The 57,671-nt window shown below is 71.0% G+C and carries 43 protein-coding genes and 1 pseudogene (1 of these 44 running past the window's edge); 24 read left to right on the top strand and 20 right to left on the bottom strand.

Annotated elements, in window-relative coordinates; genetic code table 11:
* Positions 1-1,254, bottom strand: the start of a protein-coding gene (locus ACFVWW_RS31570; RefSeq protein ID WP_386878027.1) for a DNRLRE domain-containing protein. It extends 7,437 nt beyond the left edge of the window; 1,254 of the gene's 8,691 nt are visible here — the first part of the coding sequence; it begins with the start codon at positions 1,252-1,254; the stop codon falls past the left edge of the window.
* 464 nt (positions 1,255-1,718) lie between these two features.
* Between ACFVWW_RS31570 and ACFVWW_RS31565 the strand changes: the two genes are divergently transcribed.
* The 3 genes from ACFVWW_RS31565 (at position 1,719) to lepB (ending at position 5,366) form a co-directional block, all read left to right on the top strand.
* A complete protein-coding gene (locus tag ACFVWW_RS31565; protein WP_386878026.1) occupies positions 1,719-2,240 on the top strand; it encodes a hypothetical protein in 522 nt (173 codons plus the stop codon).
* Positions 2,237-4,606: an N-acetylmuramoyl-L-alanine amidase gene (locus ACFVWW_RS31560; RefSeq protein ID WP_386878025.1), complete on the top strand. Its 2,370-nt coding sequence runs from the start codon at positions 2,237-2,239 to the stop codon at positions 4,604-4,606. Before ACFVWW_RS31565 ends, ACFVWW_RS31560 begins: the two co-directional genes overlap by 4 nt.
* A 115-nt stretch (positions 4,607-4,721) precedes the next feature.
* On the top strand, positions 4,722-5,366 hold the full coding sequence (gene lepB / locus ACFVWW_RS31555) for a signal peptidase I (RefSeq protein ID WP_386878024.1): 645 nt from the start codon (positions 4,722-4,724) through the stop codon (positions 5,364-5,366).
* Positions 5,367-6,157: 791 nt separating this feature from the next.
* On the opposite strand, the gene ACFVWW_RS31550 is transcribed toward lepB, so the two are convergent.
* Positions 6,158-6,787, bottom strand: coding sequence for an RNA polymerase sigma factor (locus ACFVWW_RS31550; protein WP_386878023.1), 630 nt, complete (start codon positions 6,785-6,787; stop codon positions 6,158-6,160).
* 116 nt (positions 6,788-6,903) lie between these two features.
* Positions 6,904-7,263 carry a hypothetical protein gene (locus ACFVWW_RS31545; protein WP_386878022.1) on the bottom strand — a complete coding sequence of 120 codons (360 nt, stop codon included), beginning with the start codon at positions 7,261-7,263 and terminating at the stop codon, positions 6,904-6,906.
* A 931-nt stretch (positions 7,264-8,194) separates the two neighbouring features.
* On the opposite strand from ACFVWW_RS31545, the gene ACFVWW_RS31540 reads away from it, so the two are divergent.
* Positions 8,195-16,789, top strand: coding sequence for a DNRLRE domain-containing protein (locus ACFVWW_RS31540; RefSeq protein ID WP_386878021.1), 8,595 nt, complete (start codon positions 8,195-8,197; stop codon positions 16,787-16,789).
* Between the two features lie 42 nt (positions 16,790-16,831).
* The gene (locus ACFVWW_RS31535; RefSeq protein WP_384330476.1) at positions 16,832-17,374 is read left to right on the top strand and encodes a hypothetical protein; all 543 of its coding nucleotides are present in this window, start codon (positions 16,832-16,834) and stop codon (positions 17,372-17,374) included.
* Positions 17,375-17,623: 249 nt separating this feature from the next.
* Here the strand turns inward: ACFVWW_RS31535 and ACFVWW_RS31530 are convergent, their stop codons facing one another.
* From ACFVWW_RS31530 to ACFVWW_RS31515, 4 genes and pseudogenes are all read right to left on the bottom strand, one after another.
* Complete coding sequence (locus ACFVWW_RS31530) at positions 17,624-19,189, bottom strand: IPT/TIG domain-containing protein (RefSeq protein WP_386878020.1); 1,566 nt, start codon at positions 19,187-19,189, stop codon at positions 17,624-17,626.
* 253 nt (positions 19,190-19,442) lie between these two features.
* Positions 19,443-19,676 (bottom strand): annotated as a pseudogene (locus ACFVWW_RS31525) (transposase); the annotation flags it as partial.
* Between the two features lie 108 nt (positions 19,677-19,784).
* The gene (locus ACFVWW_RS31520) at positions 19,785-20,078 is read right to left on the bottom strand and encodes a hypothetical protein (RefSeq protein ID WP_386878019.1); all 294 of its coding nucleotides are present in this window, start codon (positions 20,076-20,078) and stop codon (positions 19,785-19,787) included.
* 36 nt (positions 20,079-20,114) lie between these two features.
* A complete protein-coding gene (locus tag ACFVWW_RS31515; protein WP_384186113.1) occupies positions 20,115-20,243 on the bottom strand; it encodes a hypothetical protein in 129 nt (42 codons plus the stop codon).
* A gap of 190 nt (positions 20,244-20,433) precedes the next feature.
* Between ACFVWW_RS31515 and ACFVWW_RS31510 the strand changes: the two genes are divergently transcribed.
* The 4 genes from ACFVWW_RS31510 to ACFVWW_RS31495 all read left to right on the top strand — a co-directional run bounded on the left by ACFVWW_RS31510 (position 20,434) and on the right by ACFVWW_RS31495 (position 25,108).
* Positions 20,434-20,892, top strand: coding sequence for a DUF6643 family protein (locus tag ACFVWW_RS31510; RefSeq protein WP_384186111.1), 459 nt, complete (start codon positions 20,434-20,436; stop codon positions 20,890-20,892).
* Between the two features lie 37 nt (positions 20,893-20,929).
* Positions 20,930-21,772, top strand: coding sequence for an MOSC domain-containing protein (locus tag ACFVWW_RS31505; protein WP_384186108.1), 843 nt, complete (start codon positions 20,930-20,932; stop codon positions 21,770-21,772).
* 169 nt (positions 21,773-21,941) lie between these two features.
* A complete protein-coding gene (locus tag ACFVWW_RS31500) occupies positions 21,942-22,550 on the top strand; it encodes a hypothetical protein (protein ID WP_384186105.1) in 609 nt (202 codons plus the stop codon).
* Positions 22,551-22,693: 143 nt separating this feature from the next.
* Entirely contained in the window at positions 22,694-25,108 is a 2,415-nt protein-coding gene (locus ACFVWW_RS31495; RefSeq protein WP_384186102.1) for a right-handed parallel beta-helix repeat-containing protein, read from the top strand.
* 37 nt (positions 25,109-25,145) lie between these two features.
* Here ACFVWW_RS31495 and ACFVWW_RS31490 read toward each other — a convergent pair whose 3' ends face one another.
* Entirely contained in the window at positions 25,146-27,536 is a 2,391-nt protein-coding gene (locus ACFVWW_RS31490) for a hypothetical protein (protein WP_386878018.1), read from the bottom strand.
* 244 nt (positions 27,537-27,780) lie between these two features.
* Between ACFVWW_RS31490 and ACFVWW_RS31485 the strand changes: the two genes are divergently transcribed.
* The 3 genes from ACFVWW_RS31485 to ACFVWW_RS31475 all read left to right on the top strand — a co-directional run bounded on the left by ACFVWW_RS31485 (position 27,781) and on the right by ACFVWW_RS31475 (position 31,264).
* Positions 27,781-28,629 (top strand): DeoR/GlpR family DNA-binding transcription regulator, encoded by an 849-nt coding sequence (locus tag ACFVWW_RS31485; RefSeq protein WP_384330459.1) that lies wholly within the window; start codon positions 27,781-27,783, stop codon positions 28,627-28,629.
* Positions 28,630-28,674: 45 nt separating this feature from the next.
* Positions 28,675-29,109 carry an SRPBCC family protein gene (locus ACFVWW_RS31480; protein WP_384330456.1) on the top strand — a complete coding sequence of 145 codons (435 nt, stop codon included), beginning with the start codon at positions 28,675-28,677 and terminating at the stop codon, positions 29,107-29,109.
* Positions 29,110-29,281: 172 nt separating this feature from the next.
* Positions 29,282-31,264, top strand: a complete 1,983-nt coding sequence (locus ACFVWW_RS31475; RefSeq protein ID WP_386878017.1) for a hypothetical protein — start codon at positions 29,282-29,284, stop codon at positions 31,262-31,264.
* Between the two features lie 45 nt (positions 31,265-31,309).
* On the opposite strand, the gene ACFVWW_RS31470 is transcribed toward ACFVWW_RS31475, so the two are convergent.
* Positions 31,310-32,464: a PLP-dependent cysteine synthase family protein gene (locus tag ACFVWW_RS31470; RefSeq protein WP_386878016.1), complete on the bottom strand. Its 1,155-nt coding sequence runs from the start codon at positions 32,462-32,464 to the stop codon at positions 31,310-31,312.
* Between the two features lie 193 nt (positions 32,465-32,657).
* Here ACFVWW_RS31470 and ACFVWW_RS31465 point away from each other — a divergent pair, with 193 nt between their 5' ends.
* Positions 32,658-32,978, top strand: a complete 321-nt coding sequence (locus ACFVWW_RS31465) for a hypothetical protein (RefSeq protein ID WP_384330447.1) — start codon at positions 32,658-32,660, stop codon at positions 32,976-32,978.
* 234 nt (positions 32,979-33,212) lie between these two features.
* Positions 33,213-33,737: an ATP-binding protein gene (locus tag ACFVWW_RS31460; RefSeq protein WP_384186082.1), complete on the top strand. Its 525-nt coding sequence runs from the start codon at positions 33,213-33,215 to the stop codon at positions 33,735-33,737.
* Between the two features lie 139 nt (positions 33,738-33,876).
* Here the strand turns inward: ACFVWW_RS31460 and ACFVWW_RS31455 are convergent, their stop codons facing one another.
* Positions 33,877-35,094: an ROK family protein gene (locus tag ACFVWW_RS31455; RefSeq protein WP_384186080.1), complete on the bottom strand. Its 1,218-nt coding sequence runs from the start codon at positions 35,092-35,094 to the stop codon at positions 33,877-33,879.
* A gap of 76 nt (positions 35,095-35,170) precedes the next feature.
* On the opposite strand from ACFVWW_RS31455, the gene ACFVWW_RS31450 reads away from it, so the two are divergent.
* Together ACFVWW_RS31450 and ACFVWW_RS31445 are read left to right on the top strand one after the other, a co-directional pair.
* The gene (locus tag ACFVWW_RS31450; RefSeq protein ID WP_386878015.1) at positions 35,171-36,412 is read left to right on the top strand and encodes an MFS transporter; all 1,242 of its coding nucleotides are present in this window, start codon (positions 35,171-35,173) and stop codon (positions 36,410-36,412) included.
* Positions 36,413-36,478: 66 nt separating this feature from the next.
* A complete protein-coding gene (locus ACFVWW_RS31445) occupies positions 36,479-36,826 on the top strand; it encodes an SCO4225 family membrane protein (protein ID WP_384186074.1) in 348 nt (115 codons plus the stop codon).
* 41 nt (positions 36,827-36,867) lie between these two features.
* On the opposite strand, the gene ACFVWW_RS31440 is transcribed toward ACFVWW_RS31445, so the two are convergent.
* The 3 genes from ACFVWW_RS31440 to ACFVWW_RS31430 form a co-directional block, all read right to left on the bottom strand.
* Positions 36,868-37,533 carry a response regulator gene (locus ACFVWW_RS31440; protein ID WP_386878014.1) on the bottom strand — a complete coding sequence of 222 codons (666 nt, stop codon included), beginning with the start codon at positions 37,531-37,533 and terminating at the stop codon, positions 36,868-36,870.
* A complete protein-coding gene (locus ACFVWW_RS31435; RefSeq protein WP_386878013.1) occupies positions 37,530-38,789 on the bottom strand; it encodes a histidine kinase in 1,260 nt (419 codons plus the stop codon). The genes ACFVWW_RS31440 and ACFVWW_RS31435 overlap by 4 nt, the downstream gene beginning before the upstream one ends.
* A gap of 115 nt (positions 38,790-38,904) precedes the next feature.
* On the bottom strand, positions 38,905-39,606 hold the full coding sequence (locus ACFVWW_RS31430) for a TetR/AcrR family transcriptional regulator (protein ID WP_386878012.1): 702 nt from the start codon (positions 39,604-39,606) through the stop codon (positions 38,905-38,907).
* 130 nt (positions 39,607-39,736) lie between these two features.
* On the opposite strand from ACFVWW_RS31430, the gene ACFVWW_RS31425 reads away from it, so the two are divergent.
* A complete protein-coding gene (locus ACFVWW_RS31425) occupies positions 39,737-40,186 on the top strand; it encodes a nitroreductase family deazaflavin-dependent oxidoreductase (RefSeq protein ID WP_386878011.1) in 450 nt (149 codons plus the stop codon).
* Between the two features lie 66 nt (positions 40,187-40,252).
* Here ACFVWW_RS31425 and ACFVWW_RS31420 read toward each other — a convergent pair whose 3' ends face one another.
* Entirely contained in the window at positions 40,253-41,545 is a 1,293-nt protein-coding gene (locus tag ACFVWW_RS31420) for a geranylgeranyl reductase family protein (protein WP_384186060.1), read from the bottom strand.
* A gap of 148 nt (positions 41,546-41,693) precedes the next feature.
* On the opposite strand from ACFVWW_RS31420, the gene ACFVWW_RS31415 reads away from it, so the two are divergent.
* Together ACFVWW_RS31415 and ACFVWW_RS31410 are read left to right on the top strand one after the other, a co-directional pair.
* Positions 41,694-43,058, top strand: a complete 1,365-nt coding sequence (locus tag ACFVWW_RS31415) for a dipeptidase (protein ID WP_386878010.1) — start codon at positions 41,694-41,696, stop codon at positions 43,056-43,058.
* 121 nt (positions 43,059-43,179) lie between these two features.
* The gene (locus tag ACFVWW_RS31410; protein WP_386878150.1) at positions 43,180-43,863 is read left to right on the top strand and encodes an MBL fold metallo-hydrolase; all 684 of its coding nucleotides are present in this window, start codon (positions 43,180-43,182) and stop codon (positions 43,861-43,863) included.
* Positions 43,864-43,900: 37 nt separating this feature from the next.
* Here ACFVWW_RS31410 and ACFVWW_RS31405 read toward each other — a convergent pair whose 3' ends face one another.
* A complete protein-coding gene (locus ACFVWW_RS31405; protein ID WP_384330435.1) occupies positions 43,901-44,938 on the bottom strand; it encodes an NUDIX domain-containing protein in 1,038 nt (345 codons plus the stop codon).
* A gap of 241 nt (positions 44,939-45,179) precedes the next feature.
* Here ACFVWW_RS31405 and ACFVWW_RS31400 point away from each other — a divergent pair, with 241 nt between their 5' ends.
* Positions 45,180-45,350, top strand: a complete 171-nt coding sequence (locus ACFVWW_RS31400) for a hypothetical protein (protein ID WP_384186053.1) — start codon at positions 45,180-45,182, stop codon at positions 45,348-45,350.
* A 51-nt stretch (positions 45,351-45,401) separates the two neighbouring features.
* Positions 45,402-45,869: a hypothetical protein gene (locus ACFVWW_RS31395; RefSeq protein WP_384186050.1), complete on the top strand. Its 468-nt coding sequence runs from the start codon at positions 45,402-45,404 to the stop codon at positions 45,867-45,869.
* A 27-nt stretch (positions 45,870-45,896) separates the two neighbouring features.
* On the opposite strand, the gene ACFVWW_RS31390 is transcribed toward ACFVWW_RS31395, so the two are convergent.
* Positions 45,897-46,856, bottom strand: coding sequence for an ROK family protein (locus ACFVWW_RS31390; protein WP_384186047.1), 960 nt, complete (start codon positions 46,854-46,856; stop codon positions 45,897-45,899).
* A gap of 233 nt (positions 46,857-47,089) precedes the next feature.
* On the opposite strand from ACFVWW_RS31390, the gene ACFVWW_RS31385 reads away from it, so the two are divergent.
* The gene (locus ACFVWW_RS31385; RefSeq protein ID WP_384186234.1) at positions 47,090-48,082 is read left to right on the top strand and encodes a LacI family DNA-binding transcriptional regulator; all 993 of its coding nucleotides are present in this window, start codon (positions 47,090-47,092) and stop codon (positions 48,080-48,082) included.
* 51 nt (positions 48,083-48,133) lie between these two features.
* Here the strand turns inward: ACFVWW_RS31385 and ACFVWW_RS31380 are convergent, their stop codons facing one another.
* Positions 48,134-48,757, bottom strand: coding sequence for a DNA polymerase ligase N-terminal domain-containing protein (locus tag ACFVWW_RS31380; RefSeq protein WP_386878009.1), 624 nt, complete (start codon positions 48,755-48,757; stop codon positions 48,134-48,136).
* A 232-nt stretch (positions 48,758-48,989) separates the two neighbouring features.
* On the opposite strand from ACFVWW_RS31380, the gene ACFVWW_RS31375 reads away from it, so the two are divergent.
* Together ACFVWW_RS31375 and ACFVWW_RS31370 are read left to right on the top strand one after the other, a co-directional pair.
* Positions 48,990-52,784, top strand: a complete 3,795-nt coding sequence (locus ACFVWW_RS31375) for a S8 family serine peptidase (protein WP_386878008.1) — start codon at positions 48,990-48,992, stop codon at positions 52,782-52,784.
* A 238-nt stretch (positions 52,785-53,022) separates the two neighbouring features.
* Complete coding sequence (locus ACFVWW_RS31370; protein WP_384186041.1) at positions 53,023-54,024, top strand: helix-turn-helix domain-containing protein; 1,002 nt, start codon at positions 53,023-53,025, stop codon at positions 54,022-54,024.
* Positions 54,025-54,072: 48 nt separating this feature from the next.
* On the opposite strand, the gene ACFVWW_RS31365 is transcribed toward ACFVWW_RS31370, so the two are convergent.
* The 3 genes from ACFVWW_RS31365 to ACFVWW_RS31355 form a co-directional block, all read right to left on the bottom strand.
* Positions 54,073-55,371 carry a DUF6986 family protein gene (locus ACFVWW_RS31365; protein ID WP_384186038.1) on the bottom strand — a complete coding sequence of 433 codons (1,299 nt, stop codon included), beginning with the start codon at positions 55,369-55,371 and terminating at the stop codon, positions 54,073-54,075.
* 169 nt (positions 55,372-55,540) lie between these two features.
* Positions 55,541-56,503: an electron transfer flavoprotein subunit alpha/FixB family protein gene (locus ACFVWW_RS31360; RefSeq protein ID WP_384186035.1), complete on the bottom strand. Its 963-nt coding sequence runs from the start codon at positions 56,501-56,503 to the stop codon at positions 55,541-55,543.
* Positions 56,504-56,563: 60 nt separating this feature from the next.
* Complete coding sequence (locus ACFVWW_RS31355; protein ID WP_384186032.1) at positions 56,564-57,349, bottom strand: electron transfer flavoprotein subunit beta/FixA family protein; 786 nt, start codon at positions 57,347-57,349, stop codon at positions 56,564-56,566.
* Positions 57,350-57,671 lie beyond the last annotated feature (322 nt).

Raw genomic sequence — 57,671 nt, 5'->3', positions numbered from 1 at the left:
CCAGGTGGCGCCGGCCTCGGTCCAGGTGCCTGTGGCCCGGTAGGCGCCGATGGTGACATCGTTGGCGTTGGTGGTGTGGGACTGGTCGAAGTACATGCCCAGGCGGGCCGAGTCGACCTTCACCCCTGACGGGATCTCCGACAGCGGGAACTCCACGAGGGAGCGGGAGATTCCGGTGTCGGTCTTGCCGGCCGACAGCTTCCAGGTGGTGTTGAAGTTGGTGGACGGCTGGTCCGACAGGACCATGGTGTCCTTCGAACCGGTCGCGTCCGGGGTGATGGTGATCGTCGGGTCGATCACCACCGGGTACTGGCGGCCCTTGTCGGCCAGCCACTCGGTGTCCGGTGCGACCGTGATCTTCCAGTTGTCACCGTCCTTGGTCAGCTTCTGGGCGACCTCGGTGCTGTAGGTGCCGCCGGTCGGTGACGTCGAGTCCTTCGCCGCGTCCGTCATGTATGGGGCGGGGATGACCATGACCGGGGTCTGAGGGGCCTCGCCGTACAGGGCGATGGAGCCGTCCTCGCGGGACGTGGGCTTCAGACCGCCCGCGTCCAGCGTGAAGGTGAACTTCACCGCTCCGTCCGGGCGCTCGGCCAGGACGATGTTCTCCTTGACCTGGCCCGGCTCGACGACGTATTCGAGGTCGGCGCCCTCGACGGCGTTCGGATAGGTGACCTTGGCGCCCTTGGCCGCGGGCTTCAGGTCCTTGCCGCCGAGGCTTGCCGCAGCGTCCAGGCCGAGGGTGACGGACTCGCCGCCCTCGCCTTCGATCCGCACCAGCTCGCCCGGCTTGGAACCGAAGTAGGTCCGGCCGAGGTTGGCGGTGTTGGCGTAGTCGAAGCCCGTCTTCGAGGTCTCCCGCACGGAGACGTCGATCGGCTTCCAGGTCTTGTTCTGCTCGTCCTGGTACGCGGTGGGGACCGCAGTCAGTTCGGCTTCGACGCGACCGTCCGAGAGCTCGAAGAACCGGGCACTCGGAGTGCGCCGGTTCTTCAGCTCCTTGACCCGCTTCGGCTTGGGGTCTTTCGCTCCCTTGGGCAGTTTCTCGCGGCTGGATATCTCCAGGGCGTTGGCCGGTTCGGGTTCCTCCTCGTCGGCGAACCACCCCTTGACTGCGTCGAAGACACCCGTCTTCTCGCCCCTGTCGCCGCTTGAATCCGCCGCTGCCGCTGGCGTCACAAAGGCCATGGTCGGGAGCAAGGTCCCCACCACGGCCGATGCGACGAGACCGGCGAGCAGTCTTCGGTGTCGCATTCTCACGTACGGTCCGCCTTCTTCTTCGCGCCATTTGCGCTGCATTTTCGCCACCGGTAACCACTTCCGGACGCCCTGGCCTGCTTTTGGGCATGCCAAAGGCGCGATCGGATTCGGGACCGGAGCGCTCTCAATGAATCAAAGCGCGTTCTATACATGTCGATGATGAGGCGTCAACAAGACGGAAGATTGGGACTCTTCACCGCACGCCACTCGAAGTCAGACACTTCACCGCATTGCAGCGACACATTTTTTGGGCGAATTGTCCGTAGGGTTTCACACGGTGCTCGATGTGGGTTATAACCAGCCGGATTTGAATGTCATTCACTCCTGAAGGGAACTCGTATGGGCAGACGTCCGGAACTCCGATCGGTGGTCCGGCCCTGCGAATGCGTTGTTCCGCCTTCGACCGGTCGGGCAATTCCTGCCCTGGTCGCCTCTCGTATCGGAGACGTCCCCGCCCCATGAGCACCGACACCCCGAGCACCGATACCGCCGATGCCGCTTCCGGGGCGGAACCGGCTGAGCACCGTCCTGAGCGCTCCGGCACCGACCGCCGCACACTCGTCGGCGTGGCCGTCACCGTCCTGCTCGCAGCGGGCGTGGTCACCTACGGCATCCTCGCCACCCCCGACGAGCCGAAGGCGAAACCGGTGCCGGCCGCCGCCGTCACCTACGAGGTCCGTGGTTCGGGCACGGTGAAGATCGACTTCATCGCGCACGGCAAGCAGACCAAGTCCCTTACCGTCTCCGGCTCCGAACTGCCCTGGCGCAAGAACGTCAAGGTCGCGCTCGGCACCGAGCCCACCGTGCGCATCGTGCTCGACGGCAAGGGCGGCGACGCCGACTGTGCCGTAGCCGTCCGCGGCAAGCACGTCCAGCGGTCCACAGCGGCCGGCCCGTACGGACGGGCGACCTGCAGCGCCCCGCTGCCCCCCGCCCGGAACGCCTCCGACCCCACTTCCGAGAACGGCGAGACCCCGTGAACCTCACCCGCAGCACCCTCGCGGCCGCCGCTCTCGTGCTCGCCGCACTCCCCGTCCCCTCCGCTGCGGCGACCGCACCCGCCGACGGCGGCGAGACCCCTACCGGATCCGTCTCCACGTACGGCATCTCCGAGGTGAGCAGAGGCGGCCAGGTACTCACGACACGGAACACCGGTGAGTTCAGCCTGCTCGGCATCACCTGGGACGATCCGCGCGCCCAGCTCGGCGGAACCGCCGAGATCCGGGTACGGGACGCGAAGAGCGGTATCTGGTCCCCGTGGCGCGCGCTGGACACCGACGTCCGTACACCGGAGTCCGGGCCGGACCACGAAGGCCCTGAGCTCCGGGCCGGCACCCAGCCCCTGTGGGTAGGCCCGTCGGACGGTGTCCAGGCCCGCATCACGGGCACGAAGCTCCCGCAGGGACTGCGCGTGGACCTGGTGGACCCCGAGGGCGGCACGGCACTGGACCGAACCGCAGCGCTGGGAACCGCTACCGCGGCGGGTGCACCCGTGATCACCTCGCGTGCCCAGTGGGGCGCCGACGAGTCACTGGTCGCCGACCCGCCGACGTACACCACGGACACCAAGGCGGTGTTCGTGCACCACACGGCCGGCACGAACGACTACACCTGCGCCGAGTCCGCCTCCCTGATCAGAGGCATCCTCACCTACCACGTGAAGTCCAACGGCTGGAACGACATCGGCTACAACTTCTTCGTCGACAAGTGCGGAACCCTCTTCGAGGGACGCGCCGGCGGGATCGACCGGCCGGTGTACGGGGCGCACACCTACGGGTTCAACACCGACACCAGCGGCGTCGCCGTCCTCGGCGACTTCAACACCGCGAGCACCACGCCCGCCGTGCGCGACGCGATCGCCCGGCTCGCGGCCTGGAAGCTCGGCCTGTACGGCATCAACCCCAGCGGTACGACTGTGATGACGGCCGGCGCGGACAACGGCAAGTTCACACAAGGCCAGCAGGTCACCATGAACCGGATCTCCGGCCATCGTGACGGCTACCCGACAGAGTGCCCGGGCACCAACCTCTACGACGACCTGCCCGCGATCCGCACAGCAGCAGACGGTGTCAACGCCCGCTCCGTGTACGGCGACACCAACGGCGAGGGCCGCGCCGACCTCTCCGTGGGTGTGCCGCGAGCCACCGCGAACGGGCATGTGGGCGCGGGCCAGGTGAGCGTGGTGCCCGGCACCCCCACCACTCCCTACGCGGCCAACCGGTCGGTGGTCACTCAGGAGAGCGAAGGCGTACCCGGCGGTTCCGAGGACAACGACGGCTTCGGCTCGGCGAGCGCCTTCGGCGACGTCGACCATGACGGCTATCAGGACCTCGTGGTCTCCTCGCCCGGCGAGGAGGTCACCGCAGGCGCGAGCGACGAGGGCGGCATCAGCGTCCTGCTCGGTGGCCCCAACGGCCTCACCGGCCAAGCCGGCATGATCAACGAACCGGTGGGGGTCCGCACCGGCAACGCCCGTTTCGGAGCGGCCCTGGCCACAGGCGACTTCGACGGGGACGGCGGCGACGATGTCCTCGCGGTCTCGCCCGGGGCGGGCCGCGCCTGGACCGTGGACGGCGCCGACCGCCGCTTCTCCACGCCGCTCACCCTCTCCGACGGGCCCGTCCAGGACGCCGCCGTGGCCACCGGGGACTTCGACCGCGACGGCTTCGACGACGCGGCACTCACCTTCCGGACGGCGGGAGGCTCCTCCCCGCTGGTGCTTGCGCGGGGTTCGGCAGGCGGACTGCGCACCGACAGCGCGACGATCCTCGACGGGGCCGGTGGCCTCGCGACGGCCGCCGGCGACCTCGACGGTGACGGATACGCCGATCTGTCGGTGGGACGACCGACGGCGGACTCGGGCAGCGGAGAGATCGTCACGTACCACGGCTCCTCCGACGGCCTTCGGACCGCTGACGCAGCGGTGATCGGCAGCGACGATCTCGACGCGGCGGGCGTCGGCAGCGAGACCGGCACCTCACTCGCCATCGGCGACACCGACGGTAACGCGCACCCCGATGTCCTCGTCGGCGCACCGGGCGGTGCGGGGCGCGCGTACCTGCTGCACGGCTCCGCCGAAGGGCTCACCACGGCCGGTGCGGTCTCCTTCGTGCAGGGCTCGGGCGGAGTTCCGGGAGCTGCCGAGACCAACGACCGGTTCGGGTCCGCGGTGGTGCTGGCCGATCTGAACGGCGACGGCACGGCCGATCCGGCGCTCGGGGCCGAAGGCGAGAACTCCGGCGACGGCACCGTGATGGCCATGACCGGGGGTATGGGCGCCTCGTACGGACCCTTGGCCCTCGCGACCGGCGCCGGCCACGGAATCGGCGCCGTTCTCACCAAGTGAACGAGTGCCACTGCGAGTGTGATGCCGCTCGCAGCGTCATGCGGGCACCTGAAGCTCCCTCGACAGGATCGATCTGCTTGCGAGTGACGGAGAGACAATGAACGAGAGTCGACGCATGCGCGCCGGTCGCGGATTGCTGATCACGGGGATACTCCTGGCGTCCTTGGGGGTCGTCACGACCGCGGGAGTGCTCTGGTCCGACCGGGGCTTCTACACGGTGACGATTGCCAGCGTGGGGATGGAGCCCACCTACCGCGAGGGCGACCGCGTTCCGGTCGAACGGTCCGGTGGCGAAGACCTACGGCGGGGCGATGTCGTGCTCTACAAAATGTCGAACAGGTACGGCGAACTGCCGGTCCCGCAGCGCGTCATCGGGCTCGGTGGCGATCACGTTGTCTTCGCCGACGGGACGCTGACTGTCAACGGAGCACAGGTCAGCGAGCCTTATGTGAAGGAGGCGGATGCCGGGCTGGGCACACCGCCCTACGACGTGAACGTGCCTCCCGGCCGCATGTTCCTCCTGGGCGACAACCGCGGGAACTCGAATGATTCGCGGTTCTTCCTGAGTGAGGACTCCGGCACCGTACCCACTACCGCGGTCCAGGGCCGCGCGCTCAAGAACGGGACCGCCCCGATGATGCAGGGACTGGCCGTGGTCCTGGGCGTACTCCTCACCGTAGGCGGCGGCATCTGCGTTCTGACCGGTTGGCCGGCCCGCCGGCGGCGGGCAGCAACGACGTGCACCGCATACAACATGTGAGGGCCGCGGGGGCTACGGTGCTCCGTCGGCCCCCGCCGCGTTCCTTGGGGCCGGCTTCGACGCATGCTTACCGGTGCCGTGGGCGTGCTCCGCACTCCTGCCTTGTGAGGGAGAGGCCGCCGGGGGATTCTTCGACTGCCCCGGCGCAGCTGTCCTGGCCGGCTTCCCGGGCACCGAAGGGACGGCCTCGTCCGCACCGGACAACGTGGCACAGTAGCCGTCCACGGCACCCTCTCCACCTGCGTCGTCCACCAGTTGCCGGAACGCCGCACCCCGGTGCTTGCCGTTGCCCTTGCTCCATGCGTGGCACAGCGCCACTTGACTCCGGGGTACCGGATCGTCCGCCGAACCCGAGGCCGAGGGCGCCGGTGACGGGGTGCTCCGGCCCGTCGCCTCGTGTGTACCGCCAGGGGTGCGCGGGGCGTCCACGCCCCGCCGAGATCCGGGGCTTTCGACAGGGTTCTCGACAGGGCCGTCGGCCGGGCGGAACGGATCCGGGAACACACCGGGGTCGGCGGCCAGTGCCAGCCCGCCGAGCGTAACGGTGGCGAGGGCTGCCCCGAGCGCCGCCCTCAGCGAGACAGGGGCGGAGAACCGACGCCGGGCCGGGCGCCAGTCGTCGCGCCTTCGGACACGCCGCGGTCCGACGCCTTCGGCTGCACTGCCCGCCTCCCGGAATGCCGCGAGCGCCCGCTCGACGCCCGCTGGCTCGACGCCGCCTCGGACGGCATCCGCGAGCGCCTCGATCTCGGGCGTGACGAACGCTGCGTCCGTCGCTTCCGCCTTGCGTTTCATGTCTCATCCCTCAGCGTGCCCGACGCAGCGTGCGCCGCGCTCTCCGCCCGGCTTCCCGAGGTCAACTGCTCGGCCAGCCGCTTCAGCCCCCGATAGGCGGCCGTCCGCACGGCGCCCGGCCGCTTGCCCAGCACCCGTGCCGTGGAAGGTCCGTCCAGCCCCACCACCACCCGCAACAGCACCGCCTCCGCCTGGTCCGGCGGCAACCCGACGATCTGTCCCAGCGCCCACTGCGTCGACATCGACTCCAACACCGCGTCCATCGTGTCCGCCTGCCCCGGCAGTTCCAGGACATCCTGCTCGATGAGCGACGTTTGGGGTCTTCGCTTCTGCTTACGAAGGTGGTCCAGCGCCCGGTTTCGCGCGATGGTCGCTGTCCAGCCGCGAAATCCCCCGCCGTCGCCCCGAAAACGCTTCAGGTCCCGGGCGATCTCCAACCAGGCCTCCGAGGCGACATCCTCCGCGTCGTTCCCGACCAGCCCGCGCATGTATCCGAGGAGTCCTGGATGCACGAGCCGATACGCCGTCGCGAAAGCGTCCTCATCCCCCTGCTGAGCAAGCGACACAGCAATCCCGAGCTCCACGTCAGACGCGTGCGTACGACGCCGATTCCCGCCCCTACCCACACGTGCCTCTTCGATCGTCCAGCGTTCTTCCCCGCTCCTTCTGCGTCCTGACGCACAGAAATGTCACAGCAAGCGGAACCTTCGCTTCACCGACCTTCTCGGCCCGGAAGGTCAACTCATCGTACGGCCTTCATGGGTACGCGGCCGTGCAGCAGGAAGTACATCTGCTGCACGGACTCCTCCGGCCCGGCCGCAAACCGTTTGGCCACCTTTCCGATCGGATTCCACACCCGCCCGTCGGGCATCCGAACTCCCACCAATTGACCGAAGAGCTCCTGCTGCCCCCTGTCGAAGTCCACCCACTCGGCACCGGCCCGCCTTACGAACACCTCACCCGCGTAGGCCCCGAGCCAGAACAGCTCACGTGCCACGCTCCACTGCTCCGGTCCAGCGCCACGGAGCCCATCGGTGATGCGGTCCACCACACGCAGGCTCGCCACCGAGTAGTCCAGAGGCAACCGGTTCCGCACCGTCACCCTCCGAATGAACTCAGCCACCCCCACACGCATCTCACCGGCCGACAAGAGACGTCTCTGTTCCCCACCCAAACCCACCGCAGCCCGCCCCCAGAACTCGTTCGCTTCCGAGAGCCTCACGCGGACACCCGGCAGGGAACCCCTTTCGTTCCCTCCCCAAACCAAGCGAGGCCGCGTCCTCAAACGTCACAGTGACAACCAGCGTTCGGGGGGACGCGGCGATGGCTACGGGTGGGGGTCAGGTCGTGGGTGGAGCCCCTACCTCTGAAGACGCGCCCCTGGCAAGCCCTCAGATCCGGTATCGCGACCCCTTCGACGCACGCCCGAAGCTGCCCGCTGAACTGCGAAAACGCCGACCAGATTCCAGCCGCGTTCGACGCCGAACCATAAATGACAAGCTTAGGCGTCTGATTCGAACGGGTCAGGCCTGCGCGGAATCGCACTCCGCCCGACGGTCGTCAATCCGAAGAGATCGTTGCGGCACCGCCTCGGATTCAGTGGTACGGAGCGTTGCCGAAATCGGGACAGAACTCCGGAACGGAAAGGCGCGGCATGCCGCGATCCGGCACAAGTGACCGGTTCCGAGACTTTCGACTGATGGCCAACATTTGCCTATTGTTGGCCATTTGTCGCCTGATGCGAATGTCGTTGACATGCACATGGGCCACTGGTAGATGATGCGCCCTGCCGGTGCGTCGGGCGGTGAATGATGCCGCAGTAATGCGGTGTCAAATGCCGTTGCCCCATGTTTCCGGCTGCTCACGCACTGCCGGAATCCGTGCTTTCCACCGCGGATTCCCTTTCTTTCGTGTACGAATTGGCGCCCGCCCACGGGAGAGCGCCGAAATCATGAGGGGGCGGCATGAGAAGAACAGCAACGCGAGCGAGACCCATACGGGTGATCGCCGTGACGGTGGTCACGGCGATCACCATGTCTGTCTTACCGCAAGCGGCCTACGCGCTTCCGGCGACAAACGGTGGGGGGGAGGGCAAGGGCCCGTCCGAGGGTCTGATCGCCACCATCGGGAACTGGTTCGACGGCGACGACGACGCCGGTCCCGAAGCACCCGAGACCGGCGGAGAACCGACCCTGCCGAGCCGCGAGAAGCTCCCCAAGGGCGCCCCGGCTCCGAAGGCCCACCGGGTCGCCGAACTGAGTGCCCGGCGCACGCCCCACGCACGGTACTGGCGCATGTCCGACGGCCGGGTGCAGGCCGAGGTGTCGGCCGTACCCACCGGCTACCGGGCGGGCAAGAAGTGGAAGGCGATCGACCCCGGCATCAAGGCTGTCGACCGGCCGGGATACGCCTTCGCCAACACCACCAACACCGCCCGCACCTGGTTCGGCAAGAAGGCCGACGGCCTGGTGCGCTTCGAGACCTCCGACGGCCATGTCGTCACCCTCGGGCTGCCGGACGCCGGAGCCCTCGCGCCGGTGGCCCGGGACAACCGGGTGACCTACCGCGACGCGGTGTCCGGCGCGGACCTCGTCTACGAGGTCGGTCCGGGGCGGGTGAAGGAGAACATCGTCCTTCGTGAACGCCCGGCCGGCCCGCTGTCGTTCACCTTCACGCTCGACCCGGGCGGACTGACGCCCAAGGCCGGCAAGGACGGCGCCGTCCGGCTCTACGGCGAGAGCAAGGACCCCGTCCTGGAGTTGCCGCCCGCGTTCATGACGGACGCCAGGAAGGACGCCGAGTCCCCGTACGGCACGGCCCACAGCACCGATGTCACGCAGAAGCTCACCCGCGCGGGCAAGAGCTGGAAACTGACGGTAACCCCGGACGCCACCTGGCTCGCCGCCCCCGAGCGGCGGTTCCCGGTCACCATCGACCCGACGATCGCGATCTCGCCGCCGCCGTCGCAGGCCCAGGACGTGATGATCTCCTCGGACGGGCCGAGCGACAACTACGACACCAGTTGGCGGCTCTCCGTCGGCAACACCACCACCGGCAGTTCCCGGGCCCTGCTGCGGTTCCCGGTGAGCGGCATCCCGTCGGGCACCCGGCTCGACTCCGCCGACCTCCGGCTTTACTACGACCAGTCGCACACCACCAGCGACGACGAGGTGGGGCTGGAGGCGCACCGCGCCACCGCGGACTGGAACGAGTCGACCGCCACCTGGAACAGCGCCAAGGACCTGACCGGCGAGCTGTCCGGCACCTCCGTGATCGTCGACGACGGCGACTCCGGCACCACGGCCGCCAAGGGCTCCTGGCCGGCGTCCGGCAACACCGCGTACACGCAGTACGCGGTGAACAAGGACTACCTGTACAACAAGGACTCGGTGGCCGGGGACACCTACACCTGGCAGCCGAACCTCCCCGAAAGCGGCGACTACCTGGTCGAGGCGCACTCCGTGCCCGCCGAGGACCGGGCCACCAACGCGCCGTACACAGTGACGCACGACGGCGGCAGCACTGCGCGGAACGTCGACCAGCAGGCCGGGTCGGGCGGCGTGTGGCGGGCGCTGGGCACCTACCCGTTCAAGGCCGGCACGCTCGGCAAGGTCGTCCTGGGTGACGGTCCCGCCTCCACCTCGACCGGGGTGATCGCCGACGCCGTGCGCTTCACCCGGGGCGGCGTCGTCACGAAGAAGCCGGCGGAGTCCAACACCTGGCACTCCTTCCCGGTCACCAAGACCGTCCAGCAGTGGATCGACGGCACCTACGCCAACCACGGATTCGTGGTCAAGGCGGGCGACGAGAGCGCGACCGCACCCAAGGGCGGCCCCCGTTACGAGGGCAGCGAGTACGCCTACAACGGCGAGACGGTCAACTACCCGCGCCTCGTCCTCACCTACGGCCGCCCGGGCGTGGACCTGGCGGCCCCGAGCACCATCCACGCCACCGGCGCGGAGCTGAACTGGTCCGCGTACCAGGACCCTTCGGCGAACTCCGGTGACGACCTGGCTGAGTACCAGGTGCACCGCTCCGTCTTCCAGAACTTCGCCCCCTCGGCCTCCACCCTGGTCGCCCCGGTGGCACCCGACACGACGGCCTTCACCGACAGCTCCGCCGTGCCCACCCGGGCGGACGACGCCGACCCGCTCGGCCGCGCCTACTACTACATGGTCGTGGTGAAGACCCGGGACGGACAGACGGTCCAGGCCCCGACCCGGCTGGCACGCCTGCCCAAGGCGGGCCGCACCATCAAGCTGATCGAGGCGTCCCAGGACGCCACGCTCACCGCGGGGCAGCCGGCGCAGCCGCACGACACCATCGCGGACGGCGGCGCCTCACACAACTGGCTCATGGCGGGCAACAGTTCGGCCACCTACGGCACCAGCCGGGCCGCGGTGAAGTTCCCCGGGCTGGGCATCCCCGCCACGGCGCGGGTACTGGACGCCCAGGTGAAGCTCTGGGGCTTCACCACCGTCACGGACGCCGCGGGAGCCAGGTACGAACTGCGCCCGCTCACACGGGCCTTCGACGAGGCGACCGCCACCTGGCAGAAGGCCGACTCCACCGCCTCCTGGACCACCGCGGGCGGCGACACCGGCAGCCCGGTGTCCGACCTCGGCTCCTTCACCAACGACCCGGCCAGCCGCGACTGGAACGTGTCCTCGATGGTGCAGGGCTGGGTGCGCGACCCCGCCACTCAGCACGGTGTGCTGATCAAGCTCGCCGACGAGGCCGGTCCCAAGGAACGCACCGTCTTCGTCTCCTCCGAGGGCGTCGAGCCGAGGCTGCGGCCCCGCATCGCGATCACGTACATCGACTCCACCACCGAGTCGACGTACTACGCGCCGCAGACCCCGGCGCGGATCACCCCGAACAGCGATCACACCGTCGAGTTCACCCTCACCAACACCACCACGTCCATCTGGAAGGCCGGCACCCACGCCCTCAGCTACCGGTGGGCGCTCCCGGACGGCACGGACGTCACCAGCGGCGGCAACCAGCTCCAGACGGCCCTGCCCGCCGATCTGCTGCCCGGCGACTCGGTCACCGTGCAGGCCAAGATCCGCGCCCCCATCAACTCCGACTCCGGCAACAAGCGCACCGAGCACGTCCTCACCTGGGACGTCCGGGACACGGCGGCGGGCACCTGGCTGTCCGGCACGGGCGGCATACCCGGACTCCGGCAGAACGTCACCGTCGAGGACCCGACGTCGGACCAGCTCGGCCTGGAGAAGTACTACTCGTACAACGGCAAAAACACCGGCGCGGGTTCGTCGCTGATGAACAACACCGCCGCCGGGAACAGCGTCTGGCAGTACAACGCCCTCAGCAACCCGGGCCGCGGCCTGAACACCTTCGTCCGCTTCGCCTACAACACCCAGGACACCTCGGACACCGTCGCCGGTCATGGCTGGTCCGTGCAGGCCGCGGGACCGATCCGGCTCGGCGCCCCGCTGGACTTCCACCCGAACCCGAACCCGCGGGAGGTCCGGCTGCCCGACGGGGACGGGACCACCCATGTCTTCCGGGCGCAGGACGACGGCACATGGAAGGCGCCGGCCGGCGTCCACTTCCGGCTGTCGGCCAAACCGGGACTGGACTGCACCCCGGCAAAGGACCCGGTACCGGACGCCTGGACGATGACCCGCCCGGACGGCACCCGGTTCCTGTTCGGCTGTGACGGCTACCAGACGTCCGTCGTCGACAAGAACGGCAACACCCAGACGTTCACATACGAGGAACGCAAGTCCAACAACAAGCCGACGAAGTTCCTCAAGTACATCACCGATCCGGCCGCGCGGCAGACGCTCACCGCTACCTACTACACCAAGTCGGACACCAGCAGCCCAAAGATCATAGACCACCTCAAGTCGATGACCGACGTCTCGGGCCGCAAGCTGGCCTTCGAGTACTCCGACAAGGGACTACTGACCAAGCTGACCGACGGCGCGGGCTCGTCCCAGCCGAAGGTCTTCGGCTTCACGTACGACGCCGAGCAGGGCAACAAGAACGTCAAGCTGGTCGAGATCACCGACCCGCGCGGCCAAGCCACAGGCCTCGACTACTACTACCCGAACGAGGGCGACGACCCCAAGTACCACTGGTGGACCCAGACCATCACCGACCGCATCGACGGCACCACCGAGTTCGCCTACGCCCCGGGCACGGCCGACACCCGCTTCACGTCCACGGTGGTCACCGACGCCGAGGGCCACGACACCACGTACGTCACCGACGACTACGGGCGCCCGGTGCGGTCCGTCAACGCCAAGTCGCAGCAGACCGAGCTGGCGTGGGACGCAGACAACAACGTCACCTACATGGAGGAGCACAACGGGGCCGTCACCGCGTACTGCTACGACGCGCTCACCGGCTACCCGCTGTGGAAGCGCACCGCCGAGCACAACACGGGCGGGGTTCCGCCGCAGAGCGACTGCGCGCCCGACAAGCACCCGGTCAACGCCCAGAAGTTCGAGTACGTCAAGCGGCTGGACGGCTACTCCTCTGACCTCTACCGCAAGACGTCGCCACAGGGCCGCGCCTGGCAGTTCGGCTATGACACCTTCGGCAACCTGAAGACGGTCACCGACCCGAAGGGCGTCGCGACCCCCGCCGAGGGCGACTACACGACCCGGTACGAGTACGACGCCCATGGTCAGCTCACCAAGGCCACCGACGCCAACGGCAACTCCACGGTGAACAGCGAGTTCGTCCCGACCGGTTACCCGGCGAAGATCACGGACGCGCTGAACAACAGCTCGACCTACGAGTACGACGAGCGCGGCAAGGTCACCAAGACCACCGACCCGCTGGGCCTTCGCACCACGCAGACGTACGACACGTACGGCCGGCCGATGGTCAGGACGGTGCCGAGGGACCAGGCCAAGAACGACCTGGTCACCGTCCCGGCACCCGACTACGACGCCAACGACAACGTCACCAAGGCGATCGCACCCACCGGAGCGGTCTCCACGGCGGACTACGACGCGGCCGACCAGATCACCGAGGCCACCTCGCCGCAGGACTCGCCGACCGAGCCCCTGCGCCGGACCACCTACACCTACGACAAGACCGGTCATCTGAAGACGACGACCGAGCCGAAGGGCGTGGCCACGCCCGACGTCCCGGACGACTACACCACCACCCAGAACTACGACGAGATCTACCAGCTCGCCTCGGTGGTCAACGCTGTCGGCGAGAAGATCTCGTACTCGTACGACTCGGTGGGCAACAACGTCAAGGTCGTCGACCCGAAGAAGAACCGGACGGCGGACCTCGACGACTTCTCGTCGAAGATGACCTACGACCTGGAGCACCGGGTCACCTCGGTCACCGACCCGCTGGGCAACGTGACACACCGCAGCTACGACAAGGACGCACTGGTCGTCGCCGACACGGACCCGGACGGCAACACCACCCTGTCCAGCTACGACGAGCGGGGCCGCAAGACCGAGGTCAAGGTTCCGCACTCGGGCACCGGCGGCGACACCACGTACCGGACCACCCGCTACGAGTACGACCAGGTCGGCAATGCCACCCGGGTGATCACCCCACGCGGCACGGAGACCGCGAACGCCGACGACTTCACCAAGCGCACCGAGTACGACGCGCTGAACCGGCCGGTCAAGCAGTACCTGCCGTACAACTCGTCGGACACCCGCTATGCCGACCCGAACGTCTATACGCAGACGTTCTACGACACGGTCGGCCGCGTCACCCGGACCTCGCTGCCGCCCTCGGAAGGCCAGACGGTCCGCAACGACACCGAGTTCACCTACTACGACAACGGGTGGACCAGGAGCTCCACCGACCCGTGGGACATCCGGACCAGCTACGAGTACAACGACCTGGGGCTGCAGACCTCCAGGACGCTGAGCTCCGCCGGTGACTCCGTCAGCCGCACCATGGGCTGGAGCTACTACCCGAACGGCAAGCTGAAGGAGAAGACCGACGACGGCGTGCCGGTCGGCACCGCGGTGCCCCTCGTCGACAACTCCGACATCCAGCACACCAGCTCCACCGGCACTTGGACCACGGCGAGCCTCACCGGTCAGCAGGGCTTCGACCACCGCGTGCACGCGGCCGGCAGCGGGACGGACGCGTACTCCTGGACGCTGAACATCCCCAAGAACGGCAAGTACACCGCCTACGTGAAGTTCCCGCAGGTCGCGGGCGCCAGCAAGACCGCCAGGTACAAGGTCACCCACACCGGCGGAAGCACCGACAAGACGGTCGACCAGTCCACCGCGGCGGGCACCTGGGTCAGCCTCGGCACGTACGACTTCGCCCAAGGCAACGCGGCGAAGCTGGAGCTGTTCCAGGCCGCCGACGGCAAGGTCGTGGCCGACGGGGTCAAGCTGGTGCGCGACCTGACCGGCGACATCGACGCGGAGAAGCACCACTTCCGCTACGCCTATGACCTCAACGACAACCTCTCGCTGATCGACGACCTGTCGTCCGGCGCCGAGGTCGACAAGTACACGATCTCCTACACCGGCCTGAACCGGGTGTCCCGGATCACCGAGACCCTGGCCGGCCAGGAGAAGACGAGCACGGCCTACACCTACGACCCCAACGACCAGCCCGAGACGATCACCCACCCCGACCAGTACTCGAAATACACCTACGACCTGAGGGAGAAGGCCAAGTCGGTCTCTGTGGGCACGTCGCCCACGGACACCGACCCCAAGCTCACCTCCTACGCCTACACCGACCGCGGTGAGGTACTGCAGGAGACCAAGGACAACGGCAACACCGTCGACCACACCTACTTCCTCGACGGCGCGGTGAAGACCAGCGCGGAGAAGAAGGCCGACAACACACTGGTCGCCTCGCACACCTACGCCTACGACGCCAACGGCAACAAGGCGAAGGACACGGCGAAGAAGATGAACGCCGACAACCACTCGGCGTACCTGGAGTCCACCACCGAGTACGCGTACGATCCGGTCGACCGGATCGCCAAGTCGGTGAAGACCGGCAACGGCGCCGCCACGGAAACGTACGTCCACGACGACAACGCCAACGTCGTCCAGCAGACCGTCGGCGGCACCGCCACGGACTTCCGTTACGACCGCAACCGGCTGCAGACGTCGACCACCGCCGGGTCCGTCACCTCCTTCAACTACGACCCGCTGGGCCGTCAGGAGTCGACGTCCCAGGACGGGCAGGTCGTCTCGCGCAGCATCTACGACGGCTTCGACCACGTCGTCGAGTCCCAGCAGCGGGACGCGGACGGCGCGATGAAGTCGACGAAGTACACCTTCGACCCGCTCGACCGCACCTCGTCCAAGACCGCCGACGGCAAGACCACCGACTACCGCTACCTCGGCCTCTCCCAGGAGGTGCTGACCGAGGAAGTGGCCGGCACGCTCACCAAGTCCTACCAGTACAGCCCGTGGGGCCAGCGCCTGTCGCAGGTCAAGCACAACGAGAACGGGACGACCGAGGACGCGTACTACGGCTACAACAGCCACACCGACGTCGAGACCCTGACCGACGACAGCGGCAACACCAAGGCCACCTACGGCTACACGGCCTACGGCAACGACGACTCGTCGGAGTTCACCGGCATCGACAAGCCGGACGCCGCCGATCCGACCAAGGAGGAGTACAACTCCTACCGCTACAACGCCAAGCGGTGGGACGCCGGATCCGGCACGTACGACATGGGCTTCCGCGACTACGACCCGGGGCTGAACCGCTTCACCAGCCGGGACATGTACAACGGGGCCCTGGCCGACATGGGTCTGGGCAGTGACCCCTTCACCGGCAACCGCTACGCCTTCACCGGCGGCAACCCGATCAGCAACGTCGAGATCGATGGTCACTTCTTCGCCCTCGCCATCCCGGCGATCGCCGTGGCCCTCGTCGCCGCGGTCGTGGTCACGGTCGCGATCATCGCCGTCGCCGCCGCCGTCGAGTACGTCGTCGACGAGGTCCGGGAACGGATCGACGAGCGTGCCCGGGCGCGGGACAACACCGACGACCAGCCCGCACCCGACCCGCGGCGCGTCCCGCGGCCCCAGCCGGAGCCCGACGACGACAACCGGTCCGGTTGCGGCGACGGCTGGATCAAGTACGGCGAGCGTGACGCGGCCAACGGCAACCGGGCCACGGCCGCGGAGGCCTGCCTGACGAAGGACTACCTGAAGAAGAACAAGGGCACCGCCGTGGGTTCGAACCCGCCGGGATACCAGTGGGCGCAGAACTTCGCCACGGGCAAGGGGCTGGACGCGCAGAGGAACGTCAACGCCTGTCACCTCATCGGCAACAAGCTGGCGGGCAAGGGCGTCCTGGCGAACCTCTCCCCGTGCGCCCGCGGCGCCAACGCCAAGCAGGTCGGCTCCACGCAGGGCGAGGAGCACATGAGGGCGTACGAGAGCCTGGTCTACACGGCCGTGATGGCCGGCCAGGACGTCATGTACACCGTGTCGCCGCGCTACGACGGCAGCAGGACGGTGCCGACCGGGTATGACATGTCGGCGTACGGCGTCAATCCCGACGGCTCGGTCGGGATCAACTTCCAGGTGTTCATACCGAACGAACTGAGTACGGGAGACAATCTCGGCACACAGATGGCCAGCGGTGGTGCGCCGACACCCACAGGGAGCACCCAGTGACGCGGACCGACGAGGATCGAATGGACACAGAGCGAGGTACCGATGAGTGAGCCGACCGACCTGGACGCCCTGCGACGGCTCATGCCGCCGCCGGCGGACGGGGGCACGACGGTCGACTGGGACGCCCACACCGCGTCGTGGGGCAAGCCGTTCCCGCCCGACTACCGGCGCTTCATGGAGGTTTACGGCGCCGGCGTGGTGCAGAACTACCTGTCGATCGGCAGGCCGGACCCCAAGGTGCCGCTGGAGCAGGCACCGCGGGACGGCATGGTGATCGAGACGGCGAACGCCGAGGCCGACTGGGAGACGGAGGAGAAGACACCCGAGCTGGAGGGCACTTCTCCGGTGCTGATCACCTGGGGGGTCAACGCCACCGCGGACATGTTGTGCTGGGAGGCGTCGGACGACGATCCCGCCAAGTGGCCGGTCGTGGTCTACCAGCGCAACGGCTCGCTGTGGAGTCGCTACGACTGCGGGATGGTGGAATTTCTCGTCCGGAACTTCCGTGCCGAATGGCCGGAGAACCCGCTGGGCGGCGAGTTCCTCTGGGGCGTGAGCGAGGTGGCGTTCCAGGCACGGGGCTGACGCCCCCGCAGTGAGCACGGCGCGTACGGAGGCCCGGACCGGTCACGGTCCGGGCCTTCCACGTGCGGCGGGCCCGTCGGCACCGTGGCGTTGTGCCGCGGAGGAGACCATTCCGTGTGCTCCTGGTCTTGAGAGCACACGGAATGGTGGCGGTCGCCTGGGTGACCCGGCGGCTGCTTGGGCGCGGTGTGGCACTGTGCTTGGGCTGCGCCCGTCGGTGCCGCCGGGCCGGCCGGTGACCGGTGGGGGTCAGGGTTCGATGACTCCGGCGTGGTCGCTGGACGGTGACAGGGTGGCTGACGGGGTGGTCGCGCCGGCGAAGGAGACGTTGTATCCGCCGTTGAGGAGGATGAGGGTCAGGGTGAGCGTCTCGTTCACCCTGGCGAGGCCTTGGGCGTTGGTGGTGGCGGCGCCCAGGACATGGGCGCCGGTGGTGAAGGTGATGGTCTGATTCGCCACCGGAAGGCCAGTGACCAGGTCGGTCAGCGTGGCATTGAGGAACGGGAAGTACACCTGCGGCGGGAACAGCTTGCTCAGTGCCGGGGTGGCGGTCAGCGAGGTGGCGTGGACGGGGAGGATGTAGAGGTAGCCACCCACCAGGCTGGCGCTGCCACCAGGGGTGGTGACGGTGACGGTGGCCGGACCGGCCCCCCCGGGCGGGGTGATGGCGGTAATCTGCGTACCGGCGGGATTGACGCTCACCCCGGTGGCGGGGTTGCCGCCGATGTCGACACTCGCCCCGGTCAGGTTGGTGCCGGTGATCGTCACCAACGTTCCGCCCGTGGTGAGTCCTTGGGTGGGGCTGATGGTGGTCAGCGTCGGGGCGAATTGGATGACGCTGACGCTGTTGGAGTTGATGTTGGTGACGTAGACCTTGCCGTTGACGCCGACCGCCACGGCGATCGGTCCGCTGCCGACGGGGATCGGGGCGCCGACGACGGTATTGGTGACGGTGTCGATCACCGACACGCTGTTCGACGCCCGGTTGGCCGTGTAGGCGTTCCCGTCGGCCCCGACCGCGATTCCCCACGGCTGATTGCCGACGGCGATCGGGGCGCCGACGACGGTATTGGTGACGGTGTCGATCACCGTCACGTTGTTCGACCCGATGTTGACGACGTAGGCATTGCCGTTGGGCGCGATCGCCACGAAGTTCGGCTGGTTGCCGACGGCGATCGGGGCGCCGACGACGGTGTTGGTGGCGGTGTCGATCACCGACACCGTGTTCGATCCCCGGTTGCAGACGTAGGCGTTGCCGTTGGGGGCCACCGCCATCCCGACCGGCTGGCCGCCGACGGGGATCGGGGCGCCGACCACGGTATTGGTGGCGGTGTCGATCACCGAGACGGTGTTTGCAGCGAAGTTGGCAACGTAGACGTCGCCGTTGGGGATGACCACCGCTACGGCCGGCTGGTTGCCGACGGGGATCGGGGCGCCGACGACGGTATTGGTGACGGTGCTGATCACCGACACCGTGTTCGACCCGCTGTTGGGGACGTAGGCGTTGCCGTTCGGGGCGACCGTCAGCCAGACCGGCGTACCGCCGACGGGGATCGGGGCGCCGACCACGGTGTCCGTGGCGGTGCTGATCAACGACACATTGGCCGACCCGGAGTTGGTGACGTAGAGGTCGCCGCTGGGGATAAACGCCAACCCGACCGGTGAGCTGCCGACGGGGATCGGCGGGATTGCCAGGACTGTAATTGCGGCCGCTGCCCGGCTCGCCTCCCCCGCCTCGGCGGTCGGGCCCACCTGGCCGAGGAGGGAACCTATCCCCAGCGGTTCCTGCCACGGTGACTGAACGCTGGTACTCATGTGGGCCCCTTCAGTGGGGACTGCCCTCGGCCTGGCAGGCCCCCACGTGGGGAACAGCACAGGTTCAGCGATCCCTGTCCGGGCTCACAACCCACAACCACAGAAGCCACGTCACAAAACGCAGCGGGCCGCGCACCCCGAAAGGGATGGGCAGCCCGTTTGGTTCGGTATGGGCTTTTTCTCCATTATGCCAGGTATTGAAACATCCACTGAGCCTGTTCTCTAACTAGTTCGTCGGGGTTTGGTGCCGACCTTGTGATGGGCCGGGGCTGGTGGGTTTCGGTGCACCGGCCGGCGAGCCGGTTCTCGTGCGCAGGTTCCGGAACCCGCGCCGGACGCGGGCCGGAGTCAGTTTGTGCGGCGGGGCCGGCTTCTCCCACGGTCGCCGGAGGTCGGTGGCGAGCGGTCGGGCGAGGCGGAGTTGCGTGTGGGCGGCGATCACCAGCCAGGTCCAGCGGTCGGCGGCCTCCGAGTCGCGGGCCGCGGGTATGCCTTCGCCTTGTTCGGCGGCCTGCAACCAGGCGACTTCCCGGGCCTGGGCGCGGGCCGAGCGCAGAGAAGCCAGTGCCCGCTCGTCAACGTCGGCGAGAAGCCGTCAGGCCGTCGGTGTCGAGGCGACGGGGCCGAACGCCTCTGCCTGGTCCCGCAGTACGGCCAGATCTGCGACGGCCTCGCCGCCATTGGCGAGCATCACCGCCAGATCGGTGGCGATCCGGCCCGGATCATGCCCGATCCCGCGCGGCCGAAGCGACCTGAGCGCGGTGGAGTACGCGGCAGTCAGCCCGGTGGCATCAGCAAGATCGGTCAGCAACCGCGCCCCGGCATGACCGACCACCCCCGAACCATCGGCACTGACATGGCCCCTGGGACGCAACCCGATGGTCTGCACGTAAAAAGTGCCCTCCGCTTGGATCCACAGAACCCCTCAGCAAAGTTCATCGAGCGTGCTGTCGGCGATGACGACCGGCAGGCCGCGGTTGCCGTCGGCGATCTCTTGATAGTCGTAAGGTTCCAGGCGCTCGGGGTCGAAGCCCTCCGTCCTGGCGAGTGCCACCCGGGTGCCGCCCTTTGCAGCCCATCCGCCATATCTCGTCAGCCATGAGGCCCTCCAACGGAAAAGCCCCCGCTGTTAACGGAAGCTTTAACGATGTTTGGGCAGGTCAGGCGGACAGAAGCAGCGTAAAACGGATGACCCGAAGATTGGGACTCCCCAACCAGCACATCGTGGGCTTAACTTATGTTCTATGACCTCCCCCCGCGCCACCTACGGCGGCGGTTACTACACCGCGCCGTCGTTCCCGGACACCCCGATCTACGACTCCCTGGTCGCGGAGCGGGGCACGCCTCAGATCGCCCCGATCCGAGTGCCTTCCGCCTACGACACGGGCAACAGCTATCTGCCGGCTCTGCCCTCCGCGCTGCCCGCCCTCCCCGCGGGCCCTTCCCAGCCCACGCCGTCGTACGGCGGATACCAGCAGCAGCCGATGCCGCAGCACATGCCGATGCAGCACGCGCCTGCGCCGTACATCCCGCAGCAGGCCCCGCCCCGTGGCTACCCCGCCCAGCCTCAGCCCCAGCAGCAGCGTCCGATGCCCGGCACGGGCTACGAGGCGATGCGCCCCGCGGCGCCGCGGCCGGTGCCCGCGCAGCCCTCTCCGTACGACGACCCGTACAACCGCCCCTACCAGGGTCGGGGGTACTGACCTGCAGGAAGCCGGGGACGGCTGACAGGATGGCCGCATGCCGATGTCGGTCCAGCCTGTTCTGCACGCCCTGCGGGTCCATCCGGTCAAGTCGATGGCCGGTTGCACGCCCGACAGCGCGGTCGTGGAGCCCTGGGGACTCGCGGGGGACCGCCGTTGGACGCTGATCGACGGGACGGGGAAGGCGGTCACACAGCGCCAGCAGCCACGGCTGGCGCTCGCCCGCGCGGAGCCGCGGCCGGACGGCGGGATCCGGCTGCACGCGCCCGGCCTCGAGCCGCTGGCCGTCGACGTGCCGAAGGCCGACGGCACGGTCGTGGTGGATATCTTCGGGACCAGGATCGAGTCGGTGCTCGCCGGCCATGACACGCAGGATGTACACGGCTGGTTCAGTACGTACCTCGGGGTGGAGGTCCGGCTGGTACATCTCGACGACCCGGCCACGCGCCGGCCCGTCAATCCGTTCTACGCGCGTCCCGGGGAGACGGTCAGCTTCGCGGACGGTTTTCCGCTGCTGGTCACGACGACCGCCTCACTCGACGCGCTCAACTCCCTGATCGCGCAGGGCGATCACCCGGACGAGGGCCCGCTCCCCATGGACCGGTTCCGGCCGAATCTCGTCGTGGCGGGGACGGCGCCCTGGGCGGAGGACGACTGGCTGCGGATCGCCGTCGGCGAGGTCACCTTCCGGGTCGCCAAGCCCTGCGGCCGCTGCGTCATCACCACCACGGACCAGCGCACGGCGGAGCGCGGCAAGGAGCCGCTGCGCACGCTCGGCCGCTATCGCGGGTTCGGCGGCCAACTGGTCTTCGGCCAGAACCTCGTCCCCGAGTCCACCGGCACGCTGCGGGCGGGCGATCCGGTGACCGTCCTCGCGTGACGCCGCCGGTCCCGTACCCCGCGTGGAAAGGGCCTCGGCGGGAACACGACGTTGCGGTACGCCTGTTGAGCGCACAGGACATCGGGGTGAGTTTGCTCTCTCTTCTCGCCCATCACGCGTAAACCGGGCTGCCCGGGGCTAAAACGGACATGGAAGGGGGTGCGGGACTGTGCGATCCATCGTGGGACTCTGGCGCTGGCGGCGCAACCCCCTGCGCCGGAGCACCGATCTTGTGGAGGCGTGGGTGGCGCTGACGGCGGCGCTGCTGCTCGCCGCGGCCGCCCCGGCCACCGGCTGGATCTGCGGAGCCCTCGTCGACGCGTCGCTGCGGGACACCGTGCGTCTCCAGCACGAGCAGCGGCACCGGACGACCGCCGTGGTGGTCGGCCGCTCGACGGCGCGCCATGTCACCGCCTACGACGCGGAGTCGTCCACGGAACACGACGCGGGCAGCCTGGTGATCGCCACCTGGCACGCGGCGGACGGCAGTGCCCACACGGGCACGGTCTCCGCGCCGCTGTACCGACCGCACGCCGGCGACACGTTCAGCATGTGGGCCGACGAGCGGGGCGACCAGGTGAAGCGCCCGATGAACGCGGCCAGCGCCCGGGTCCACGCGGTTCTGGCCGGATTCGGTACTGCCGCCGTGGCCGCCGTGTTCGTGGAATGCGTACGGCGGCTGATCGTATGGCGGCTGATACAGCGGCGGTACGAGCGGCTCGACCGGGCCTGGGCCGAAGCCGGTCCCGACTGGGGCCGTACCGGCGCGGGCAGCTGAGACCGGCCGCTCGCGTCAACTCAACGCCGCCACGCGCGCTACGGTGGTGCCGCCCGGTCCGCTTGTGCGGCGCCGGGGTCCGGGGCCGGCGCCCGGGACGGCACGGCACGCGCACACGCACGAGGTGGGGGCACAACAGCGCCATGGCACAGGGCACGGTCCAGGTGACGCACACCGGAACATCGCGTTGGCGGCGCCGCACAGGCGAGTACGCCTCCCTCGCCGCAGCCCTGGAGGCCGCCGGCGACGGCGATGTCCTCACCATCGCCCCGGGCACCTACCGGGAGAATCTCATCGTCTCGCGCGCGGTCACGCTGCGCGGCCCGGAGGGCTCGCTCGGCTCCGTACGCATCGCGCCCACCGACGGGGTGCCGCTGACCGTGCGCGCCTCCGCCACCGTCCAGGACCTCCATGTGGAGGGACAGGACGCGGCGGCCCCCGCGCTGCTCGTCGAGGACGGCGCGCCCGAGCTGATGGATCTGCGGATCGTGACCCGCTCCGCGGCCGGCATAGAGGTACGGGGCTCCGCCCGCCCCACCGTCCGCCGCTGCACCGTCGACAATCCGGCCGGTGTCGGCATCGGCGTACTCGACGGCGCGGGCGGGGTGTTCGAGGAGTGCGAGATCGTCGCGGCCGGTCAGTCGGGCATCTCGGTGCGCGGCGGCGCGCATCCGCGGCTGGAGCGCTGCCGGATCCACCACGCCTCGGGCGCGGGCCTGTCCGTCACCGGCGAGGGCAGCGGTCTGGAGGCGATCGGCTGCGAGGTCTACGAGATCAAGGGCACCGGCGTGCAGATCGCGTCCCGCGCCGCCGCTCATCTCACCGACTCCTCCGTGCACCGCACCTCGGCGGACGGGATAACCCTGGACACCGACGCGGTGCTCACCCTCTCCGACTGCGACATCCATGACATCCCGGAGAACGCCGTCGATCTCCGTTCCCGTTCGGTGCTGACCCTGACCCGTTCCACGGTGCGCCGCTTCGGCCGCAACGGGCTCTCCGTCTGGGATCCGGGCACCCGGGTCGACGCCAACCAGTGCGAGATCCACGACAGTACGGGCGACTACCCGGCGGTCTGGGTCAGCGACGGCGCGACCGCCGTCCTCGACTCCTGCCGGGTGCACGACGTCCCTGACGCGCTCTTCGTCCTCGACCGGGGCTCGCGCGTCGATGTCGTCGACAGCGATCTCTCCCAGGTGCGCAACACGGCGGTGTCGGTGAGCGACGGCGCGACCGTGCAGCTCGACGACTGCCGGATCAGGGAGGCGTCCACGGGGGCCTGGTTCCGGGACCACGGCAGCGGCGGCACGCTGAACTCCTGCACGATCGACGCCGTCCAGACCGGGGTGATCGTCACCAAGGGCGCCGATCCCACCATCGAGCGCTGCACGGTCACCTCGCCGGCCGAGGCCGGTTTCTATGTCTCGGCCGAGGGCCGCGGCACCTTCCACAACTGCCGGGTGACGGGCAGCGGCGGCTACGGCTTCCATGTGATGGACGGCTGCCGTACGACGCTCACCCGCTGCCGTACGGAACGGTGCGCGCGCGGTGGGTACGACTTCGCGGAGGACGGGCCGACCGCCGAGGACTGCACGAGTGACGAAAGTGGCGTACTGACGCCGCCGTCCCCGTCCTTGGAACCGCCGGCCGTGCTGACGGCGACCCAGTCGCCCGGACTCCTGGGCGCGATCCCGTCGCAGCCGGCGGCCGCCGCGGCGACGGGCATCGCCCCCGCCACGGCGCCCGCGCGCGGCTCGGAGGAGGTCCTCGGGGAACTCGACTCGCTGGTCGGCCTCGACAGCGTCAAGCGCGAGGTCCGGGCGCTCACCGACATGATCGAGGTCGGCCGCCGCCGCAAGGAGGCGGGCCTCAAGGCGGCGTCGGTCCGCCGCCATCTGGTCTTCACCGGCTCCCCCGGCACCGGCAAGACGACCGTCGCCCGGCTGTACGGCGAGATCCTGCACTCCCTCGGGGTGCTGGAGCACGGTCATCTTGTCGAGGTCTCCCGGGTGGATCTCGTCGGCGAGCACATCGGCTCGACCGCGATCCGTACGCAGGAGGCGTTCGACCGGGCGCGCGGCGGGGTGCTCTTCATCGACGAGGCGTACGCCCTCTCCCCCGAGGACTCCGGGCGGGACTTCGGCAAGGAAGCGATCGACACGCTGGTGAAGCTGATGGAGGATCACCGGGAGGCGGTCGTGGTGATCGTCGCCGGGTACACCGCCGAGATGGAGCGGTTCCTTACCGTCAACCCCGGTGTGGCGTCCCGCTTCTCACGGACCATCACCTTCAGCGACTACGAACCGGACGAGCTCCTGCGGATCGTGGAGCAGCAGTCCGAGGAGCAGGAGTACCGGTTGGGCGACGGTACGGCGGAGGCGCTGGTCAAGTACTTCACGGCGTTGCCGAAGGGGCCGGCCTTCGGCAACGGCCGTACCGCGCGCCAGACGTTCGAGTCGATGGTGGAGCGGCACGCGGGCCGGGTCGCCCAGCTGCCGGAGACCAGCACGGACGACCTGACCCTGCTCTACGCGGACGATCTGCCCGAACTGCCGTAGGTTCCGCCGGACGCGCCCTGAGGCTCCGGTCCGCCCGCTACGGCCGGTGCGTCTGCTCGCCGCGCTGTCGCGGCAGTGCGGCCGGCGGCAACCGGTCGAGCAGCGCGGCGCGTTCCTCCGCGAAGGCCGGGTCGGCCTGGTAGTCGGAGTGCCCCAGGACCGGCTCGGGCAGCGGGTGCAGCGCCGTACGGCTGTAGGCGAGCGGGTCCTTGAGCGGCCCCCGGTCGACCTCCGGGCGGTCGCCGTCGGCGGGGATCAGGACGGGGCCGCCGATGGGGTCGGTGGCCCGCCACAGATTGCGCCAGCAGTGCACTTCCCTGCTCAGCTCGCTCAGCGGTCCCGCGCCGAAGTACGCGGGGAACCAGCGGCCGTACAGCCGCTCCAGCGGTGAGCCGTACGTCAGCAGCGCCACCCGGCTGCGGGTGGCGGCCTGGAGCTGCCAGACGGCGGCCGCAGCCAGGACGCTGCCCTGGGAGTGGCCCGAGAGGACGAGCCGGCCGCCGGTGCGTCCGGTCCAGGAGGCGATCCGCCAGGTGAGGTCGGGGACGGCGCGCTCGGCGTAGCAGGGTGGCGCGAAGGGGTGGGCGGCGCGCGGCCAGAAGGTGCCGACGTCCCAGAGGATGCCGATGGTGCGGCGGGCCGAGGCGTCCCGGTAGGCACGGCGGCCCCAGGTGACGAACAGTATGAAGCCGAGGCCGATCAGCCAGGAGCCCAGTGCCTGAGCGGTGTCGGCCACGGACTCCACGAGCGAGTCGGTGCCTTCCGCTGCCTGCCCCGGCACCTCGCCGCTCAGCCAGGACCCGGCGACCGCGGCGGCGCCGAGCAGCAGGGCGGCGCCGGAGAGGATGCCGACGAGCCGGGGAGCGGCGTCGGTGAGTACGGCCCTGGCCCGGACACCGGCTATCTGGCGGGTGCGCAGGGAGTCCGGCGTCACCGGTCCGTACTCCGCCTCGACCACCGGGGCGAGCCTGCGTGCGGTCCGTACGGTCCGCACGGCGAGGACGCTGACCGGGATCAGCAGCAGCACGAGCAGGACGGGGATGGCCGCGGCCTGCCAGCTCAGCAGCACGGGCGGGCCGACGATCGCGCCACCGCCCATGCCGGGTGTGGCGTCCCCGTCGAGCCAGTCGGCGACGCGCTGGGCGATCCCGCCGGTCATCACCCCGCCCAGGGCGCAGGCGAGCATCGCGACGGCGGGTCCGCCGAGGCCGCGCATGGCGGTCCTCGGGTGTGGCGCGCGGCGGTGCAGCGAGTACGCCGTGACGGCGAGGGTGACGATGAGGGCGACCTGCGCGAGGGCGAGCACCCGGAAGGAGGCGTCGCCGGGGAGTGCGCCGGTGGAGACCCAGCCGGGCCGGGACCAGGCGGCGAACACCACGGTCAGGCCGAGCAGGGTGAGGGCGGCGGCCGGCAGCCAGGTGACCAGCGCCCGGTCGAGGCTGCCGTCGCGCCTGCGCTCGCTGCGGCCCCTGCTGCACACCACCCAGAGCACAACGGCCCCGCAGACGGCGAGTGTTGCCCTGAGCAGCAGGCCCAGGGTCTCCGTCATGGCGCTGTCGGCGCCGCGGTCGTGGTCGGCGGTGGCCGCGGTGAGGGCGGCGGCGACGGTGAGGAATCCCGCGGCGGTGTGCGCGGCGCGGAGCCGGGCGACGAGCCGGCGGCCGTACCAGAACCCGGGGCGGCCGAGGGCCGGCCGGACCGTGCTCCGGGTCTCCCCCGCGGATTCCGGCTCCGGCTCCTGCACCGGCGCGTCCGCGGCGCTGTCCGCGCCGTCCGGGTGCTCGGCGGGGCGCTCGTCGGTCGGCGGGCGCTGGGCCTCGTACGCGCTCCAGGTGCGGTTGGAGAGGTACCACAACAGCCCCACCAGCGCGGTGGGCACCAAGGCCGCGAGCGCGAGGCGCCGGCCCGGCTGCGACCACCAGCCGTGCCGCTCCGGCGAGAGGAAGCCCAGCCAGGACCGCTGCGCGACACACTCCGCCGAGCCGGCACACTGCCACGCGGTCAGATCGAGCGCGACCTCGCAGGCGGCGGCCGTCAGCAGCACGGTCAGGGTGAGCGCGACCAGCCGTACCAGCACGCCGTACAGCCGCTGGGATTTTCCCAGTCCCTTCGTGGCGGGCCGCATCCAGTGCGCGAGGTTGACCACCATGAAGGGCAGAAGCAGCAGCCACAGCGCCCGGGAGCCGTTGCCCGAGGTGAGGTTGGACCAGCAGTACGCCTCCGGGACCGGCCGGTCGCGGTACGGCCCGGGGCGGAGCTCGGCATCGACGTCGTCGACGCGCCGGTACACGGCGGCCGTCTCGTCACCGGTGATCCTGACCGTACGCGGATCGCCGAGCATCTCCGCCGGGGTGGCCCCGCCGACGCCGTGGACCAGTAATTCGAGCGCGGCCTCGCCGCCGCACGGATCCGGTGTTTCAGGCTGCACGGTGACTCGCTCTCGCGGTGGCGGGATCGGCCGGCTCGGGGCGGCGCAACGGAACGGCCATCAGAATCCTCGATCGGGCCGTTCACCGCCGGGCCCTTACGGAATCTCCCCGGCCTCCGCCTACATCAACCCCCGGAGCGTGTGTCGTAGCCGCGTGGGAGGATGAGGCACTCCTGATGGTTCGGACACCACGAATGTCAGGTACGACGGTGGTGCACGACGATGTGGAAGGACCGGCCCGGCGGTGAGCGACAACCAGAACCTCCTCGCGGAGCAGCGCCGGGCCCTGATCCTCGACGAGGTGCGACGGCGCGGCGGAGTCCGCGTCAACGAGCTGACGCGCAAGCTCAATGTGTCCGACATGACGGTGCGCCGGGACCTGGACGCGCTGGCCCGGCAGGGCGTCATCGAGAAGGTGCACGGCGGCGCGGTGCCGGTGGTCGAGGCGAGCACGCACGAGCCGGGCTTCGAGGCGAAGTCGGCGCTGGAGCCGACCGCCAAGGAGGACATCGCGCGGGCGGCGGCGGCCATGGCCGTGCCCGGCAGCGCCATCGCGCTGTCCGGCGGGACCACGACCTACGCCCTGGCGCACCATCTGCTGGACGTACCGGATCTGACGGTGGTGACCAACTCGATGCGGGTCGCCGACGTGTTCCACGCGGCGCGGCCGGCCGGGGCGGGGGGCGGTCAGCGGCCCGGGGCGGCCATGGTGGTGCTCACCGGCGGGGTGCGTACGCCGTCGGACTCGCTGGTCGGTCCGGTGGCCGACCAGGCGATCCGCTCGCTCCACTTCGATGTGCTCTTCCTCGGGGTGCACGGCATCTCCGTCGAGGCCGGTCTGTCCACGCCGAATCTCGGGGAGGCGGAGACCAACCGGCGGTTCGTGGAGTCCGCGCGCCGGGTGGTGGTCGTCGCCGACCACACCAAGTGGGGCACGGTGGGCCTGAGTTCCTTCGCGACGCTGGAGCAGGTCGACACCCTGGTGACGGACTCGGGGCTGTCGGCGGAGGCCCGCGAGGAGATCGCCGAGCGGCTGCCGGGCCTGGTGGTGGCCGGCGGGTCCGAGGACAGGTCCGCTCCGCGGGAAGGCTGAACCGCCCCTCGGGCGGCTCGGGACCGCCCGGCTTACGATCGCCGGGTGACCGTCTTCCGTATCGCCCGCAGCACGCCGCTGTCCGCCGAGGAGGCCTGGCGGCGGCTCACCGACTGGCCGGCGCACGCGGAGCGGGTGCCGCTGACGAGGATCTCCGTCCTGACACCGGGGCCCACCGGCGTCGGCACGGTCTTCGTCGCCCGCAGCGCGCTCGGCCCCGCCGGGTTCAGTGACCCCATGGAGGTCGTCCGCTGGCAGCCGCCCGCGCCGGGCGTCCCCGGCCACTGCCGCCTGGAGAAGCGCGGCCGGGCCGTCACGGGCTGGGCCGAGATCCACGTACGGGACGAGGACGGCGTCACCCGGGTGCGCTGGGAGGAGGACCTGCGGTTCGGCCGGCTGCCGCGGCTGCTCGACCCGCTGACCGCGCGCGGCGGACAGCTGGTGTTCGGACGCGCCGTCGACCGCCTCCTGCGCGCCTAGGTGGTATCCGGCGTGGCGGCGTCAACTGCCGTGACGGGGGCGAGGCGTGTGCCGCCCGGGGTCACCGGTCCCGAACACGCTTCTGGTGTGACCTCCGCATCATGGGCTCGTTTCACCTGGCGAGTGACGCCGAGTGACAGCGCATCAGCACATGCGGAAGGGCACGGTCCCGATGCCGACACACCGACAGCCGAACCACCATGCCTCAGCCGGCGAGCGTCCCGGCATCGACCAGGCCGAGGCCAGTCTCGTGGAGCACTATCCGCGTCTGGTGCGACTGGCCTACCTCACCCTCCCTCCCTCGCTGGGCCGCCACCGGCGCGTCCTCACCGCCCACGCCATCGTCCAGCGGGTCCTGCCGGGCCCCCGCAAGGGCGACCAGCTCTCGCGGGTGCCGGGACAGCGTGGCGCGACAGGATCCGCCTACGCGTGGGTCCGTGGGCAGGTGCTCCGTGCCGCGCTCGCGTACGAGCAGCCGTCCCGCCGGTGGCGCGCGCGAGTCGGCGCGCTGCGGCCCACGCTGCCCCTCGTCGTGGGGCTGCGGCTCTTCCCGCGGGCCGGCGGCAGCGAGGAACTCGCCCTGGACCAGGCCCTTTCCTCGGTCGCCGCGCCCGTGCGCGCCGCACTCGCGCTGCGCCTCCTGGAAGGTCTGCCCGACTACATCGTGTGGGGTCTGCTGGACGAGGCCGGTGTCAGCGATGTGGCCGCCGCGCTGCGTACCGCCGGACAGCTCGCCTCCGAACGGGGCGGCCAGGCCAGAAAGCTGCTCGGCACGGCGGAGTTCGACCCGTGCACCGTGCAGACCCGGCCGACCGATCTGCTGCGGCGCAGGCAGCGGGCCAGGATCACCGGCGCGGCCGTCGCGATCACACTGGCCGGGTTGGTCGCGGCGGTGGCCCTGCCGGATCACAGCACCGCGCGGCGGCCCGCCGGAGCCGACGTGGCCGACGCGGGCCCGGCCGGTGGTACGGCGCTCTCCCGGGCCCTCGATCCGGCGCTGCTGGAACGCGCGTCACGGGACGAGTGGGCCAACGCCTCCCGGATCGACTTCTCCGTCTGGCCGGCCCGGGGCGACCGTATCGACGACACCGCCCTGCTGCGGCGCGCGCTGCGCGTCTGGGGCAGCCCCGGCCGCGCCGTACAGGTCTCCGCGTCGGCCGGTACGAGCGAGGTGCCGCCCGCGCAGCCCCCGCGGCTGCTGTACGCGGGCGAGGTCGACGGGACCGCGGTGGTGCTGCTCCACGACGGACAGCGGGTCGTGCGCTACGCCGAGCCGGAGTCGGGTGACGGCGCGCCGGCCCTGGACTTCGCCCGTACGGACGGGGCCGAGGTGACGACGGCCGCCGCGGTCGTGGTGAGCCGTAGCCGCGGGCGGGCCCGGTATCTGCTCGCCCCGTGGATCGCCGCGTCGGCCACCCGGGACCTGCTGGCTCCCCGTGCCCCCGCCCAGGGCCTCGACTTCTCCGAGGAGGGCGTCACGGACCCGGTGGAAGGTCCCGCTCCCGGCGACGGCTGCACGGCCTGGCCGGTGATGCAGCTGCGCTCGTCGGAGAAGATCGTGGAGCGGCACTCGTTCCTCGTCGCGGATCTCGGTGATCTCGCGCCGGCCCATCTCACGTACGCCGCGCCGGCCGGCCCCGGGACGCCCGCGCACCAGCCTGGTGAGGCGGTCGGCGGACCGGCCCTGTTGAGCTGGGCGCGCACCGCGTGCTCGCTGCGGACCCTGCGGGGTTCCGGTGTCCGGGCCGTCAACAACTGGGCGTTCGCGGAGCAGCGGCTGCCGGACAGCGGCGGACGGTCCACCTGGGTCTGTACCCGGGCCGACACCTGGCGCGGTCCCGGCCGGATCCTGGTGCAGTTCCAGCAGCCGGCCAACTCCCCCGCCGCGCAAGGCACGGTGGTGGCCGAGGCCGGTGACACCGCGTCCTGCGGCAGGTTCGGCCCGCACATCCTGGCGGGAACCCGCTGGAAGTCGCCGTCGGGGAAGTGGTTCCTGCTGGCCGCCGGGGACCGCGATGTCACACGGATGACCGCCGGCGGCAGTGTGCGGGCGGGAGTGTCCGCGACGACGATGGCGGTACCGGCGCCCAGGGAGGGTGCCGTGACCCTGTCGGCGCGGCTCTCCGGCGGTGACATCCTGCAGGCGGCCGGCTGAAGCGGCGGGCGCCCTCCGGACCTGCACCGTACGGCGGGCGTCGGCTCAGTCCGGCCAGACGCCGTTCGCCAGGAAGTGGTCGAGCGCGACCGTGTACGGGGCGATGTCCAGGCCCTGTTCGGCGAGCCAGGTGTCCGAGTAGTACTTGTCGAGATAGCGGTCGCCCGGGTCGCAGAGCAGGGTGACCACACTGCCGGTGCGCCCCTCCGCGACCATCTCGGCCACGATCCTCAGCGCGCTCCACAGTCCGGTGCCGGTGGAGCCGCCCGCCTTGCGTCCGATGGCCCGTTCCAGGGCGCGTACGGCGGCGACGCTCGCCGCGTCGGGCACCTTCATCATCCGGTCGATGGCGCCGGGCACGAAGCTCGGTTCCATCCGGGGCCGGCCGATGCCCTCGATCCGGGAGCCTCGCTCGCTGCACGCCAGCGCGTCGTGCCGGGTCCAGCCGTCGAAGAAACAGGAGTTCTCCGGGTCGGGGACGCAGATCCGGGTGTCGTAGAGCATGTAGTGGACGTAGCGGGCGATGGTCGCGGACGTGCCGCCCGTCCCCGCCGTGGCGACGATCCAGGCGGGTTCCGGATAGCGCTCCAACTTCAGCTGCTGATAGATGGATTCGGCGATGTTGTTGTTGCCCCGCCAGTCGGTGGCCCGCTCGGCGTAGGTGAACTGGTCCATGTAGTGGCCGCCGGTCCTGGCGGCCAGGCTCGCCGACTCCTCGTACAGCTTCCTCGCGTCGTTCACGAAGTGGCAGCGCCCGCCGTGGAATTCGATCAGCCGGCACTTCTCGGCACTGGTGGTGCGCGGCATGACCGCGATGAACGGCACGCCGATCAGCTTCGCGAAGTACGCCTCGGAGACAGCGGTCGATCCGCTGGACGCCTCGATCACCGGTTTGCCGGGCCGGATCCAGCCGTTGCAGAGACCGTAGAGGAACAGCGAGCGGGCCAGCCGGTGCTTGAGACTGCCGGTCGGGTGGGTCGACTCGTCCTTGAGATACAGGTCGATGCCCCACTGCTCGGGCAGCGGGAAGAGCAGCAGATGGGTGTCCGCCGAGCGATTGGCGTCCGCCTGCACCTTGCGTACGGCTTCCTTGAGCCACGCGCGGTACTCGGGATCGCTGCGGTCCACGTCGACGGTCACCTCGGCCCCGCCCGCGGGCACCGTCGTCCCGTCCGTTCCGGATCTGTCTCGTCGCGTCATGCGCGCTCCCGTTCCTCGCCCCGCCGACACCGGCCTCCCACGCTCCACACTATTCCCACCACCTGCGGAAACGTTGCCTTGGGGGATCCATAGCACTGGCTATCGGACGCCTCGGAAACCGCACTCTGGTGCCCGCCCGCGCAGTTGTGCAGACTTTCCTCAGGGGAACGGGCACGGAGGGGGCTGAAGAGCCATGTCGGAGCCGGAGTTCAGCGCGCGCGGAGTACGCATCGAACGGTGGCCCCGGTCCCTCACCCGGGCCGGCCAGGTCCTGATCCAGGACGGCAGACTGGCGCTGCTTACCAGCTACGGCCGGGTGATCGACAGCGCCCCGCTGCGGGCCGTACGAGCGGCGAAGCCCTGGTTCGCGGGGCGCGGCAGCACGGTCGCCACCGTCAACGGGACGCGCTACCGGCTGACCATGGGCCAGCGCGGCGCGAGACCCGACGCGGCGGCGCTGGCGGCGCGCTTCCTGGAGGCCGTGAGCAGGGCGCGCCGGACAAACGAAGACTGACCGCCACGGGACAGGGCCCCGGCCCCCGCCAGGGCGCGGCGACGGCCTGCCGCGAGCCGCCGTGCTGCCGCGAGTTGCGGAGCCGGGTCCGCTGGTTCACTCTGGGTCTCACCTCACTCAGGGTAAACCGGTGGTGACGCTGCGATCCAGCCCCGCCGGCCAGGAACAGCAGCGAGTCATGTGCTGGATCCGTTCCTTCGTCTTCTTCCGGACCTCATTCGGGGAGTCGCAGCCGTGATCAGTCAGCCCAGCAGGCACTGCACGGTGGAGCTCCAGGCCCTGCCGTCGCGGATCGGTCAGGTCCGCAGAATCATCTCCGCCCAATTGCGCTACTGGCATCTCGACCCTTTGATCGACCACGCGGCACTCGGAGTCACCGAGCTGCTGACCAACGTTCACCGGCACGCGGAGCCGGACAAGATCTGCACCGTCGACGTCGAGCTGCTGCTCGAACGGCTCACGGTCTCGGTCAGTGACCACGACCCGCGGCTGCCGACGGTCACCGCCGCCCATCCCTTCGACACCTGCGGCCGCGGTCTCGCCCTGATCGCGGCGGTCAGCGAGAGCTGGGGCATACGTCCCCAGGGCGACACGGGGAAGAGCATCTGGTTCACGCTCCCCACTCCGCAGACCGCCCTGGCCCTGCCGCTCCGCACGGTCTACGGGGCGACGACCAACGGCCCCTTCCCCGGGACCGAGTACGGCGCCATCGCCCGGGAACACGGTCACGCCGCGGCCCGGTCGGCCGTGATCAGCTGACCGGGCGATGCCCGACGCCACGCGTGCGAGCGCGGCGTCCCGGCACCTGTGGAGCCACCCGAATGGTCTACGACCGTTTCATGCGACGGAGAGGGCACACAGCGGAGCGGCGGCCGACGCAGAGCCGGATCCCCGGGGGTCAGCGGGTGAGCGCGCCGAGCGGGTCGTCGAGCACCGGCTGCCACGCCACTTCGGCCGCCCCCACCAGGCTGTTGTGGTCGAGCGTGCAGGGCAGGATGGGCACCCCGCCGCTGCGGCCCCACAGGCTGCGGTCGGCGACGACGGCGCGCAGCCGTTCCGGATCGGCGTCGAGCAGCTCACGGTGGAGTCCGCCGAGGATGATCCGGTCGGGGTTGAGGATGTTGACCAGCCCGGCGAGCCCCAGACCCAGCCGGTCGATCAGCTCCTCGGTGGCTCCGCGTACGGCGGGGTCGGCGTATTCCGTACGGAGCAGATCGCGCGACTGCTGGAGCAGCGAGACCTCGGGGCCCGGGGTGCGGCCCGCCGTCGTGAGGAAGGCGAGCGGGTCGGCCTCGACGTCGAGACAGCCCTTGCTGCCGCAGTAGCAGGGCCGCCCTTCGGGGTTGACCGTGAGATGGCCGACCTCCAGGGCGAGGCCCGAACTGCCGGTGTGCAGACGGCCGTCGAGGACGAGCGCGCCCCCCACCCCGCGGTGGCCGGTGGCGACGCAGAGCAGATGCCGGGCGCCGCGTCCCGCGCCGTGCCGGTGCTCGGCGAGCGCGGCGAGGTTGACGTCGTTGCCGGTGAACGCGGGCCCCTCGATGCCCGCGGCGCGTACCCGGTCGGCGAAGATCTGCCGGACGGGGGCGCCGGCCGGCCAGGCGATGTGCAGCGGGTTGAGGGCGGTGCCGTCCGGCTCGGCGACCGCCGAGGGCACGGCGAGGCCCGCGCCCACACAGCGCCGGCCGCTGGCGCGCAGCAGTCCGGCCCCCGCCTCGACGACCTCGCCGAGCACCTGCGCCGGGTCGGCCGTGACCGTGGCGCGGACGGGCGCGGTGGCGACGATCCGGCCGCCGAGCCCGACCAGTGCGGCCCGGAAGCCGTCCGCGTGGATCTGCGCGGCCAGCGCGACGGGGCCCTTGTCGTCGACGGAGAGCCGGTGCGAGGGCCGGCCCTGGGAGCCCGCCGCGGCGCCGGGCCGGGAGTCGATCCGGATCAGCCCGAGAGCCTCCAGCTCCGCGGCGACGGCGCCGGCCGTGGCGCGGGTGACGCCGAGCTCCGCCGTGAGCACGGCGCGGGTGGGCGCACGGCCCGTGTGAACCAGTTCCAGTGCCGGGCCGAGCGCACCGCGGCCTCGCTCCAGCCTCGTCCGGGTGGTGGTCCCCTTGCCGTCCATGGAGGCGAGTCTCCCATGATCCGAAGGCGCTGCGGACGCCTTGTACCGATGGGGCCACGGCCCCTATGCTCACTTTGTGCCGCACCTAAACAAAATAAGGACCGCCGCCCCGGGGGGCCGCGACGGAGACCCCGGCGCCCGATCCTCCCTGTCCCGACTCCGTATCGCGCTGACCGTGTTCTTCGCCCTCGACGGCTTCATGTTCGCCGGCTGGGTGGTCCGTATCCCGGCCATCAAGCAGCAGACCGGATCCTCGGCGAGTGACCTCGGGCTCGCCCTGCTCGGGGTGTCCGCGGGCGCCGTGGTGACGATGGTGTTCACCGGCCGGCTGTGCCGCCGCTTCGGCAGTCATCCGGTGACGGTGGTGAGCGCGGTGCTGCTCTCGCTGAGCATCGTGCTGCCGCCACAGGCGCACTCGGCCCTGACGCTCGGCCTGGTGCTGCTGGTCTTCGGCGCCGCCTACGGCGCGCTCAACGTCGCGATGAACAGCGCGGCCGTCGATCTGGTCGCGGCCCTACGGCGCCCGGTGATCTCCAGCTTCCACGCCGCGTTCAGCCTCGGCGGCATGGTCGGGGCGGGCCTCGGGGGACTGGTCGCGGGCGGCCTCTCCCCCACCGTTCATCTGTCCCTCCTGACCGGCGTCGGTCTGCTGGTCACGGCCGTGACCGGTCCCGCGCTGCTGCGGCACCCCGCGCCCGTACCGGAACGGGCGCCGGACGCGAAGGCCGAGAAGGCCCCGGAGCCACGACAGCTCGACGGACGCACCCGCCGGCCGGTCATCCTCTTCGGTGTGATCGCCCTGTGCACGGCGTACGGCGAGGGGGCGATGGCCGACTGGAGCGCGCTGCATCTCACCCAGGACCTCGACGCCAGCCCCGGGGTCGCGGCCGCGGGTTACTCGCTCTTCGCCCTCGCCATGACGGCGGGCAGGCTGTCGGGTACGGCCCTGATGGAGCGGGTCGGCCAGACCCGCGCGCTGGTCGCGGGCGGCGCCACGGCCGCGCTCGGCATGCTGGTGGGCGCCCTCGCGCCGACCGCCTGGCTCGCGCTGCTGGGCTTCGCCGTGGCCGGGGTCGGACTCGCCAACATCTTCCCCGTGGCCGTCGGCCGGGCGGGCGCGCTGGCGGGGTCCGGCGGGGTCGCGGCCGCGTCCACACTGGGGTACGGCGGCATGCTGCTGGGGCCGCCCGCGATCGGATTCCTCGCCGACTGGTTCTCACTGCCCCTCGCGCTGACCACGGTGGCCCTGCTGGCGGCGGCGGCCGCGCTCATCGGGTACTCAGCGCGGAACGTGCCGGCGCAGCCGGCGGATGAGTAGGCGTACTCAGGCACATCCGTTCGGCCGGTCCGACCCTGGAAGGACGCCATCTCAGGGGAGAACGTCATGAACGCAGTACGGCTGACCGCACTCGCACGGCTGACCTTCGGCAATCGCGCTTCGCAGATCTATCTCGGCCTGGTCGCCGCGGTGACCGTGTTCGTCGCGGCCGACACGCTCTTCGTGCACCACGAGGACGCCTCGTTCGCCGGGGTGTGGCTGTTCTTCCTCGCCGCGCCGGCCATCTTCGCGTTCTTCATGGGCGGCGGACTGCTCGGCGACGCGGTCGCCGAGTCCGCCGGATTCCTGTACCCCGCGCTGGTGCTCTCCGTGCTGCTCCAGTCGGCGGCCCTGGGCGGCTTCGTACGGCTGCTGCGCGACCGGCCGCGGACCGCCGGCCCCCGGGAAGCCTGACGCGCCGTGCGGGCCCTGCGGCGTTGCCCGCGGCGGCCGGTTCAGCCGAGCCAGCCCGGCCGTACGAGCCCCGACTCATAGGCCAGGACGACCAGTTGGGCCCGGTCGCGGGCGCCGAGCTTCACCATCGTGCGGCTGACATGCGTCTTGGCCGTGAGCGGGCTGACGATCAGCCGTCGGGCGATCTCCTCGTTGGAGAGACCGATACCGACCAGGGCCATCACCTCGCGCTCCCGCCCGGTGAGTTCGCCGAGCCGCGCCGCGTCGGCCGGCGCCTTGGAGCGGGACGCGAACTCCGCGATGAGCCGGCGGGTCACGCCGGGTGACAGCAGCGCGTCGCCGTCCACCACCGCCCGTACCGCGCGCAGCAGTTCCTCGGGCTCGGTGTCCTTCACCAGGAAGCCGGAGGCACCGGAGCGGATCGCCTCGAAGACGTACTCGTCCAGCTCGAAGGTGGTGAGCATGACCACCTTCACCGGGTCGAGCCGCGCGTCCTCGGTGATCCTGCGGGTGGCCACGAGACCGTCGAGCAGCGGCATCCGGATGTCCATCAGCACCACGTCGGGGCGCAGTTCGCGCACCCGGCGCAGCGCCTCCTCACCGTCCGCGGCCTCGCCCGCGACCTCGATGTCCGGCTGGGCGTCGAGCAGCGCGCGGAACCCCGCCCGTACCAGTGACTGGTCGTCGGCGAGCAGGACGCGGATCACGGTGTCTCCTTGGGCTTCAGGGGCAGCGTGGCCCGGACGCGGTAACCGCCGTCGGGTCGTGGGCCGGCCTCGATCGTGCCACCGAGCGCGGCCGCCCGTTCCCGCATCCCGACGAGACCGTTGCCGCCGCCGCCCGCGTCCCCGCCGGTGGCCGGGCCCTCGTCGTCGATACGGAGGTGGAGCACCCCGGACGCGTAGCCGAGCCCGACCCGCGCCGTGCGGGAGCCGGAGTGCCGCACCACATTGGTCAGCGCCTCCTGAATGATCCGGAAGGCGGCCAGATCGGTGCCGGGCGCCAGCGCGACCTGCTTTCCGTGCCGCAGGACCTCGACCGTCAGGCCGGCGCCCGCGGCCTGTTCGACCAGTTCGGGCAGCCGGTCGAGGCCGGGGGCGGGGGCACGCGGGGCGTCGCCGGGGGTCCTGAGGGTGTCGAGGACCTGCCGTACCTCGCCGAGGGCCTCCTTGCTCGCCGCCTTGATGGTGGTGAGCGCCGTGCGGGCCTGTTCGGGGTCGGAGTCGAGGAGGGCGAGCCCGACGCCCGCCTGGACGTTGATGACCGAGATCGAGTGGGCGAGTACGTCGTGCAGTTCGCGGGCGATGCGCAGCCGTTCCTCGTCCGTCCTGCGTCGCTCGGCGGCCGCGCGTTCGGCGCCTTCCCGTGCCCACTGTTCCCTGCGTATACGGACGAGTTCGGCGGCGGCGCAGAGGGCGACCACGAAGGCGGCGACGACCAGTTCCTGCCCCCAGGGGGCGGCGTGATCGTCCGGGGGCGGCAGCCATCGGTAGAGCCAGTGCGTGATCAGGAGATGGCCCGCCCAGAGCAGGCCGACGGCCCACCAGGCCGCCCGCCGGTGCCCCGCGACGATCGCGGCGAAGCAGGCGACCGCGACGGTGACGAAGACCGGGCCGTACGGATATCCCGCGGCGAAGTACACGAGCGTGAGCGCCGCGACGCCGAAGACGCAGACGACGGGATACCTGCGCCGGAACAGCAGCAGGGCGGGGCCCGCGAGCAGCAGCAGCCGGGCGAGGACATCAAGGGGAACCCGGTCGACCTGCTTCCCCGCGGCGAAGGCGGTCCCCAGCAGGACGAAGGCGGCCAGAAGCAGCGTGGACGGCCAGGGCAGCCTGCCGCCCGGCCGCCCGGCCACCCAGGGACGCCGCAGGAACGGTGGTCCGCCCTGTGCCCGGGGAGGCCCGCCGTGACGGCAGGGATGACCGCCGCCCGGGCCCCGGCGGGGCTGCTGCTCTTCCATACCGGTCACGCTAGACGCGCAGGCCGCTCAGGGCGTCCACCGGGCGTGGCGGTCCTGCGTACTCCCCGGGGAGTACCCGTGACCGGAGACGGGGTGGGCGGCGGGCGCGCCGGCCTCAGGCCCGGCGGCCGCCCAGCAGGCCGATGTCGTCCGCGAGGCGCCGTACGGCCTGGACGAACAGCTCGTCCCGGGCTGACACCACGCCGTTGAACTGGCCGAAGATCTCGAACGAGAGCAGGCCGAAGAGCTGGGCCCAGGCCGCGACCAGGCCGGCCACCACCTCGGGCGGCACTCCGGGGGCGAACCGGGCGGCCAGCCGCTGGGCCTCGGGGCGCAGCTCGTCGGAGAGCGGCGGGAGGGCGATCCCGTCCGTGCGGTGGGCGTCGCGGGCGACGGAGATCAGGGCGAGGGCGACCCGGGACGCGGGTTCGACGGTCAGCTGAGGCGCCGTATAGCCGGGCACGGGGGAGCCGTAGATCAGCGCGTACTCATGGGGGTGGGCGAGGGCCCAGGCACGGACCGCCGTGCAGATGGCGGTCCAGCGGGCAGGGTGGTCGGCGGGGCCGGCGGCGGCGAGCGCCTGTTCGGCGGCCGAGCCGACCGCGTCGTAGGCGTCGATGATGAGAGCGGTCAGCAGGTCGTCGCGGCTGGGGAAGTAGCGGTAGAGCGCGGACGACACCATGCCCAGCTCACGGGCGACGGCCCGTAGCGAGAGCTTCGCCGCGCCCTCGGCGGCGAGCTGCTTGCGTGCCTCGTCCTTGATGGCCGCCGTGACTTCGGCGCGGGCCCGTTCCCTGGCTCCACGGATGGTCGTCATGGAGAGCAGTGTGGCATGTTTCGGAGCACTGACCACAATAGAGAGCAGTGCTCTTGCTTTGGAGCACCATTCTGGCGCACACTGCTCTTGAACGAGAGCACCGCTCTCTGAATCTCCCTGGGGAGCCATCATGTCGCAGCCGTACTACCTCAAGCCCGACACGTTCACCGTCCGGATGAACAACGCGATCGGCCGGCTCGCCCGGCACGGCTTCAGCCTGCTCGGCACGGCCGAGCTCTCCGTACGCGGCCGCAAGAGCGGCCAGATGCAGCGCATCCCCGTCAACCCGCACACCCACGACGGCAATCAGTACCTGGTCTCGGCCCGGGGCCACTCCCAGTGGGTGCGCAACATGCAAGCCGCGGGCGGCGGAGAGCTCCGGGTCGGCCGCAAAGTGCGGACCTTCACCGCGACCGAGGTCCCCGACAGCGAGAAGCTGACGATCCTGCGCACCTATCTGAAGCGCTGGGGCTGGGAGGTCAACCAGTACTTCCAGGGGGTCACCGCGAAGTCCACCGACGCGGAGATCCTCGCGGCGGCCCCCGACCACCCGGTCTTCCGGATCACGACGACGTCCTGATCCCGGTGGGCGCCGCTCACCACCGCGAACGCGCGCCCACCAAGGAGCCACCCACGACGGCTCAGCTCACTCCGGAGCGCCGGCCTCCTGTACGCCGGCCTCCTGCGCACCGGCCTCCTGCACTCCGGCCGCGGGCGTGGCCGGCTGCCTTCGGTCCAGCACGTCCAGTCCGCGCCGGGCCAGCGGATGCGTCCGTACGAGAGCGGCCAGTGTGGTCGAGCCACGGGTGATGTCCGCGAACGCGTTCCAGGCCGGCCTAAGGCCGGTGATCGCCGCGTGCAGCAGTCCCGGCCGCCGCTCGAAGACGTTGAGCATCCTGCGCCCGACGCCCATCTCCACACCGAGGCCGGCCTTGATGGCGAACGCGTAGTTCAGCGCCTGGCGGCGGGCGTCCACCGCGTCGTGCGACTCCGAGATCCGTACCGCCCACTCCCCCGCGAGCCGCCCGGACCGCAGGGCGAAGGAAATCCCTTCCCTGGTCCACGGCTCCAGCAGCCCCGCCGCGTCCCCGCACACCAGCACCCGGCCGCGCGACAGCGGCGAGTCGTCGCTGCGACACCGCGTCAGATGGCCGGAAGAGACCGACGGTTCGAACCCGGCGAGCCCGAGCCGGGCGATGAAGTCCTCCAGATAGCGCTTGGTCGCCGCGCCCTCGCCACGAGCCGAGATCACCCCGACGGTGAGCGTGTCCCCCTTGGGGAAGACCCAGCCGTAACTGCCGGGCAGCGGGCCCCAGTCGATGAGCACCCGGCCCGCCCAGTCCTCGGCGACCGTTTCCGGCACCGGGATCTCCGCTTCAAGGCCCAGGTCCACCTGGTCCATCTTCACGCCGACATGAGCGCCTATCCGGCTGGCGCTGCCGTCCGCACCGACCACGGCGCGCGCCAGCACCGTCTCACCGTCCGAGAGGACGACGGCGACCGTACGGCGGTCGGGCACGGCGGGGCCGTGCTGCTCGACCCGCGAGACTGTCACACCGGTACGGAGCACGGCGCCGGCCTTCTGCGCGTGTTCCACCAGACTCGCGTCGAACTCCGGGCGGTTGATGAGCCCGAAGAGCATGCGCTTGGAGCGGCGCGTGCGGGCGAGCTTCCCGTTCAGCGAGAAGGTCACCGCGTGCACACGGTCCTTGATCGGAAGCTCGAAGCCCGGGGGCAACGAGTCGCGCGAGGGCCCGATGATCCCGCCCCCGCAGGTCTTGTAGCGGGGCAACTCGGCTTTCTCCAACAGCAGCACCTGACGGCCCGCCACCGCCGCCGCGTATGCCGCGGAGGCTCCCGCCGGTCCTGCGCCGACCACGACGACATCCCACACCGGCTCGTCGTGCTCGCTTCCGGCGTCTGCGTTCTCGCTGCTCACGATGTGCTTCTGCTCCTGATCCGACCGGTGGCCCCTGCTGTCGAACGGCATCCTACGGCGCGGGCGCGACGAGCCTGCTGTGGGAGGATCGCCCATGCCTTCGATGTACACCCGGCTGAACAACGTCGTACCCACGAGGAGCGTGCCCATGACCGTGAATCCGATCGCCGAAACCGTAGCGTCCCTGATGCCCCGCGCGCGTGCGGAACTCACGGAGCTGGTGGCCTTCCGTTCGGTGGCGGATCCCGCGGTGTTCCCCAGGAGCGAGTGCGAGGCCGCCGCTTCCTGGGTGGCGGAGGCGCTGCGTTCCGAGGGGTTCCAGGATGTCGCGGTGCTCGACACCCCGGACGGCACCCAGTCCGTCTACGGTCTGCTGGCAGGGCCCGAGGACGCGCCGACGGTGCTGCTCTACGCCCACTACGACGTCCAGCCGCCGCTGGACGAGGCCGCCTGGCTGACACCGCCGTTCGAGCTGACCGAGCGCGAGGGCCGCTGGTACGGACGCGGGGCGGCCGACTGCAAGGGCGGCTTCCTGATGCATCTGCTCGCTCTGCGCGCCCTGAAGGCCAACGGCGGTGTGCCGGTGAACGTCAAGGTCATCGTGGAGGGTTCGGAGGAGCAGGGCACCGGCGGCCTCGAACGCTACGCCGAGGCGCACCCGGAGCTGCTGGCCGCCGACACCGTCGTCATCGGCGACTGCGGGAACTTCCGGGTGGGGCTGCCGACGGTCACGGCCACGCTGCGCGGCATGACGCTGCTGCGTGTCCGGATCGACACACTTGAGGGCAATCTGCACTCGGGCCAGTTCGGCGGGGCCGCGCCGGACGCGCTCGCCGCCCTCATCAAGGTCCTCGACTCGCTGCGCGCCGAGGACGGTTCCACCACCGTGGACGGTCTGGCCGCCGACGCCGGCTGGGACGGACTCGACTACGCGGAGGCCGACTTCCGCGCGGACGCCAAGGTGCTCGACGGCGTCGAACTGATCGGCCACGGCTCGGTCGCCGACCGGATCTGGGCCCGCCCCGCCGTCACCGTACTGGGCATCGACTGCCCGCCGGTGGTGGGCGCGACCCCGTCCGTCCAGGCGGGCGCGCGGGCGCTGGTCAGTCTGCGGGTGCAGCCGGGCCAGGACGCCACCGAGGCGACCGAGCTGCTGACCGCGCACATCGAGAAGCACACTCCGTGGGGCGCGCGGGTCGCGGTGGAACACGTCGGCCAGGGCCAGCCGTTCCGTGCGGACACCGCCAGCCCGGCGTACTCCGCGATGGCCGACGCGATGCGCGTCGCGTACCCGGGCCAGGAGATGCAGACCGCCGGCCAGGGCGGCTCCATTCCGCTCTGCAACACCCTGGCCGCGCTGTATCCGCAGGCGGAGATCCTGCTGATCGGGCTGAGCGAGCCGGAGGCGCGGATCCACGCGGTGAACGAGAGCGTCTCGCCGGAGGAGCTGGAGCGCCTCTCGGTCGCCGAGGCGCACTTCCTGGTCAACTACGCCCAGTCCAAGCAGAGTTGAGCGCGGGGCCGAGCCGACCGAGCTGAGCGGAGCGGATTCAGCGGACAGCGGAGATCGCCGAAAGCGTAGAACCGTACGGCGGACGGGCCCGGCTGCGTACGTTCACCGTATGGACCACCTCATGGAGCTCGTGGACATCCGTCCCCGCCTGCACATGCTCCGCTTCCCGATCGGCCAGGCCTATCTGTGGCGCGACGGCGGGGAACTCACCCTCGTCGACGCCGGCCACCGGGACGCCGCGCCCGAGATCGAGCGGGCGATCAGGAGTCTCGGGCTGAGCCCCGGCGCGCTCCGCAGGATCGTCCTCACCCACTGCCACCGCGACCATGTGGGCGCCGCCGGGGAGCTGGCGGCGCGGTACGGCGCCGAGGTGCTCGCGCACCGGCTGGACGCCCCCGTCGTACGCGGTGAACGGCCGGTGCCCCAACCGGTGCTGCTGGACTGGGAGATCCCGCTGTACGAGCACGGGCTGACGGTGCCGGAGGCGCCGCCCACCCGGGTCGACCGGGAGCTGGACGAAGGCGACGAGCTGCCTTTCGGCGACGGCGCCCGGGTGCTGCACACCCCCGGGCACACCGACGGCTCGATCGCCGTCCATCTGCCGCGCCACGGCGTGCTGTTCGTGGGTGACACCCTCGCCGCGGTGGGCGAGATCACGCTGGGCGTCTTCCATGTGGACCGGGAGCGCGCCCAGGAGTCGATGCACCGGCTCGTCGCGCTCGACCCCGCCCCGTCCACGGTCTGTTACGGCCACGGCGATCCCACGCCCGGCTTCGGCGGCCTTGCTCCCTCCCCGGGGACGTGACGGGCCTGATCCACCGGACAGGCCCTGGCCGGGCGGCTCAGCCCACCGGGACACCGTCCTCCAGATAGAGCACCGTCCCGCGCTCCCTGGCGCGCAGGGCCCAGCGCAGCCGCTCGTAGCGGGCGGGCGGCAGCAGCTCGGCCGCCTCCTCCTCGCCGACGAAACGCCAGCCCCGCAGCTCCGGTCCCGGCAACCGCAGCCCCCCGGCCACCTGTTCCGGCAGCCGGCCGCCGTCGAACAGCAGCCGCAGCCCGCCGTATCCGGGCGGCCGCGGCGGTTCCCAGTCGGCGACCAGCAGCCGGGGCACCTCGGTGAGTTCTATGCCTATCTCCTCGGCGACCTCACGTATGCCGGCGCCGGCGGGCGCCTCGCCGGGCTCCACCACCCCGCCGGGGAACTCCCAGCCGGGCTTGTACGTGGGATCCACGAGCAGCACCCGGTCCCGCTCGTCGAAGAGCAGCACCCCGGCCGCGAGGGTCTCGGCGGTCGGCTCGGGCGTCTGCACGATCTCGCACACGCCGGCCGCGCCGGTCCGTACCGCCGCGGCGAGGCACACCGCGGTCTCCCGCGGCGTGAGGGCGCTGTTGTCGACGGCATGGGCATCACCGCGGAGCCAGCCGAGCGCCGCGCGGTAGGGCTCGATGTGCTCGTAGCACCACTGCCGGGTCCGCTCGTTCACCTCGGCGTCGGCGTCGATGTCCTCACGGAACGCGATCCGGTCGCGCAGGATCGTTTCCTCAGTAGTGAGAAGCACATGCCGGACCGGGATGCGCCGCGAGGCGAGACCGCCGAAGATCTCGTCGCGGTACTCCTGGCGCAGCAGGGTCATGGGGATGACGAGCACCCCGCCCACTTCGGCCAGCAGCGCCGCCGCGGTGTCCACCACCAGCCGCCGCCAGATCGGCAGGTCCTGGTAGTCGCTCACCTCCGCGAGCCGCTTCTGCGGCAGCAGCCGCGCAACCTCGCCGCCGAGCAGCTCAGGGTCGTACAGGGTGCTGTTCGGGATCAGGTCGATCAGTTCGCGTGCGGTACTGGTTTTGCCCGCTCCGAACGCACCGTTGACCCAGACGATCACGGTTCCCCCTCTTCCGTAGCCCCCAGAGGACTGCCCGCAACACCCTGCCACGGAAACCCCCGGCGGGATCAGTGCGCCCGATCGGCCACCCGGCTGTATCCGAGCTGTGGCCGGTTCGATGTCATCCTGAGGCCGGGCGCAGCGTCTCATGTACAAGCCGTTGTACAAGCCGATGTCCATGCCGGGCCGTAACACATCCCCGAGGACCATCGTTGGAATCGATGTGACGAGGGGGTACCCAATGCGCCGTACGGTGCTGGAAAAATTTCCCGCGGGAGGGCCGCGGGGCAGTTGGCCCGCGGAGGAGTTCGCGCGGGCGCGGCGGGACGAGGGAATGCCGGCCGAGGTCGTGATGGATCTCGACGCGGACCTCTTCCTGGTTGTCGTACCGCAGCAGGCGACCGAGTCCTAGGCCGTGTTGCGACCAGCAATACCTGCCCCACCCGGTCACAGAAAGCCCGAAATGTCCAGAACGCCGACCGCCACAGCGGGCTTTGGCGTGCCCGCGGGCGTGCCCGTACCCGCGCGGGCGGCGCCCGGTTCCCGTCCACGTCCGCGCGTCCGGCGGCCCGCCCCGGTCCTCGCTCTGGTCCTCGCCCTGGCGGGCCTCACCGTCTCGCTGTCCGCCGGCCCCGCGACGGCCGACAGCACCGCCTGCACGCACCACTTCTCCGGGCCGCAGATCTGCGTCCGGCTGGACGGGCACGGCGGCCGAAACGCGGTCACCGCCATCTGGACCAATCCGCCGGCGCGTGTCGTCTCCCGCGCGGTGTCGCTGTTCAGGAACGGAACACGCGTCGATACGGCGCTCGCGACCCGGTCCGGCAAGGCGCTGACCCACACCTGGCCGAGCGGGGACACCGGCACCGGCACCGAGCTGTGTGTGAGATTCCGCGGCAGCAAGCGCATGGCCTGCCAGACGACCAGCTGAATGGCGTCCGGGCGTCCCGGCGCGGGCTCAGCCGCTGACCGTCGCCGCCGCCTCGTTCCGGTGCCCGAGCGCGGCGGCGGCCGCCGCGCCGACCAGGCCCGCGTCCATTCCGGTCAGCGCCGGGGCGACCTTGAGCTGCCGTACGAAGGAGAGGGTGGCGTAGTCCCGCAGGGAACGGCGCAGCGGGGCGAAGAGCACCTCGCCCGCGTTCGCCACTCCCCCGCCGACGACCGCGATGCCGATCTCGACCAGCGTGGCCGTCGCGGCGATCCCGGCGGCCAGCGCCTGCGCGGCCCGGTCGAAGGAGGCTATCGCGACCGGATGGCCCGCGCGGGCGGCGGCGGCCACCGCGGCCGCGGAGGTGTCACCGTCGGGGCCCGGCCGCCAGCCGCCCTCCAGCGCGCGGCGGGCGATATTGGGCCCGCTGGCGATCCGCTCCACACAGCCGCGCCCCCCGCACGGGCAGAGATCGCCGTCCAGGTCCACGCTGATGTGGCCGATGTGGCCGGAATTGCCGGTCGGTCCGGGGTGGAGCTTCCCGTTCAGGACGAGGCCGCCGCCCACACCGGTGGAGACCACCATGCACAGCGCGTTGTCATAGCCGCGGGCCGCGCCCTGCCAGTGTTCCGCGGCGGTCATGGCGACCCCGTCGCCGACGAGCGTCACCGGCAGCCCTCCGGTGGCCAGCCGCACCCGCTCCACCAGCGGAAAGCCCCGCCAACCCGCGACATTGACCGGGCTGACCGTACCGGCGGAGGCGTCCACGGGACCGGCGCTGCCGATGCCTATCGCCGTGACCGACGCCCAGAGCGGGGACGCGGAGAGGTCGGCGAGGACCTCCTCGACGGCGCGCATCACCGTCTCGCCGTCCTCCCGGGCGGGCGTCGGCCGCTGCGCCCGGACGAGGATCCTGCCGCCGCCGTCCACCAACGCGCCGGCGATCTTGGTGCCGCCGATGTCGAGTGCCGCAACGGGGTCGGTATGCATCGGTGTCGGATCTCCAGAGGATGAGGCGCCCTCGCGCGTGCGAGGGGCGGGAGCATGAGCGGACCTGCGGCTTCGATGAACAGTCTCCATTCACCTGACAACGTTGTCCAGGGCCTATGCTCGTCGCCACCGCCTTGGATGGCAAACCAACGGCAAACCGAACGACGACAGGACAGCGCACTGTGGCCGACACCCCCCGCCGCCCCGAGCCCCGTTACGGCAACCGGCCCACGATGAAGGATGTGGCCGCGCGCGCCGGAGTGGGGCTCAAAACGGTCTCCCGCGTGGTCAACGCGGAGCCGGGTGTCACCACCGACACCGAGCGCAGGGTGCAGGAGGCCATCGACGCGCTGGGCTTTCGCCGCAACGACTCGGCGCGCGTGCTGCGCAAGGGCCGTACGGCGAGTATCGGCCTGGTCCTGGAGGATCTGGCCGACCCGTTCTACGGTCCGCTGAACCGCGCCGTGGAAGAGGTGGCCCGCGCCCATGGCGCGCTGCTGATCAACGGCTCCAGCGCGGAGGACCCGGACCGCGAACAGGAACTGGTGCTCGCACTCTGCGCGCGCCGGGTGGACGGGCTGATCGTGATTCCGGCCGGGGACGACCACCGCTATCTGGAGCCGGAGATCAAGGCCGGGGTGGCGACGGTCTTCGTGGACCGGCCGGCCGGCCGGATCGACGCGGACGCGGTGCTCTCCGACAGCTTCGGCGGCGCCCGGTCGGGCACCGCCCATCTGATCGCGCACGGTCATCGCCGGATCGGCTTCATCGGTGACCAGCCCCGGATCCACACGGCGATCGAGCGGCTGAGCGGCTACCGCACCGCGATGGCGGACGCGGATCTCACGATCCACGACGACTGGGTCTCGCTCGGTACGACCGCGCCCGAGCGGGTGCGGGAGGCCGTCGTGGCGATGCTCGGCGGACCCGAGCCGGTCACGGCGATCTTCGCGGGCAACAACCGTGTGACGGTGACAGCGGTACGGGTACTGGCCGCGCACCACCGTCCGGTCGCCCTGGTCGGCTTCGACGACATCGAGCTGGCCGATCTGCTCGACCCCGGCCTCACGGTCATCGCACAGGACGCCGCCACCCTGGGTCGTACGGCCGCGGAGCGGCTGTTCCACCGGCTCGACGGCGCGGCCGACGCCCCGTCACGAGTGGTGCTGCCGACGCGGCTGATCGCCCGAGGCTCCGGCGAGATCCCGCCCCCGGCCGACGCCTGAGACGTACCCCCGCCCCGCCCCGCCCCGGACAGGATCTAGGCCCTGTCCGACCTAGCCGCCGCCCGCCGCTTCGTCCTGGGACACCTGGTGGAGGGTGCGCCCCGAGCGTGCGAAACGCGCCCGGCGGGGGTCGGGGGTGGCGGGCCCGTCGTGCCGGGCGGCGGAGTCCTTCTCCTTGACCAGCAGCCACGCCTCCTCGTCGCCGTCGCCGTTCCTGATACGGGTGAGGGCGTAGCCGCCGCGCAGTTTCGTACCGTCGAGCCAGAAGGACGCGTGGCCGTGTGCCAGGGCCTCGCCGAAGGTGGCGGCCCTGCCCGGCCGGTCGCGGCCGAGCGGACGGTAGGTGCCCTGGTCCCAGACGATGACGGCGCCGCCGCCGTATTCGCCGCGGGGGATGACTCCCTCGTACTCCCGGTACTCCAGCGGGTGGTCCTCGGTGGGGACCGCCAGTCGCTTGTCACCGGGGTGGGTGGAGGGCCCTTTCGGCACGGCCCAGGATTTGAGCACCCCGTCGACCTCCAGCCGGAAGTCGAAGTGCATCCGGCGCGCGTCGTGGATCTGGACGACGAAGGACGGCTCGTCCCCCGCCTGCCCGCCCTCGCCACTGGGCTCAGCCGTGGTGTCGAAATGCCGTTTGCCGCGATACGGCTCCAGCGGGTCCTTGTCACTCACCATGACCCGGCTCCTTCCGAGGCCCCGCCCGGCCCCTGGTCCTACGGCCCCCTTTCAGCTTCCCGCGCGCGGCGCCCGCGCGCAGGGCGGAGCCCCTGGGCCCGGTCCGACGCGGCGGTGTCGCTGTTGGGACATGTCGCAACAGCGACACCGGGAATCAGTGACAGCCCTTCCGGCTCTACCGGATTCTGTCGAACAGCGCGTAACCGCGGTGGTGAACGAAGGGGTTGGAAAGATGAGATGGACCCGCCTTTCGGCGGCAGTATCAACGGCCTTGCTGCTGACCGCTGGTGCGGTGGCGCCTGTCTCGGCCCAGCCCCCGGCGCCGAACACCCCCGTCGCGGGCTCCGCCCCGGCGGGTCCAGGAACCACGGTGCGCCTGATCACGGGCGATCGGGTGACCGTGAGCGCCGGTCCCGACGGCAAGCGGGTCGCCTCCGTGGAGCCGGGCCCCGGCCGCGAGGGCATCGTCTTCCGGACCGCGGAGGAGGACGGCGGTCTGAGTGTCCTTCCCTCCGACGCCATCGGCCCGGTCTCCTCGGGAAAGCTGGACCGGCGGCTCTTCGATGTCACCGAGCTCCTCGCGCAGGGGTACGACGAGGCGCACACCGACGCCCTGCCGCTGATCGTTTCCCAGCCCGCCGGTGAACCGGCCACCACCCTCGACAGGTGGTCCGCGCTGAACGAGGACGCGGCTCCCTCACGTCGGCTGGACAGCATCAACGCCCGTTCGCTGCGGATCGAGGCCGCCGATCTCGGCCGCTTCTGGAAGCAGCTCGTCCCCGGCTCCGGCGACGCGTCCACCGCCCGCGCCGCCGCCCTCCCGACGGTCTGGCTGGACGGGCGGGTGAGCCCGACGCTCGACCGCAGTACGGCCCAGATCAACGCGCCCGCCGCGTGGGCCGCCGGCTACCAGGGCCAGGGCGTCAAGGTCGCCGTCCTGGACACCGGCGCCGACCTCACCCACCCAGACCTGGCCGGCCGGGCCACGACGACCAAGGACTTCTCCGGCAGCGCCGGGACGAACGACGTCTTCGGACACGGCACCCATGTCGCGGCCACGGTCGGCGGCTCCGGTGCCGCGTCCGGCGGCACGCGCAAAGGGGTGGCGCCACGGGCCGAGCTGGTGATCGGCAAGGTTCTCGGGGACGACGGCTACGGCACCGAGTCGGCCGTGATCGACGGCATGGAGTGGGCCGCGGCCGAGGGCGCCCGGGTCGTCAACATGAGCCTGGGATCGGACGCCCCCAGCGACGGCACCGACCCGATGAGCCTCGCGGTGAACGGTCTCTCCCGGAGCAGCGGCGCCCTGTTCGTGGTGGCCGCCGGCAACAGCGGCGAGATGGGCGAGCAGACCATCGGTTCGCCCGGCGCGGCCGACGCGGCGCTCACCGTGGGCGCCGTCGACCGCGACGACTCCCTGGCCGCCTTCTCCAGCCGCGGACCGCGTCCGGGCGACCGGGCGGTGAAGCCGGACGTCACCGCGCCCGGTGTCGGCATCGTGGCCGCCCGCGCCACGGGGACGACCATGGGCGACCCCGTGGACCCGTACTACGTCGCGGCCTCGGGCACCTCGATGGCCTCGCCCCACGTGGCGGGCGCCGCCGCGCTGCTGGCCCAGCAACATCCGGACTGGGACGCCGTACGCCTCAAGGACGCGCTGGTCAGCACCGCGCGAACCGTGCCGGGTCAGCAGGTGACCGAGCAGGGCGGCGGCCGTATCGACCTGGCGGCGGCCCTCGGACCGGTCACCGCGACCGGCACCGTCTCCTTGGGCTCCTTCGTCTCCGGCGGCGCCGCCGGACGGGCCCAGGACACCACGGTCCGCTACACGAACACCTCCCCGTCCGAGGTCACTCTGCGCCTGGCGGTACGGCTCACCACCAGCGGCGGGCAGGAGATCGCGGACGGCGGGGTACGGCTCGGCTCCGACGCGGTCCGTATCGCCGCCGGCGCCACGGCGGAGGTGCCGCTGCACGCCGACCCGTCCGTCGTCGAGCGGGGCGACTACTACGGATACGTCAGTGCGACCACCGCCGACGGCACGGTGGCCGTCCACACCACGGTGAGCCTCGCGGTCCACGGCCCCGTACACCGGCTCACCGTCAACACCGTCGACCACCACGGCAAGCGCGTCCAGGCCCTGCCCACGATCTGGGGTGCTGACGGATTCGTGAACTACATCAGCGCGGATCCGGCCGTCGCCGAGGTCGAGGAAGGCACCTACCAGCTCAGCCACTCCTCGCTGGACGACGCCCCGGACGGCCAGGAGCTGCGCGAGGTCGTCCTGCCCGAGGTGAAGGTCACCAAGGACATGTCCGTCACCCTGGACGCCCGCAAGACCACCCAGGTGGAGATCCGTACCCCCAAGCCCGCCGAACAGCGGGGCGCTCTCAGCTACCAGACCTACCGTCAGCTGGGCGGGCACGGCCTGATCCAGGGCACGATGTTCTTCGACATCGCCAAGCGCCTGTACGTCAGCCCCACCGCCAAGGTCACCGAGGGCCGCTTCGAGTTCGCCTCGCGCTGGCAGCTCGTCGCCCCGCTGCTGGAGGCGGAGGTCCCCGGGACGAAGATCGCTCTGCGGCCGTACTACACGCACACCTCCGCGCTGTTCGGCGCGAAGGGCGCCCGGCTGACCGCCGTCGACGCGGGAAGCAGCTCCGCACCCGACTTCCGCGGCAGCCGCGTCCGCGGCAAGCTCGCGGTCGTCAGGGACGACGGTTCTGACGAGAGGGACCTGGCCAAGGCGGCCGCCAAGGCCGGCGCCGCCGGACTCATGCTCGTCTTCCCGTCGGACATGTACTCCTGGACCCGGTGGACCCCGGTCGGGGACCGGCTCGCCCTGCCCACCCTGCGGGTGAGCGCGGCCGAGGGCGGCGCGCTGCTGGACCGGGCCGGGCGGCACGCGACCACGGTGGAGTTCTCCGGCACCGCCGAGAGCCCATATCTCTACGACGTGATGCAGGTCTCCGCGGGACAGGTCCCCCAGCGTGTCGTGCACACCGTCTCGGACCGCAACAGCGCCGTGGTGAAGGCCACGTACGCCGACGGCGGAGGCACCTCGTGGGCGAGTGAGCAGCGTTTCGGCCTCCGTCCCTACCAGGACTTCTTCTGGAACCAGTACAGCCGCTTTGTGCCGACCGGCACGCAGCGCACCGAGTACGTCAGCGCCGACGACACCCTGTGGCAGCACGTCGTGAACGACGCGGCCGCCACCGACGTCGACACCCCGCTGACGGTCGGCATGCGGGACGACGCCCGGACCTACCGCCCCGGCAAGCAGCCCGAGGAGAACTGGTTCGAGGCTGTCGTGCGGCCGTCGATCCCGCGCGGTACGACGACTCCGTCCGTCCGCTCCGGCGACGTCCTCTCCCTGCGGATTCCCGAGTTCACCGACTCCGGCACCGGCCACTGGTCACGGGCGCTCACCGGCGGCGCGGGCGGCGGGATCGGCACCTCCGCGCGCAGCGCAGTGCCCGAGGGCGACACCGTCTCCGCCCGCCTGTACCGGGACGGCAAGAAGACCGCCGATGCCGCGGACGCCTGGGCCGACTTCCGGGTGGCGCCGGGAGAGGCCGACTACCGGCTCGACCTGTCGACGTCCCGTGGCTCCGCCGAGTCCGGGTTCGGCATCCGTACGGAGACCTCGTGGTCCTTCCGCTCGGACACCACCGCGGGGACGGCGACGCTCCCGTTGCTCCAGCTCGACTACGACGTGCCGGTGGACGAGCGCAACACCGTGACCGCGCGGCGTGACCACGAGATCGCCCTGACCGTCCGCGCCCAGGACGGCCTGCCCGCACCGCGCGGCGTCACGGTCCGGGTCGAGACCTCCTACGACGACGGCAGGTCCTGGACGAAGGAGGCCAGGGCCAGGGACCGCGGTCAGAACCGCTTCACCGCCACCGTCGAGCGGCCGGCCAGGACACGGGGCGACACGTACGTGACCCTGCGCGTCACCGCCACCGACAGCGCCGGGAACACGATCCGGCAGACCGTGGAGCGCGCGTACCTGCTGAGCGAGTAGCGGGACACCGGACCCGGCGGCCGGGGGGCGGCCGGGCACCGAAGGACGGCGGGTACGGAGGTGCGTCCAGGTCTCCGTACCCACCGCCCTGCGCCTGCCCGGGGGGAGCGATGACCAGGGCGTATAGTGCGATTGCCCGTGTTCGGTCCTGTTCCGGCGGGGCCCTGGTGCCGGGCGCTCACCCACGTGCCCGTCCCGTCGCTCCCGCACACCGCCGGCCGGGGCGGAAAGGAGCACGATGCTGGAGGCAGCGGGCCTCACCCCGGCCGAGGAAGCCGTGTACCGGCTTCTCGTGACGACGCCCGCCGCGTCTGCGGCCGAGATCGCGGAGCAGTCGGGCCTGGCGCCGGGGGACATCGCACGGATACTGGCGGCGCTCACGGCCAAGGGGCTGGCCAGCGGAACGGACCGGGCGCCGCACAGCTTCGCCGCCACTCCTCCGGACGTCGCCCTGCTGCCGCACCTCCAGAGGCAGTCCGACGCCCTGGACCAGGCGCGCGCCGCGGTCACCGATCTGCTGGAGACCTATCGGCGCACCAGGCGCCGCAGGGATCCCGACCAGCTCATCGAAGTGATCACCGGCGCCGAGGCGATGCGCCAGCATCTGCGGCAGATCCAGGACAGCGCGCGCCACGAGATGCTGTGGTTCTGCAAGGCGCAGTACGTGGCCATGCCCTCGGGAAGCAACCGCGCCGAGTTCGACGCCCTCGCCCGCGGGGTGCGCTACCGCGTCCTGTACGAGCGGGCGTTCTTCGACGATTCCGGCGCCGTCGACAACGTGGTGGAGGGCGTGCGCGCGGGGGAGATAGCCCGCGCGGTCCCGCACCTTCCGCTGCGGCTGGCCGTCGCCGACCGCGCCATCGCGATCTGCCCCCTGGTGCCGGGCGGCCCGAGCGGCGGCTCCGAGGAGCCCACCGCCGCACTGGTGCGCGGCAGCAGTCTGCTGGACGCGCTGGTCGCCCTGTTCGAGCGCTACTGGGAGGACGCGGTCCCGCTGCACGTGAGCGAGTCCGGAACGGTCAGCGGCACGGACGGGTCGGCCCACGGCCACGAGCTCTCGACGACGGACCGTCAGCTGCTGTCGCTGCTCGTCGCGGGGGTCGCCGACAAGGCGATAGCCAGTCAGATGGGGCTCAGCAGACGGACCGTGCAGCGGCGCATCCAGGCGATGATGGCCCTCGCGGGCGCGACCACACGCATGCAACTGGCGTGGCAGGCCGCCCGGCGGGGCTGGATGTAGCGGCCTCCCGGATCATCCGCCCGCCGACCGCGGCACGCGGGACAGGCGCTACGGCGTGGTCACCGTCGGGGCCGCGCGGCGCGGGATGGCGAAGCTCTCCAGGTCCTCATGGGTGAGGCCGGTGAGGAGGGCGACCTCGTCGCTGTCGAGGGCGCCGCAGTCCAGGCCACGCAGCAGATAGCCGCTGAGCGCCTTCGCGGTGGCGGGCTCGTCCATCACCGCGCCGCCCCTCCTGGCCACATACGCGGCCAGCCGGGCCGCGGCCGGCTCCAGGCCCTCGCGGTAGAAGGCGTACACGGCGGCGTAGCGGGTGGGCAGATGGCCCGGGTGCATGTCCCAGCCCTGGTAGTAGGCGCGGGCGAGGGCACGCCGGGTGAGGCCGTAGTGCAGCCGCCAGGCGTCGTGGACCTGGGCGGTCGGCCCGACCGGGAGGACATTGGTGGAGCCGTCGCAGACCCGTACGCCGGTCCCGGCGGCGGCTACCTGCATGACGGCCTTGGCATGGTCGGCGGCCGGGTGGTCGCTGGACTGGTAGGCGGCGCTGACGCCGACGCAGGCGCTGTAGTCGAAGGTGCCGTAGTGCAGCCCGGTGGCCCGGCCGCCGGCCGCGTCGATCATCCGGGCCACGGTGGCGGTGCCGTCCGCGGCGAGGATGGACTGGCTGGTCTCGATCTGGATCTCGAACCCGATCCGTCCCGGCTCCAGGCCGCGTGCCTTCTCGAACTCCTCGGCCAGCCGCACCATCGCGGTGACCTGCTCGGCGTAGCTGACCTTGGGGAGGGTCAGCACCAGTCCGGCGGGCAGGCCGCCCGCCTCCATCAGCCCGCTGAGGAAGATGTCGAGGGTCCGGATGCCCCGGTCCCGTACGGCGGCCTCCATGCATTTCATGCGGATCCCCATGTACGGGGCGGCGGTGCCGTTCCCGTACGCCTCGTGGACCAGCCGGGCGGCGCGGGCCGCGGCCTCGTCCTCCTCGGCGTCCGGGCGCGGCCCGTAGCCGTCCTCGAAGTCGATCCGCAGGTCCTCGACGGGCTCGCGGCTCAGCTTGGCCCGTACGCGTTCGTACACCGGGCCCGCGAGGGCGTCGGAGAGGCCGAGGACCGCGGCCAGCGAGGCGGCGTCCGGGGCGTGTTCGTCGAGGGCGGCGAGCGCCTGGCCGCCCCAGGAGCGGATGGTGCCGGCGTCGAAGTGGTCGGCCGGTACGTAGACGGTGTGGACGGGCTGGCGGGTGCCGGGGTCGCCCGGGTAGCGACGGGCCAGTTCCGCGTCGACCGGTGCGAGGGAGCGGCTGATGTCCTCGCCGACCGCGCCCGCGAGGCTCGTCGCCACCTTCTCCTGCTGGCCCATCTCTGTCCCCTCCTGCTTCCGCTCCACTGTTTTCCACCCTGCGGAATCAGTAATCCGTGGAGCGAACTTAATCGGCGGGCTTGATCTACGTCAATGGTCGCCCCGGACGACGCGGGGCCGCACGGTGGAGTCCACCGCGCGGCCCCAGGACCCGTACAGAAGCAGCGGGTCAGCCCTTGCGGGTCTTGACCTCTTCGGTCAGCTGCGGGACGACCTCGAAGAGGTCGCCGACCACGCCGTAGTCGACCAGGTCGAAGATCGGGGCTTCGGCGTCCTTGTTGACGGCGACGATGGTCTTGGAGGTCTGCATGCCGGCGCGGTGCTGGATGGCACCGGAGATGCCGGAGGCGATGTAGAGCTGCGGGGAGACCGACTTGCCGGTCTGGCCGACCTGGTTGGAGTGCGGGTACCAGCCGGCGTCGACGGCGGCGCGGGAGGCACCGACGGCCGCGCCGAGCGAGTCGGCGAGCGCCTCGATGATCGCGAAGTTCTCGGCGCCGTTGACGCCGCGGCCGCCGGAGACCACGATCGCGGCCTCGGTCAGCTCCGGGCGTCCGGTCGACTCACGCGGGGTGCGGGAGACGACCTTCGTGCCGGTGGACTTCTCACCGAAGGTCACGGACAGCGCCTCGACGGTGCCCGCGGCGGGAGCGGCCTCGACCGGAGCCGAGTTCGGCTTCACGGTGATGACCGGGGTGCCCTTGGAGACCCGGGACCTGGTGGTGAACGCGGCGGCGAAGACCGACTGCGTGGCGACCGGGCCCTCGGCTCCGGCCTCCACGTCGATGGCGTCGGTGATGATGCCGGAGCCGATACGGACCGCGAGCCGCGCCGCGATCTCCTTGGCCTCGGCGGAGGACGGCAGCAGCACGGCGGCCGGCGTCACCGCCTCGTACGCGGCCTGCAGCGCGTCGACCTTCGGCACGACGAGGTAGTCGGCGAACTCCGGGGCGTCGGCGGTCAGGACCTTCACCGCACCATGCTCGGCGAGCACGGCCGCGGTGTCGGCGGCGCCCGTGCCGAGCGCGACGGCGACGGGCTCGCCGATACGGCGGGCCAGCGTCAGCAGCTCCAAGGTGGGCTTGCGGACGGCGCCGTCCACGTGATCGACATAGACGAGAACTTCAGCCATGGGATTGCTCTCCTGCGAATACGAAGTATCTGGCGGACAGTTGAACGGGGCGGCCGAGGCTCAGATGAACTTCTGGCTCACCAGGAACTCGGCGAGCTGCTTACCGCCCTCACCCTCGTCCTTGACGATCGTGCCCGCCGTACGGGCCGGACGCTGCGTCGCCGTCTCCACCGCGGTCCAGGAGCCCTGGAGACCGACCTCGTCGGCGTCGATCTCCAGGTCCTCCAGATCCAGCGCCTGTACCGGCTTCTTCTTGGCGGCCATGATCCCCTTGAAGGAGGGGTAACGGGCCTCGCCCGACTGGTCCGTCACCGACACGACAGCCGGCAGCGACGCCTCCAGCTGCTCGCTCGCGCTGTCACCGTCACGCCGTCCCCTGACCACGCCGTCCTCGACCGAGACCTCGGAGAGCAGCGTCACCTGGGGAACCCCCAGCCGCTCGGCGAGCATCGCCGGCAGCACACCCATCGTGCCGTCGGTGGAGGCCATCCCGCAGACGACCAGGTCGTAGCCGGTCTTCTCGATGGCCTTGGCGAGCACGAGCGACGTACCCAGAACGTCCGTGCCGTGCAGATCGTCGTCCTCGACATGGACGGCCTTGTCGGCGCCCATGGACAGCGCCTTGCGCAGCGCGTCCTTGGCGTCCTCGGGACCGACGGTCAGCACGGTGATCTCCGCGTCGTCCGCCTCACCGGCGATCTGGAGCGCCTGCTCGACCGCGTACTCGTCGAGCTCCGACAGCAGTCCGTCGACGTCGTCCCGGTCGACGGTCAGGTCATCGGCGAAATGCCGGTCGCCCGTGGCGTCGGGCACGTACTTCACACAGACAACGATCCTCAGGCTCACGCCGGCTCTCCTACTGCGTCGTCATTTCTGGGCTGCCTTGTTGCACGCAGCATAGGCGCCCTGTGGGGCGGTTTCCGGTCGGGGAGACCGGCGCACCGGAGTAAATATTACTCGCCAGTACACCCAGAGCGTTCCCGCTGAGCAAGCGCTTTGAACTGTGACTTACCCAACGCGGGAGAAGAGCGGGAGCGGGGAACTTTCAGAGCCTGCCGGGTCGCCCGACAGGACCTAAGGGCTGTCCCGTAATCCGTGGTGGATCAGCGCACGGCGTCAGATGCGGTGCATCGCAAGGCGGAGGGACGTCCGCATACTGGATGTATTC

It is taken from the genome of Streptomyces sp. NPDC058198 (genome assembly GCF_042882605.1).
In the GTDB taxonomy this organism is placed as follows: domain Bacteria; phylum Actinomycetota; class Actinomycetes; order Streptomycetales; family Streptomycetaceae; genus Streptomyces.
The sequence above is the reverse complement of the archived record's forward strand: the minus strand, read 5'-3'. Positions and strand labels throughout refer to the sequence as shown.

Coding starts and splice junctions, on each gene's coding strand:
- ACFVWW_RS31540 (WP_386878021.1), top strand. CDS start 8,195: ATGTCTGTCTTACCGCAAGCGGCCTACGCGCTTCCGGCGACAAACGGT.
- ACFVWW_RS31370 (WP_384186041.1), top strand. CDS start 53,023: ATGCTGGAGGCAGCGGGCCTCACCCCGGCCGAGGAAGCCGTGTACCGG.
- ACFVWW_RS31505 (WP_384186108.1), top strand. CDS start 20,930: ATGCCGATGTCGGTCCAGCCTGTTCTGCACGCCCTGCGGGTCCATCCG.
- ACFVWW_RS31465 (WP_384330447.1), top strand. CDS start 32,658: ATGTCGGAGCCGGAGTTCAGCGCGCGCGGAGTACGCATCGAACGGTGG.
- ACFVWW_RS31425 (WP_386878011.1), top strand. CDS start 39,737: ATGTCGCAGCCGTACTACCTCAAGCCCGACACGTTCACCGTCCGGATG.
- ACFVWW_RS31435 (WP_386878013.1), bottom strand. CDS start 38,789: ATGGAAGAGCAGCAGCCCCGCCGGGGCCCGGGCGGCGGTCATCCCTGC.
- ACFVWW_RS31395 (WP_384186050.1), top strand. CDS start 45,402: ATGTCCAGAACGCCGACCGCCACAGCGGGCTTTGGCGTGCCCGCGGGC.
- ACFVWW_RS31510 (WP_384186111.1), top strand. CDS start 20,434: ATGACCTCCCCCCGCGCCACCTACGGCGGCGGTTACTACACCGCGCCG.
- ACFVWW_RS31565 (WP_386878026.1), top strand. CDS start 1,719: ATGAGCACCGACACCCCGAGCACCGATACCGCCGATGCCGCTTCCGGG.
- ACFVWW_RS31495 (WP_384186102.1), top strand. CDS start 22,694: ATGGCACAGGGCACGGTCCAGGTGACGCACACCGGAACATCGCGTTGG.
- ACFVWW_RS31475 (WP_386878017.1), top strand. CDS start 29,282: ATGCCGACACACCGACAGCCGAACCACCATGCCTCAGCCGGCGAGCGT.
- ACFVWW_RS31385 (WP_384186234.1), top strand. CDS start 47,090: ATGAAGGATGTGGCCGCGCGCGCCGGAGTGGGGCTCAAAACGGTCTCC.
- ACFVWW_RS31445 (WP_384186074.1), top strand. CDS start 36,479: ATGAACGCAGTACGGCTGACCGCACTCGCACGGCTGACCTTCGGCAAT.
- ACFVWW_RS31530 (WP_386878020.1), bottom strand. CDS start 19,189: ATGAGTACCAGCGTTCAGTCACCGTGGCAGGAACCGCTGGGGATAGGT.
- ACFVWW_RS31410 (WP_386878150.1), top strand. CDS start 43,180: ATGGAGCTCGTGGACATCCGTCCCCGCCTGCACATGCTCCGCTTCCCG.
- ACFVWW_RS31360 (WP_384186035.1), bottom strand. CDS start 56,503: ATGGCTGAAGTTCTCGTCTATGTCGATCACGTGGACGGCGCCGTCCGC.
- ACFVWW_RS31365 (WP_384186038.1), bottom strand. CDS start 55,371: ATGGGCCAGCAGGAGAAGGTGGCGACGAGCCTCGCGGGCGCGGTCGGC.
- lepB (WP_386878024.1), top strand. CDS start 4,722: ATGCGCGCCGGTCGCGGATTGCTGATCACGGGGATACTCCTGGCGTCC.
- ACFVWW_RS31535 (WP_384330476.1), top strand. CDS start 16,832: ATGAGTGAGCCGACCGACCTGGACGCCCTGCGACGGCTCATGCCGCCG.
- ACFVWW_RS31430 (WP_386878012.1), bottom strand. CDS start 39,606: ATGACGACCATCCGTGGAGCCAGGGAACGGGCCCGCGCCGAAGTCACG.
- ACFVWW_RS31415 (WP_386878010.1), top strand. CDS start 41,694: ATGACCGTGAATCCGATCGCCGAAACCGTAGCGTCCCTGATGCCCCGC.
- ACFVWW_RS31390 (WP_384186047.1), bottom strand. CDS start 46,856: ATGCATACCGACCCCGTTGCGGCACTCGACATCGGCGGCACCAAGATC.
- ACFVWW_RS31380 (WP_386878009.1), bottom strand. CDS start 48,757: ATGGTGAGTGACAAGGACCCGCTGGAGCCGTATCGCGGCAAACGGCAT.
- ACFVWW_RS31375 (WP_386878008.1), top strand. CDS start 48,990: ATGAGATGGACCCGCCTTTCGGCGGCAGTATCAACGGCCTTGCTGCTG.
- ACFVWW_RS31455 (WP_384186080.1), bottom strand. CDS start 35,094: ATGGACGGCAAGGGGACCACCACCCGGACGAGGCTGGAGCGAGGCCGC.
- ACFVWW_RS31470 (WP_386878016.1), bottom strand. CDS start 32,464: ATGACGCGACGAGACAGATCCGGAACGGACGGGACGACGGTGCCCGCG.
- ACFVWW_RS31400 (WP_384186053.1), top strand. CDS start 45,180: ATGCGCCGTACGGTGCTGGAAAAATTTCCCGCGGGAGGGCCGCGGGGC.